The organism is Paraburkholderia sp. JHI2823 (assembly GCF_038900695.1).
In the GTDB taxonomy this organism is placed as follows: domain Bacteria; phylum Pseudomonadota; class Gammaproteobacteria; order Burkholderiales; family Burkholderiaceae; genus Paraburkholderia; species Paraburkholderia mimosarum.
Genome location: NZ_JAYMRY010000036.1, coordinates 1 through 57,261 on the forward strand (window position 1 = coordinate 1; position 57,261 = coordinate 57,261).

Below are 57,261 nucleotides of genomic sequence, written 5' to 3' on the forward strand. Positions count from 1 at the left end.
CTCGTGCAGGTGCGCACGCTCGAGCGCGGGAGCTTTCGCACGCTTCTCGACAGCGAAGTGCAAAAGACGGACGGCAAGGTCGTGGGCCGCGCCGTCGACATGGTCGCCGGGCCCGGCGGCAAGCCCGTGGAAGTCGTGGTGAACCTGCAGGGCTTCATGGGCATTGGCGACCGCAAGGCGAACTTCCCGTGGAGCGGCGTGCGCGTGAACACCCAGCCGAAAACGCCCGCCATCACGCTCGCCCTGCCGCCCAGCCAGCTGCAGATTCCTGACCGGCCCAAGGCCGGCGCGCCGCAGCCGGGCGCACCCGAGGCGAGCGCGACCCGCCTGCCCATGCTCGATGCGGAAGTGGCGCGTGCCAACGGCGCGAAGGTGGGCCGCGTGGTGGACGTGCTGCTCGACGGCAGCGCCGCCCCGCAGGCCGTGGTGCTCGACGTCAGCGGCACGCTCGAGAAGCGCCATACGATCGCGGCCGACTGGTCCGCCCTGCACTTCATCACGAAAAACAACATGCTCGAAGCGCAGCTCGATATGTCCGACCAGCAGGTCGACGCCGCGCCGCCCTATGCACCCGAGCAGCCGGTGCGCGCCGTCGCGCCCGCAGTCCCCGCAGCCCCGGCGGCGGCTGCCCCGGCGGCATCCGCCGCGCCAGCGACTTCGGCCCCCGCTTCGGCGGCCGCCACCCACGGTGCCAAATGACGGACGGCACCATGCAACAACCCACACCAAGCCAGCGCAGCGTGCGCGCGCTCGACTGGCTGAACTTCTTCGTGGCGAACGTGCAGACGGGCTTCGGACCGTTCATCGCGTCGTATCTGGCATCGCACAAGTGGACCCAGGGCGAAATCGGGCTCGCGCTTTCGGTGGGCACGATCAGCGCGATGGTGAGCCAGGTGCCGGGCGGCGCGGCAGTGGACGCCCTGCGCAACAAAAAGGCCGCCGCCGCGTGGGCGATCATCGCGATCATCATCTCGGCCATGCTGCTCGCGCTGAGTCCGACGGTCGTCGCGGTCATGGCGGCCGAGATCTTCCACGGCTTCGCGAGCTGCATGCTCGTGCCGGCCATGGCGGCGCTCGCACTCGCACTGGTCGGCCGTCAGAACCTGGGCGACCGGCTCGGGCGCAACGCGCGCTGGGCTTCGATCGGCAGCGCGGTGGCCGCGGGATTGATGGGCTTGTGCGGCGAATACTTCTCGCCGCGCTCCGTGTTCTGGCTGACGGCCGCGCTCGCGCTGCCGGCGCTCGTCGCGCTCGCGATGATCGAGTACGACCAGAACGCCCCATACGCCAGACCGGCGCCCAAGCCTGGCAAGGCTGGCACCGCGGCCGCGGGCGCGCCGCGCGAGACGATCTTCGATCTACTGCGCGACCGGCGCATGCTGATCTTCGCGGCCTGCGTGGTGCTCTTCCACCTCTCGAACGCGGCGATGCTCAACCTCGCCGCCGGCGAGGTGACGGCCGGCATGGGCGACAACGTCCAGCTCGTGATCGCGGCGTGCATCATCGTGCCGCAAGCCATCGTCGCGCTGATGTCACCGTGGGTGGGCCGCACCGCGCAGGCCTGGGGGCGCCGCCCGGTGCTGATTCTCGGCTTTTGCGCGCTGCCGCTGCGGGCGCTGCTGTTCGCCGCCGTCGGCAACCCGTATTTCCTCGTGCCGGTGCAGATGCTAGACGGCCTCTCGGCCGCCGTGTTCGGTGTGATGTTGCCGCTCATCGCCGCGGACGTGGCCGGCGGCAAGGGCCGCTACAACCTGTGTATCGGCCTCTTCGGACTCTCCGCGGGGATCGGCGCGACGCTCTCGACAGCGTTGGCCGGGTTTATCGCCGATCACTTCGGCAATACGGTGAGCTTCCTCAGCCTGGCGAGCGCGGGTGCGGCAGCGGTGCTCATGGTATGGCTCGCGATGCCCGAAACGCGCGACGCGCTCGAAGAGGAAAACGCCAGCGACGCCAAGGTCTGAACGGTGCGCTGCCCGCCATTCTCGATGAGCATGCAAAGCAGCGCTTGCATCTGCGCGGCTCTATGACGTTGGCATGAAGGGTTGATGACATGCCGCGCCGCGCGCCTTCGAAGCCGGGCGGCCGGTCAGCTCAGCAGGTCATGACATCGAGATGACCTGCATAGCGAGCCAGGACAAGTCGATGACAACCCGCGCGCCAGGCAACGAAAGGCGCCTGGCGAATCGAGCTCAGGCAGCCAGCGCCTCGTCCAGGCGCGCGGCAACGACCGCACTCGGGAGATTGTCGAGCTTGCTTGCAAGTATCATCGCGTCGGCATTGGCCGGGCGATGGCGGCGATTGGGACTCGGCCGGAACACGGCGTCGCCACGGCGGATCTTCTCGCCCGTCAACGCACAAACGGCGCTGCGGCGCGCCGTGCAAACCCGCCATAACTGGTCGGAGTAACGGCCATAGGTGGCATCGCTCCAGCAAACGGTGATGCTGTCCGGATCATGCCGGCGGATCAAGGTGATGCCCTGCGCGTCCCACGAACGCACGGTGGCACGGCGCCGGTTGGCCGCCTCCGAAGCGCCGCGTGTGACGGGTACCGGTTTGCAGCTTCTGCCGCTTTCGAAATCGCCGTCCAGGCTTACCGGCTCGCAAGCCGCGGACAGAAGGTCAATGGTTTGTTGCCAAACGCTGCCGGTATCTAATTTCGTCATAATGCACCTCGTGCACGTGGAAACGATTCGAATATGCCGGTCAAATAAACACTCTGCCACGTCGGGATTATAGCGTGTCCAACTCGCAGTCCACAGGAAAAACGCAATTTTCGCGCGGTAATGCTGAACGCAAGAGCGACAAGGTCGAGCTGTCAGGTCCGGCTGTAAGTCTCCAATGTTTGTTTCTTTACATCCGTGGCATTTCCAGATTTTACGATTTTTAACAATGCCACTGCGGAAAAATAGCCGATCCCAGCCTGGAAGTCACCGTTCAAACATAACTGAATTGTTACAGCATAGGGTGCGTCGCGCTGACACACTTCGGCCGAAAACCCCGCCCCAAGCGGGTCCGAGCGCAATCTCACCGATCCCGACAGCCTTGCGCACGCATATCCAGCGTGACCGATCAATGAAACGCAATACGCTTCTTCGACCAAAACGGCATCCGACATATCACATACGAAACGTCAGTCAATTGATAGGCGACATTCTCGCACGAACTTTGCATAGTCTCGCTCATCGAATTCCGGAACGTCCCACTATTCGAAAAGCAATTAATGGATTATGAATATTTGTTTAGGTGCTTTGACGCGACGCAATCCAGTCATTGCGCGACTTGCGCCGAATAGCGGCGGCGTTGCAACCACCACCGACCTCCGCACGGGATCCGCACAAAACCTACATTGAATCCGCAGATAAAGACAAAGGAATGAAGATTTCGCGCTTCGCGCGATGCGAACGTCATCAACTACCGCGGCCCTGATCGAGAAATTCGCCGGCGCGGCGCTTCAACATGGCGCCGAACTCGTCGAGCCAGCCAATGGAGAGTCGCCAGCTCTGCCAGTAGAGTTCGACGTCGAGCGCGCGGCCGGGCGTGAGCTCGACGAGTTCCCCGCGCGCGAGATGCGGCGCGATCATGCGCTCGGGGCACATGCCCCAGCCAAGGCCGTTCAGGCAGCAGCGCAGGAAACCTGCCACATGCGGAATCCAGTGGAGCGGCGCGTCGACCTGCGAGCGCGTGATGCGGCGGATGAAGCGCTTTTGCAGCTGATCCTTCGGATTGAACTCGATGCACGGCGCAAGCTGCAGCGCGTCGCGCGTCACGCCTTGCGCGAAATACCGCTCGAAGAACGCCGGCGAGCACACCGCGCGGTAGCGCATGCGCCCGAGGCGCGTCGAGCGGCAGCCCTGCACGGGCTCCGCCTGGGTCGTGACGGCGCCTTGCACGCTGCCGTCGCGCATGCGTTGGGCGGTGTGATCCTGATCGTCGATGACGAGGTCGAGCAGAATGCCGCGCTCGACGCAGAAGCCGGCCACGGCGTCGATGAACCACGTGCCCACGCTGTCGTCGTTGACGGCCACGCGCAGCGTCGGCCGTGCGGTGCCCAGCGCGCCCGTGAAGGTCGGCATCGCCCCGCCCAGCTCGGCTTCGAGCAGTTGCACGCGCTCCGTGTGCCGGCACAGCAGCGCGCCCGAAGCCGTCGCGACGCAAGGCTGGCCGCGCTTCACGAGGACCGTGCCCACGCGCTCCTCCAGCAGCTTCACGCGCTGCGAGACCGCCGATGGCGTGACGTTGAGCGCGCCCGCGGCGCGATCGAACGAACCATGCCGCACGACGGCGGCGAGCGCATCGAGCAGTGCATAGTCGAGCATTAGCGTTCCTTAATCTGGTTAATGAAAATGAGCTTTGCTTATGCCGCTCCTGGCGGCAGACTAGCGCCGTTTCCCGTCGATGTCCAATGAACGCCGGCAGCGCGCAGCGCGCCGCCCGCCCCCACTTTCCCGCACCCGTCATGAACTGGCTCGCTTTCACTCACGGCGCGGCGCTCTGCGCCTCGCTCATCGTCACGATCGGCGCACAGAATGCGTTCGTGCTGCGCCAGGGCATCCTGCGCTCGCACGTCGGCAAGATCGTCGTGCTCTGCACACTGTCCGACTTCATCCTGATCGGCGCGGGCGTAGGCGGCGCCTCGGCGCTCGTCGAGCGCTACCCGACGTTCGTCCATGTCGTGCTGTACGTAGGACTCGCCTGGCTCGTGTGGTTCGGCATCGGCGCGCTGCGGCGCGCGGTGCGGCCTGCCCACGCCGTGCTCGAGAGCGATGCCGCAGCAGAGGCGCCCGAACAGCGCGCCTGGCCGATCATCCTCATGACGCTGGCGTTCACGTGGCTCAATCCGCATGTGTATCTCGACACCTTCCTGCTGATCGGCACGGCCGGCGCGCGCGAGCCGCAAGGCAGCCGCCTCGCCTTTGCCATCGGTGCGATGTGCGTGAGCGCGGTATGGTTCGTGGGGCTCGGCTACGGCGCGCGCGCGCTCGCGCCGCTGTTCCGCCGGGCGGCCGCCTGGCGCGTGCTCGACGGCGCCATCGGCGGCATGGTGCTGCTGATCGCCTTCGCGCAACTGCGCTGAAGCGGGCCGGATCGTCGTATGGCCGCTTGCATGCCTGCCAGTGCATCGGCCAGCGCCCTGGTCGTCCAAGCGGCTATTGCGCCGCGCCCGGCTCCCTCAACCGCAGCAGCCCCTCGACGAGCTCCGGCGACACATAGTGCGGCCCGTCGAAGAGATACACCCGGTAGCCGCGATAAGCCTCGAGCTGCGGCGCCAGTTCGGCCGCGGTGGCCGCACGGAATCCGCCGCCCTGCTTCGGACGGAACGCCTCCGCGATGATGCGCACGCGCTTGTGGCCGAGATGCGCCGCAAGCGCGTCCGCGTATTCGCGCGCCGCCGCCGGCCCGCGCGCATAGACGCCGCAGCCGTCCTGCAACAGCACGCCGACGTCGCGCGGCAGCCAGCCATCGAGCCATTTCGCGAGCGCCTCGCCGCCGATGTTGCTGGTGTCGTACACGCTGATCCACAGCGGACGCGGCAGTTTTGCCAGCAGCGGCGCCATGCGCGGCGCGTCTGTCCATGTGGGATCGACTTCGACGGGGAAATACCAGCCCGTGATGTGCACCGGCGGCCGCACGGCGGCAAGCTTGAGCGATCGATCGACGAGCGTTTCGAGGTTCGCGCGCGCTTTTTTCTCGTCGGAGTAGCCCGCCAGCCCGACGATCACGCCGCGCGCCCACGGCTCGTTGGCGATGCGCACCCAGTCGGGCACGCGCGGCGCGGGAAGGCCTGCGCCCCCCACGAAGGCGACGTCGTCGACAGCGATCCATTGCACCAGCAACTCGTTCACGCCTAGCCGGTCCCAGTCGCCGCGCAGGTCGAGATGGTCGTTATCGGGCTGCCAGACGATGCCCTGCGCGAGCGCATCCGCGTGCGCGGGCGCCTGCAACCCGCAGCCAGCGGCGGCGAGCGCGCACAGCACCGCGCCTGCCAGTCGCGCATACGGCCGCGCGACGCGCAACCGCGCGCGCGCGGCTTCGTCTGCGCGGCCCGTTCTGCCTTGCGCCACTCTTCGAACGATCATCAAGTTTCCTCAATAAGAAAGGACCGCGCCGAAGAACACGCCGCCAGCGCGGTCGTCGCCCGTGATGCGCCAGCGATACTGCACCGCGACGTCGACATACGAGCGCGGCGCGTCGTAGAAGCTGTCGCGGAACCAGTAGCGCGTCGAGATGCCGACACCCATGCCCACCGGCACGCTGTGGTTGATGCTCGAGTCGTAGTCCATGCCGACCACGGCATACGGAAAGACCGTGAGCTTCGGGCTGACGGTGTCGAGCCGCCACGTGCGACCCGCCTCGAGATAGCCCGTGCCGTAGTTCCAGCCGTTGCTCACGTAATGGCCGACCTCGCCGTAATCCTGCACCGTCCACCACGAAGGCACGTCGAGCCGCCGCTCGGTGCCGAAGCCGCCCGAGTAAGCGAGGCGCAGGAGCCAGTCGGACGGAGCGCGCGAGCCGATGGGAATGAGCCGCTCGAATGCCACGACGGCATCGATCGACGCGATCGGCTTCGCGCGCGCACCGATGGCGCCGAGCGCCGTGGAGATGCCGCTCGGTACGTCGCCCTTCGCGCCGACGTCTTGATAGGCGCGCGCGTAGACCTCGAAATTGCGGTCGCCGAGCGAGCCGAACGGCCGCCAGTAGCCTTCGACACCCATCTGCCAGTTGTTGTACGAGCCCGGCACCGCGCCCGTCGAGACGCCCGGCTGCAGGCCGGCACCGCGATAGTTCACCGAAGCGGTGAAGCCCCAGTCGCGCGTGACGTCAGCGTGCGCATTGCGCAGATCCTGGAGCTGCAGCTGCGTGGCGGGTGCGACGCCGGCCGGCGGCGACGTGCCGTAGTCGATCGCACGCCTGAAATAGCTCGCCGCAAGCGCGTCGAGATGCGCGCGGTACGCACTGTAACCCGCATCGCCGGCACCTCGGGGCGGCAACTGGCCGGCTTCGTCCGCCTGCATGAAGTAAGCCGCGGCACGGCGATCGTCCCCTGCTCGCTGCGCAACGTACGCGGACGAAAGCGGCGGCAGCCCGTCCAGCAGGCCCGCGTCGAGCATGGCGCGGGCCTCGCGCCGGGCGCCCTCGCTGTCGCCTGCGGCCACGAGGGCATCGATCAGTTCCAGCCGATGCTGCGGATTGCGCGGGTCCGCGGCCACGGCCCGGCGCTGCGCGGCGAGCGTGCCCGCCCGGTCGCCGCGCTGCGCCGCGAGTATCGCGGCACGCCGGTCGGCGAAGCCGGGATCGGCCGCATAGACGTCGCAGGCGGCACCGTACTGGTCCACCGTGCAGTCGAGTACCGGGCGCGCCGCCGTCGCCACGCCTTCGCCTGGCGTGGCAGGCCAAGCCGAAACGGCCGGCTGCGCGAGCGCGGCTCGCGCCGCGTAGCGGCGCATGGCGATGATGGCGTCCGTATCGTCCCCCGCCGGCTGCAGCGTCGCGAGCAGGTCCAGCGCGCGCTGTGGCTGGCCTTGCGCCGTCCACACATCGGCGATGATCGCGCGCGCTACACGCTGGTCGCGTTGGTCGCGAGCCGAGGCGCCAGCGTTGCGCAGCGCCTGCGCGAAATCCTCATCGGCCTGCGCCGACCGGCCTTGCGCCGCGCGCGCGTAACCGCGCAGCACGTAGAGCATGAGGACAGGCGTTGTGCCCGATGCGATCGCATCGCCCACCGCGGCCTCGAGCCCAGCCATGTCGCCCTGTTCGAGCAGCATCGAGCCGAGCAGCAGCCGGTTGCCGAGTTGCATCGGCGCATAGCCGACCGCGTCGTGCATGAGCACGATGGCCTGGGCGGTGTCCCCCCGCGCCCGCGCCGCCTGGGCAGCGTGCACCGCAGCGGGCGCGAGCCGCGCGCCGACCACCGTGCGTCGCTCGCGCAGCGCCGGGCTAGCGCCGAAACGGCGCTGCGTCTCCTGCGCGGCCTGCCACGCCTCGCGATCATGGCCGCCGGCCGCGGCGGCGTCGATCGCGAGCAGTCGCAGGCGCAAGATGTCCGGACGCAGCGCGATCACAGCGTTCGCCTCCTGCCAGGCCGCGTCGTATTGCTTTGCCGCATACGATTTGTAGGCCTCCTGAGCAAGCTGCCATGCCTGGCCGGTCAGATACTCGGGCGGCCCCGAACCCGCCGGCGGCGCACCGCCGGATCCTGCCGGTGCGCCGGGACGCGCGAGCGCCGCCACCTGCGCGTCGATCTCGCGCCGCCTGGCGGTGAGCGTGGCGTCGGGACCGATCTGGGCAATCGCATCGGCAAGCGTGCGGCTCGCCTCACGCCATTGCCCGCGCGCCGCCAGGGAATTGGCGAGCAACAGGCGCAGCGCGGCGAGATCGGGGCGTTGGCGAATTGCTTCTCGCGCGTAGCGCTCCGCGGCCGGATAGTCGTGGCGCGCATAGGCGTCATAGCCCTGCTGGGCGACGCGATACGCCGCGCCGCTCAACGGCAACGGCTGCGCTCCCGCCTGCGGCGCCTCGGCGTGGACACGCCCCGCGCCGGCGAAACCGGTGCACATCGCCGCAAACAGAAATACACGAGGAAGCGTGCAAAGAGGCGCAATCAAATGCTTCGGAGTGCGTTTCATGTCGTCGTGGCACCTTCGGCGCGCAGGCGCTCCTGTTCCGCGATTGCCGAGACCAGCGCATCGCGGGTAATCACGCCCTGCTCCACCATGAAGTCGCCAATGCGCCCGTGCTCGGCGGGACGATAGCGTTGCAGCGCGCCCTCGAACGCCGCGCGCTTCACCGCGCCGCGCTCGATCAGCAGGTCGCCCAGCAACGGTACGCCAGGCGCCGCGGCTGCGCGTTCTTCGGCCTTCGCGTTGGCTTCATGGGTCTCGCGTACCTGAGACGGCGCCACGCCGCGCAACAGGCGCAAGCCGTCCGCAATTTCGCCCTCCCGTACGATGCGCTGCACGATCGGCAGCGCGCATTGCGTCTGCAACTGCGCGAGCGAAGCTTCCGGGAGCGGGCTTGCGCACAGCAGCACCGCGTGCCCCTTGCCGTCGTCACCTTGTGGCAGCACGCGGTAGCGCACCGCGAAATCGAGCGGCAAATCGCCGGCGTAGCGCGCGAGCCGCTCGCGATCGAGCCGCCCGCGCGGCAGGTCGGCCTGGAACGCGATGGCCTCCGCGAGCGTCTCCTCGTCGAGCCAGCCTTGCGCCATCAGCACGCGGCCGAGCGGCGCCTCACTCGCATGCTCCCCGGCAAGCGCCTGCTCCAGTTCCTTGGGTCCGATCGCCTGCCACGACAGCAGCAGTTCACCCAGACGCTGACGCCGGTCCGTAAAGCCGTCCGACGACGGAAAGTCGTGCATGGTTTTGTCCCACACGAGCCGCTTGCCGGTGACGAGATACGCGAGATACATTTTCCACGCCCGTGATACGGCCATGAAATTCACGAAATTGCCGATCACCATGCGCGGCACCGCAAGCAGGCCATGCTCCCAGCCATAGAGGCGCGACACGAAATAGACACGCTGGGCCACGCGCAGCAGCAGCGCAATGCCGTTCGCCCACAGCACGATGGTGAGAAAGCGCGAGCCCGCGAACGGCGACGCGATCAGATCCGGACGAATGCCGAGAAAATCGGCGTACGCGAAGAGCAGGAACTGCACGAGCAGCGCATAGGCCACGATGCCGACGAACGCCGTGACGATGCCTTTTCGGTCGCGCGCGAGCAGATAGCGGTTGGCGATCGAGCCGACCCAGCCCGTCTGCTCCCATCCCTGCAAGCCGATCCCGAGCGTCCAGCGCGCGCGTTGACGGTAAGCGGTGCGAAACGTATCGGGAAAGAACTCGCGTACGCATAGCGGCATCGTCAACGTCACGTCGCGTTCGGGACCCAGGCCGAACCACGACTTGCGCCGTGTGGCGAATTCAACCGGAAAACGGGCGAAGATCGAATGCATGCCCATGCGGCCCAGACGCTCGCCCACATCGTAGTCCTCAGTGAGCGTCTCGGTGTTGAAGGGCTGGTTCTGCGTTTCCTTCGCGAGCCCAGCCAGCGCGCGGCGCGAAAAACAGGTGCCCACGCCCGCCGAAGGCACGGCGCCCGCGAGACTTTCGCGCACCACGAGATCCTTCGCATGCCATTCCGCGAATTCGTCCATGTAGGTGCCCGCGACCAGTTCGTACCACTCGCGCTCGAGCGAGGCGACCGGCAACTGGATCATGTCCTTGCGCGGTAGCAGATAGTTGAAGAAACGCAGCTCGAGCGGATGCAGCACGTCCTCGCTGTCGTGCAGGATCACGCCCGCGAACTCGGTGCCCGTTTCGCGTTCCATGCGAAAAATCGCCTGCACGATCCAGTTCAGGCAATCGGCCTTGCACGTTGGGCCGTCGTGCGGGACCTCCACGCGATGGAGCTGCTTGTAGCGCCGCCGCATGCGCTCGACTTCGGCAATGGTCGCCGCGTCGTTCTGGTAAGTCCCGACGAAAACGACGTAGTTCGTGTAGTCGATCACGCGCACGAGATCGGTGACCATCGAGGCGATCACGTCCTCCTCGCGCCACGCGGGGACCATGATCGCGAGCGGCTGCTGCTCGCGCGCGTAGAGCTGCTCCGCGCGCAGCGGCTCATAGCGGCGCTCGATCGTGAAGTGGCGGATGATGCGGCGCACCCAGTACCACGCGTCGATGAACAGATCGTCGATGCTCGATAGCAGGATGATCACCGCCACCACGGCCGCCAGGTATTCCATGCCGTGGTAGTAGCGGGCCGCGAAGTAGTTGAGCCACCAGTCGAAGGCGTTCGCGCTCACGATCAGCCCTGCTTGTTATCTGGATTGCCGCCGGTGCCGTCGGCACTCTCTTGCGCGGCACGCGCCGCAGCGGCCGCAGCCGTGCGTGCCCGCGCCCTCTTGCGCGCCCGGCCAGCCGCGAGCAGCAGCGCCAGCAGCAACACGAGCGCAATCGTCGGCACGGCCCAGCCTGCCCAGTGGCGCGTGAGCCAGCCGCGCTGGTCGTCGAGTGGCGGTACGCCGCCCGGGTACTGCGTGTCGAAGCTCTTTAGCACGCCGCTCGCGTCGACGATGGCCACGTCGCCCTGCTGCAGTTGCATGCCGGGCGGCAGGACGGGCGGGTCGCCCACGCTCCGGAAGGCGACGCCCGGCACGCTGCCAGCACGCACCACCTGAATCAAGCCAAGGTTCGCGAGACCCGACACGTCGACGAGCATCGAGCCGCCGCCACCCTTGAGCGTAAGGCGCCCGTTTGCGAAGCTTGCGTGGCCCGCCTCGCTGTCGAGCGCGACGTCGGCGGCGAGAAAGGCTTCTTTCGGCTGCGCAGCCTGACCGTGCGGCACCACCCGGAGCGTCGCGCGCGTGGGCGCCACACCCGCCGCATTCGCGAGCCGGGCCACGCGCGGCAGCGTGCTCAGCGAATCGGCCAGATACGCGTCGGGCACGAGCACGTCCGCCGTGCGCGAGAAACGCGCCACCATGCCCGTGAAGTTTTCGCCGAGCGGTCCCTTGCCGAGCACCAGATGACTGCCCGGCAGCACGGCCGCCGGGTAACCCTGTTCGCGTGGGCGGCAGCCGCCCGCTGGCTGGCGCTGGAACACCACGCGCAGTGCATTGGTGGTGCCGAGCGCATAGACCGGGATGTCCGCGCTCACGCGCTGCGCGCGTCCATCGGTATCGAGCAGATGCGAGCCGATCAGCACCCCGTTGAAGAAGATCGATGCCGTCTGGCCGTTGCGGTCCGCGGCGGGCGCGGCCGCCAGATCGAGCACCACGCGACGCGGAATGCGCCCGTCGCCCGACACGGCCGCGAGATCGAAATTGGCCTCCCACGCCGCACTCGTCAGCACATCTAATGTTCCTGGCGCCCCGCCGATCAGCGACAGTGCGATCTGGTCGCTCGATCCGCCGGCGCTCAGGTTAGGCGACGCGGCAAGCTCGTGCACGACGAGCCGGCGGGAGGCGTAGATGCCGCTCCAGGTGCGCGCAAGCGCGCTCACACCGGTATCGTCGCCGACCACGACCACAGGGAGACCGCCCAGGTGCGCGAGGCGCAGCTCGCCCGGCTCCAATGGCGCGGCGAGCGCGCCACCGGCATGGGTGCGCCAGGTGTCGAAGGCGCTTGCGGCGTCGGGGGACAGGGTTTGAACCTCCCCGCGCAATGCGTCGAGCGCCGCGCCGGTCTGCGCTCGCAGCGCATCGTCGGCGACCACGACGTTGGGCGCGAAGGCGCCCGCGGGCGCGAGTGCGATGAGCGCTCCGAGTTCGGCGGGATTCGCGATCTTGTGCGAACCGCCCGCTGCGAGTGCGGCAAATGCAGGGACCGCCTGCAATGCGGCCGGTATCTGCACGGTGCCGAGATCCACGGTGTCGCCCACTGCGGGCATGCGCGTCGTGACGGGGGGCGCGCCGCCGCGCATCAACAACGCTTCGAGCCGCCACGCCACGTCATAGGGCGCGGCGTCGAGCTTGCCGCCACTCACGAGTACCACCGGTTTCGCGGGCAGCGCGCTCCACGCGGTGCGCACGTCGTTCACGGCCGAGGTGTCGAACTGATACGTGAGGCGCGTGGTGGGCGCGACCTTCCATACGTTGCCAATCGCCGTCTGGTCCGTGCACACATTCTCGTTGAGCACCGACGACCAGTGCAGTCCGACGCGCACGAAGCCCGAGGGGCGCGGCGCGCCATCCACGCCGATGCTGAGCGACCCGTCGCCCTGCGCGTCCGTCACGTTGCGGGCCTGCACGGGCGAGCCGTCGAGCGAGAGCAGGAAGGTCGTGCGACCGCCATTGCCGCGCAGATAGCTCGCATCGAGCTGCAGCGTCGCGTTGCTGATCGGCAAGCCAGCAGGCACGGGCAGATAGAGTTCGTGAGCCGAATCGGGCGCGCGCAGCACGACCGGGTCGCGCACGCCGAGCTCCGCCAGCGAGAAGCTTCGCGACGCCACGCGCCCTGCGCCGAGCTGTGCGAACGCACCGGCCAGATCGCCGGCAGCCGCGCTAGCGGAACCGCTCGCCGCTGCCAGAAGTGCTGCGGCCACCCACACGCTGAGCGGCACGCACGCGCCCTTGCGTCTCGCTGCGCGCGCTTGCCCGGTCAGATCGAATCTCACTTGTCATGCCTCATTTTCGTCGGCGCAGCCGCGCCAGGTTTTTCGTCAAGGCACCGCGTCGGCTTCGTCGTCTTCGCCTCGCCCGGGCCGCGTGGCGACCACGGGATGGCGGTAGCCCGGCAGCTCGCGGCTCGCGAACGGCTCGAACGGCTTGCCGGTGAGCGCCGCGACGATGCGCCCGCAAGCGTGCCCGTCACCATAAGGGTTGACGCGCCGTGCGTAGGCACGCCGCTCGTCTTCGTTCTCCACGAGTTCGAGGACGGCGCGCACGATCGCGGTGCGCTCGGTGCCGATCAGCTTCACGGTGCCCGCGGCGAGCGCTTCGGGGCGCTCGGTCACGTCGCGCATCACGAGCACGGGCTTGCCGAGCGCAGGCGCCTCCTCCTGCACGCCGCCCGAGTCGGTCAGCACGATCGCCGCGCGCTGCATGAGACGCACGAACTCGGGGTAGTCGAGCGGATCGGTGAGATGGACGTTGGGCGCGTTGCCGAGCGTGGCGAGCACCGGCCCGCGCACATTGGGATTCAGATGCACCGGATAGACGATCTGCATCTTCCCCGAATGCGCGAGCGTGGCCAGCGCCGCGCAGATATGCTCGAAGCCTTCGCCGAAACTCTCGCGCCGGTGCCCGGTGACGAGCAGCAAGGGCCGCCCGGTTTCCGTAGGCTCGAGAAACGGAAACTGTGCATCGATACGCTCGCGCAGCGCCGCGTCGCCGTCGAGCCGCTCGCACATGAGATGCAGCGCGTCGATCACGGTATTGCCCGTCACGACCACGCGCCCGGGCAGCGCCTCCGCTTCGAGATTCGCCTGCGAGCTTGCCGTAGGCGCGAAGAGCAGGTCGCTCACCACGTCCACCACGCGACGGTTCATTTCCTCGGGCCATGGCTCGAACAGATTGCCGGTGCGCAGCCCCGCCTCCACATGGCCAACCGGTATGCGCCGATGAAAGGCGGCGATAGCGCCGGCCATGCTGGTCAGGGTGTCGCCGTGCACCAGCACGCGATCGGGCGCAACGGCTGCGAGCACGTCGTCGAGCCCGGCGAACAGGCGCCCCGCGAGACCGTTGAGCGTCTGGTTCGCGGTCATCGCACCGAGATCGTGCGCGGGAACGATGCCGAACAGATCGAGGACCTGTTGCAGCATGCTTTGGTGCTGCCCGGTCACGCACACGATGGACTGAACGCCGGGCTCGGCTTCAAGACGCTTGACGAGCGGCGCCATCTTGATGGCCTCGGGCCGCGTACCGAATATCGAAAGGATGCGCACTGGCAGGTTTCCGTTGGCAGGTGTCCTGGCGCCGCGGCGTTGCCCGCGCGCGACGCCCCCTTTTTCTCCTCGTTCTCATGTCGTTGCCGCCGGTCTCTCGTGGTACGACTGCCTTGCCTGGATGCGCTTTCTGCGCTGTCGTCCATCGGGGAGCGGACGGGCCGGTGAGGCGTACTGTACCTGCTTCGTCAGACAGTTGCGAGTATGCGTGCCAGCGCCCGGCGCTCGCAACACCGCCTGACAATTGTTCAACGTTTGGATATGTATCGCGGGATTATTGCGCTCACCGGCACGTTCCGAATACCGAAGCCGCGTTCGTCGCGTCTTCCGCCGGATAGAAGTAAGCTCTTGCAACGATCAGGATCGCACAGGCACCCGTGTTTTCAGGCTGTGCGAGCCTCCCGCAGCGCAATGACACCCTCAAAAGCCGGCGCCGCGTTCCGTCTTGCCTCGACATCCCGCCGTGGCAGAATCGCCAGCGTCAGCCCACGAAAACGAAACTGCGAGATGGACGACCTCATACTCGACGAATTCGATGCGGCGCAACTGATACCCGGCTTCAGCGCGCCGACACTGCCGGGCGAGCGCCCGGACCCCGCGACGCTCGAAGCGGCCGAACGCAACACGCGCCACTGGACGAGCCGGCGCAGCGGCGCGTTCGTGCCCGGCACCGATGTTCATCGCGATGAAACCTGCCGCATGTTCCGCGAGACGTTCAACCCGTACCGGCCCTCGGTGCTCGAATGGCCGAAGCTCGATGCCGCGGTGCTCAAGCGCATCACCGATCTGCCCATCTGGGACATTGCCGTGCAAACGGAAGGCCGCGCGCGCCTGCGCATGGCGGCCTATGCCGCGTCGCTCGGCGCGGGCCCGATGCGCGACGCGCTCGCGCTCAACGCGTGGGAGGAGAACCGTCACAAGGAGGTGCTCTCGCGCATGGTGGCCGCCTACGGCATTGCGCTGGCGAGCGAGCCGCCGTACATCTACCCGAAAGACGCTGAGTGGGCCTATCTCGTGACGGGCTACAGCGAATGCGTGGACAGCTTCTTCGCTTTCGGCCTCTTTGAAGTGGCGAGGCGCTCGGGTCTCTTTCCGCCCGAACTCATCGACACGTTCGAACCCGTCATGCAGGAGGAGTGCCGCCACATCCTGCTGTTCGCCAACTGGGTGGCCTGGCACCGCGCCCGCCTCGCCTGGTGGCGCCGGATTCGCTTCGAGCTGAAAGTGGCGGCCGTCTGGGCGTTTCTCGTCTGGGAACGCATCGGCCTCGCGCGCACGATGGACGCCGAGGGCAACGAGCACAGGCACGACAACAACTTCACGATGAACGGCGCGCAGCAGGTGACCGACGTCGACATCAGCGTGCCGGAACTCATGCGCCTGTGTCTTGCCGAAAACGACCGGCGCTTTTCGGGGTACGACAGCCGTTTGCTGCGGCCCGAAACGATGCCGCGGCTCGTGCGCTTCGCATTGCGCTTCGTCCGCGAGAAAAAGCGCTGATGGTCCCCAGCATCGAGCGCTCGCTTTGTTCGGGCGGATGGCCGGTCAGGCCGGTCTTGACGTTCCATGGCCGCCGCTTCGCCGTGCCGAGGCTAGAGTTCGAGTATCAATCGCCCGCTCTTCGCCCGCGAGCAGCACGTCATCATGCGCGTTTGCGTCTCGCGCTCGGCCCGCGTGAGCACGACGTCGCGATGCTCGATCTCGCCCGCGAGCACGCGCACCTCGCACGAGCCGCACAGGCCTTCCTCGCAGTCGCTTTGCACATCGATGTTGGCGCGCCGCAGCGCGTCGAGCACGGTCTGGTCGGCGGCCACGTCAAGCACGAGCCCGGAGTCCTTCAGCTCGACCTGGAACGCCCGCTCCTGTGACGGGTCGAGCTTGCCGCCGCTCGCGGCGAAATGCTCCACGCGCAGTGAGTCCTCGGGCCATGCTTCGCTGCAGGCTTCGAGGGCTTCGAGCATGCGCGCGGGACCGCAGGCATAGACGCGCGTGTGCTCGTCCACGCGCAGCGCGGCAAAGTCGTTGCGCGCACCTTCGTCGGATACGTGCAGATGCAGGCGATCGCCGTGCAGTTGCGCGAGTTCGTCGACGAACGCCATCGTCTTGCGCGAACGCCCGCTGTAATGGAGTTCGTAGTCGATGCCAAGCTCGCGCGCACGGCGCGCCATGGCGCTCACCGGCGTAATGCCGATGCCGCCCGCAACGAAGATGGCGCGGCGCCCTTCCTCGTCGAGGCGGAAGTGATTGCGCGGGCCGCGGATCTTCACGCGCATGCCCGCGCGCAGCGTGTCGTGCACCCACGCCGATCCGCCGCGGCCTGGCGTTTCGCGCAGCACGGCGATCTCGAACGCGCCGGTGTCGGCCGGGTTTCCGCACAGCGAATACTGGCGCGAGATGCCGGTGTCGCCGCATTCCACGTCGATATGCGCGCCCGGTGCCCAGCGCGGCAGCGCGCCGCCATCCGGCGCGACGAGACGCAAGCGCACGATGCGTTCGGCCGCGGCATCCACGCGCTCGACCCCGACGGGCCGCGAAAGCGCGTGCGCGGAAGGCTCGCCGATGCGCACCGGCACATGCAGATCCCGCAATGAAGGATTCGCGCGCTCCGGGTTTTGCGCCGGGTCCCACTCCACGATGAGATGCTCAGGACCCCGGAACGATGTATTGGGCACGTAGGTGAACGACTGCTCGGCGAGACGCATGTGCGGCAGGCGGCGCGTAAACGCTTCGAGGAAGATCTGCATCTCCATGCGCGCGAGATTCTTGCCCATGCACTGGTGCGCGCCGTAGCCGAACGTGACGTGGTCGCTCGCATTGTCGCGGCGGATGTCGAACAAGTCGGCGTCTGCGAAATGGCGCTCGTCGTGATTCGCCGATGAAGTCACGATGAGCAGCTTCGAACCAGCCGGAATGTCGACGCCGCCAAGCTGCACGTCCTTCGTGGCGAGCCGCCGCCAGGCGGCCACGGAGCCGTTGTGGCGCAGGCATTCTTCCACCGCGTTCGGGATGAGGCTCGGGTCTTCGCAGATCTCACGCCAGGCATGCGGGTGCTGCAACAGCAGCTTCATCGCGTTGGCCGTGGCGTTTGCCGTGGTCTCGTGCGCAGCCACGATGCCGGCCATCATCATCGAATGCAGATAGGAGTCCGTGACGACTTCCGGATGGTCTTTCTGCTTGCGGATGCCGTACTGCATCCAGCCCGGCCCATCGGGGTTCTGGCGCATTTTTTCGAGCACCTTGCCCGCGAACTGCCAGAAGTTGCCGACCGCGTGCGCGACCTCGACCTGCTCTTCGGGACGCGGCCGCCCCCACGTGTTGACGGTGTGCGCGATCGAATACTTGCGCAGCAGGTCCATGTCCTCCTCGGGCACGCCCAGAAAATGCAGCGCCACGGTGAGCGGCACTTCCCAGAGCATCTGGTCGACGAGATCGGCGCGGCCTTCATCGATGAAACGGTCCACGTACTCGCGCGTGAGGCGCCGCACCATGGGTTCGTGGTGCCTCAGATGCTCGGGCGTGAACGGCTCCATGAGCACGCGGCGGCGCGGCATATGGGCGGGCTCGTCCTCGTTCACGAGCGTACGGTTCATGGCGTAGCCATACGACTGCAGCACCGCGTTCGCTTCGGGACCGGTCGGCGTGATCTTTTCGAGTGCGATCGACGGGGAGAACGTGAGGTTGTCGCGAAAGATCGCCTTGATGTCGGCATAGCGCGTGACTACCCAGTAGCCGAGTTGCGGGCTGTAAAACACGGGCTCCTGCTCGCGCGCCCAGCGCACGTACTCGGGCGGATCCTGCTGATAACCGTCGCTGAAGGGGTCGAATGCAGCGGCGTTGGCGCTGACCGGACAGCGCGGCCCGGCTTGCGCTCCATGAGGAAACGGGCAGTTGCCCGGCTGCGGCTGTGAAGGTGTCTCGCTCATGCGACCTCCTGCAATCTGGACGTGTTACGTTTTGCGTAACTCTAGTACGCATTGCGTAACCAAAAGATAGGGGTTAACCTTCAACGGCAGCGGGCACCGCGCGCCGCCTGCGAGCCCGACAATGCCGCGAGAAACCAACGAACTCATAGCCAACCATGACCCCATCGGCGACCAGAACCACGAAGTCCACGACGGCAGCAAAGACCGCGCCGCGAGACGCGACCGCGCGGCGCCAGCGCGTGCAGTCTGCGCAAACGGGCATGGCCGTGCTCAAGGGTCTCGCGCGCCTAGGCGGACGCGCGAGTCTGTCGGGCCTCGCCGCGTGTGTCGGCGAAAGCCCTGCGAAGGTGCATCGCTATCTCGCGAGCCTGATCGAGGAAGGCCTGGTCGCCCAGGACGCAGTCACGCAGCAGTATCTGCTTGGCGCCGAGGCGATGATGATCGGCGTGGCCGCCATGCGCCAGGCCGACCCCGTGCGCATGGCGGAGCCCGCGCTCATGCGCTTGCGCGAGTCGCTCGAGGTCACGTCGTTCGTCGCGGTGATGGGCAACAAGGGGCCGACGATCATCCGCTTCGAGGAGCCCGGGTTGCCCGTGACCGTCAACGTTCGGGTGGGTTCCGTGATGTCCTTGCTCTGGTCGTCCACGGGCCGCGTGTTTCTCGGCCTGCTCGACGACACGCGCGTGCTCGCGCAAGCCGAAGAGGAACTCGCCCACGCCGACGCTTCGTTGCGCATGCAACTCAATGCGAGCGATCCGATCGGTACGCTGCGCCGCGATGTGCAGGCTGCCCGCTGCGCGAGCGTACGCGATACGAACCTCAAGGGCATCAGCGCCGTATCGGCGCCGCTCTGCGATCACACCGGCAAGCTTTGCGGCGTGCTCACCGCGCTCGGCGCAACGGGCGGGTTCGACGCCACGCCCGAGGGCCCGGTCGGACGCGCGGTGCGCCAGGAGGCCGAGGCCGCGAGCGCCCTGCTGGGCTACAGTCTGCCTGGGAACTAGCGCTTCGATCCGCGTGCAACCGGCTATCATGTGAATTCAATTGGCAGATGGAACGACTCAATCACATGGCTTCCCCACAGGAAAACGTCAGCATGGCGGTGTTTTGCGACTTCGAAAACGTCGCGCTCGGCGTGCGCGACGCGAAGATCGATCGCTTCGATATCAAACCCGTGCTGGAGCGGCTGTTGCTCAAGGGCAGCATCGTCGTGAAGAAGGCCTACTGCGACTGGGACCGCTACAAGGGCTTCAAGGCCGCGATGCACGAAGCGAGCTTCGAGCTCATCGAGATTCCGCACGTGCGCCAGTCCGGCAAGAATTCGGCCGATATTCGCCTCGTCGTCGACGCGCTCGATCTTTGCTACACGAAATCGCACGTGGACACCTTCGTGATCGTGAGCGGCGATTCCGACTTTTCGCCGCTAGTCTCCAAGTTGCGCGAGAACGCCAAGAAGGTGATCGGCGTGGGCGTGAAGCATTCCACCTCGGACCTGCTCGTCGCCAACTGCGACGAATTCATCTTCTACGACGACCTGGTGCGCGACCAGCCGGCACACGGCAGGGGCAAGCATAAAGCTGACGGCGGCGCGAAGCGCCAGGAAAGCGAAGAACGTCAGCCGAAGCAGGACAGCGAGGAGCGCAAGTCGAAGGCCGTCTCGTTCGCGATCGAGACGCTCGACGCACTCGTGCTCGAGCGCGGCGAAAGCGGGAAGATCTGGGCGTCGGTGCTCAAGAGCGCCATCAAACGCCGCCGACCCGACTTCAATGAAACGCGCTACGGCTTTCGCGCATTCGGCAATCTGCTCGAAGAGGCGCAGTCGCGCGGGCTGCTCGAAGTCGGACGCGACGACAAGTCGGGTACCTGGGTGTCGCGGCTGAATCCGCCCCCGCTCGCGGCTGCGGCTGCCAGCGTGCCGGCGACGGAAGGTACGCCCGCTCGCGCGGAAGACTCGCGCGGCAGGCGCAAGGGGCGCCGCAACGGACGCGGCGGCGCGGCAGCGGACACGCGCGAGGCCACGGTGGAGGCGCCTGAGACACCGGCCGAGGTTCCGTTCGAGCCCGTCGAATCGCTCGCGCCCGCAACGCAGGTGCACGAAGCGCCGCCGATTTTCACCTTCGAGCCGGTCGAAGCGCGCGAGACTGCCTCGCCGCATGGCGCGCATGTCACGGCCGAGCCGGCGCACGGTGCGCAAACCGCCGAGCCCGCCCCCGCACGCGCGCGCAAGACGGCTACGCGCAAGAGCCCCGCGCGCAAGAAAACAACGAAGACGGCGGCCCCGAGTGCGAGCGCCTCGCCCCCCGGCGCAACGGACGAACCGGCAAGCGCCGGCGTCCCGCCGGCAGAAACCGCAGCAAAGAAAGCGCCAGCGCGTGCGCGCCGCTCGCGCAGCAAGGGCGCTTCAGAACAAAGCTGAATATCGCGCCATGCGCGCCGTTGGTGACGGGCGGCGCGCAACAGCGTCGATCAATCGCCGAATGGGTTCGGCTCGCGCTTGTCCTTCTCGGGCGACGGCTCATCGCTCACGGGTTTCGCCGCTCCGAAGGGATCCTGCTTGCCCGGCGCCCGTGCGTCGCCGAACGGGTTCGCCGCCGCGGCGGGCTTCGAACCGCCGAACGGATTCTCCGCCGCGGCACGCTTCGTTCCGCCGAACGGGTCGCGCATATCCGCCGCCTTGGCAGCCGCCTCCTCCGCGGCTTCATCCGGCGCCTGCGAGAGGTTGTATTCCGTGCGCACCTGGTCCAGCACACGCGCGACGCTCGCCTCGAAACCCGCCGCGTTGTGGAAGTGCTGCATCGTCCAGTTGCAGCCGCTGCGATCGGGGGCCTGCAACCGCGGGCGCGGCACGCCGATCTTCACGCCATCGTCGATCACCTCCTGCAGCCGGTGAATGCGACGGTGCACTTCTCCCTGCAGGCGCGAAGCATTGAGCGTCTTGCGCAGCATGGCGAATCTCCTTTGCTGTCCTCCTGACCTCGCGGGAGTCTAGCGCAACGCAATCCCCACCGTCACGGCACGGGCAGCCATACGACAGTCAACGACCTCACCCCTTGCGCGCCCTGGATCAGCACGCCTTCGATATCGGCCGTCGCCGACGGCCCCGTCACGAGCGCCGCGTAGCGCGCGGCGCGAAAGTCGTCGCGCCGGTACGCGTCCTGCAGCCCGGCCACCAGTTGCGCCGGATCGAGCAGCACCACCAGATGCTGCACGAGATAACCGAGCGCGTTGACCACGTACTCGCGCTCGCTCAGCCATAGCGAGCCGGTCTCCGCCACGCCAAAGCGCGCGCGCACCACGCCCACGTCGACGTCTTCGAGCGATGCCGGGCTCGTGGCAGCGTCGATCTCGCGCGTGCCCTCCACCTCGGGCGTGGCGGAGGCGATGCGGGCCTCGTCGCCGAAGCGGCGCAGGATCAGCGCGCGCACGTCCTCCGGGTTTCGCGCCTCCAGCTCCCCTCCGCCCATCAGCTTGAGCGCGGCGCTGAAACGCTCGCGCAGATCCCCGGCGGGCGCCTCGAACAGGGGCACATCGGGCAGCGGTTCGTGCGCAGGTTGAGCGGCGCGCACGCGCGCGAGAAACGCCTCACGATCCGCCATCGCCGCCTCCCGTACGATTTTTCCGGTACCACGCATGGAACGTCGTGTGGGGCACGTGCGGCAGGTCGCGCTGCTTGCCCCAGATATTGAGCGGGTTGTAGAGCATGAAGTTGGGCAAGCGACGCAACGCGCCCTCGAGCGATGCCACGGCGCCTCGATAAAGCGTCGGACTCCCAAGCAATCGGCCAGCCATCTTGAGCACCTCCTGCTTCACGAACGGCAGTTCGTGCTGCGCGGCGATGACCTGCCGCCACTGGTAGATCTGCTCGTGGATATTGATCTTCACGGGGCAGACGTTGGTACAGCTGCCATTGAGCGTCGAGGCGAACGGCAACGCGCTGAAGCGCTTGAGGTCGAAGGTTGGATTGATGATCGCGCCGATCGGCCCCGCATAGGTGCTGCCGTAGGAGAGGCCGCCGCTGCGGCGATATACGGGGCAGGTATTCATGCATGCGCCGCAGCGGATGCACTTGAGCGAATGCCAGAACTCGGGCATGGCTAGCCGCTCGGTGCGGCCATTGTCCACGAGCACGAAGTGCATTTCGGCCCCCGGCCGCGGCGCGCGAAAATGCGAAGTGTATTGCGTGATGGGCGAGCCGAGCGCGCTGCGCGAGAGCATGCGCACGAACACGCCCAGATCGGAGAGGCGCGGAATCAGCTTCTCGATGCCCATCGAGACGATGTGCAGCGGCGGCACGTTCGCCGAGAGGTCCGCGTTGCCTTCGTTGGTGCACACCACCACCGTGCCGGTTTCTGCAACGGCAAAATTGCAGCCCGTCATGCCCGCCGTCTTCTCGCGCACGAACCACGGCCGCGTGTTCATGCGCTGGCTCTCGGCCAGATAGTGAATATCGCTGTTGTGCGGGTCGGTGCCGATCGTGCGGCCGAACACTTCGGCCACGTCGTCGCGCAGCTTGTGCACGGCGGGCACGACGATATGGCTGGGCGGCTGCTTGTCGAGTTGCTGAATGCGTTCGCCGAGGTCGGTCTCCATCACCGAGATGCCGCGCGATTCCAGATAAGCGCGCATTTCGCACTCGTCGGTGAGCATCGACTTGCTCTTTACGAGCGCCGTCATGCCCCGCTCGCTCAGGATGCGATAGACGGTGTGATTGTGCTCTTCAGCCGTATCGGCGAAATGCACCTGCACGCCGTTGGCTTCGGCCGTGCGCGTGAACTGGTCGAGGTAGTCCGCGAGATGCGAGAGCGTATGCGCCTTGATTTGCGACGCAAGCGTGCGCAGCGTTTCCCATTCGGGAATGGCATGGGCCTGCACGTCGCGCTTCGAGCGCAAGTCCCACAGGCGCTTGTCGTGGAAAGCCACGTGCTCGGGCCGCGAGAGAAACGCGCCGGCGAGCTTCGCATGTTCGACGCGCTTCATTCGCGTGCTCCGTTGAGCACCTGCGCAATATGGATGAAGCGGATGTCCGCGCTCATGCGCTCGGCACAGCCCTGCTGGTGCATGAGACAGGACATGTCGGCGGACACGATGTACTGCGCGCCCGCGCTCACGTGATCGACCACCTTGTCCTGGCCCATGCGCACCGACACGGCCTCTTCAGTCACGGCGAACGTACCGCCGAACCCGCAGCATTCGTCGGGGCGCGCCGGCCTCACGAATTCGATGCCCCTCACGTGTTCGAGCAGCGCGAGCGGCTTGGAGAACACCGGCCCGGCCACTTCCGAGACCGAAGCTTCGTGCAAATGGCGCAGCGCGCTGCAGCTGTTGTGCAAGCCCACGCGCCAGGGAAATTCAGCCCACGGAAATTCGCGCGCACCCAGAACGTCATGCAGAAACTCGACCAGCTCATAGGTGCTCTCGCGCACCTTGCGCACCGCGTCGGTCTGCTCGATCGCGTTGAAGTGGTCGCGCACATGATTCACGCAACTCGCCGAGGGCCCGACGATATAGTCGTAGCCCGCGAACGCGCGTGCGTATACGCGCTCGGCGCCAGCCGCCTCGGCCTGCGCGCCGCTGTTGGCCATCGGCTGGCCGCAGCAGGTCTGTTCCTGTGGATAGTCGACCTCGCAGCCGAATCGCTCCAGCAGTTCCAGGGTTGCGATACCGACTTCGGGGTAGAACGCGTCGATGAAGCAAGGGACGAACAAGGCGACTTTCATGCGCAGGCTCACACGAAAAGCGGACTCGAACATTCTACTGCCGAAGGGCGCGCGGCGCGCCGGCGCCCATGACGAAGTCGCGCAAACCGTGGCCGCCGCGAATGTGCGCCGCACCATTGTTAATCGAAATGGAATGATGAAACCCGGCGGCAGGCAATGATCGCCGCCGCGGCTTCATTCATGATCGACCCCATTCTCACCACGCACAGGAAGGGTCCCGATCATGAATGCAACCACGAACTCGAACGGCGTCGCCATCGTCACGGGCGCCTCGCGCGGCATTGGCGCCGCGATCGCCGAGCGTCTCGCGCGCGACGGCTACGCAGTCGTCGTCAACTACGCCTCGCGCAGCGCAGAAGCTGAAGCGCTCGTCGCGAAGATCGAGTCGGCCGGCGGCCGCGCCATTGCGGTGCGAGCGAACATCGCGAAGGCTCACGAGGTGCGCCAGCTCTTCGAAACCACCGCCGAAATGCTGGGTCAGCCCACCCTGCTCGTGAACAACGCCGGCATCATGAAGACGCAGACGATTGCAGAGTCGACCGACGCGCTCTACGACGAAACCTTCGACATCAACGTGCGCGGCACGCTCAACACGCTGCGCGAGGCGGCGGCGAAGCTCGCGGACGGCGGCCGCGTGATCAACTTCTCGACGTCGGTGCTCGGGTTGAACCTGCCCGGCTATGCGCTCTATACGGCTAGCAAGGCTGCCGTGGAAACGATCACGCGCGTGTTCGCACGCGAACTGCGCGGACGCTCCATCTGCGTGAACGCGGTCGCGCCCGGGCCGGTGGCGACGGCGCTGTTCCTCGATGGGAAGACTGAAGAGCAGGTGCAGCACTACGCGAACATGCCGCCGCTGCAGCGCCTCGGGCAACCCGAGGACATCGCAGGCGTCGTGTCGTTCCTCGCAGGCCCGGACGGCGGCTGGGTCAACGGCCAGGTGCTGCGCGCAAATGGCGGGATCGTCTGACGCGATCGCGCGGACAGAACTGGCTCGGCGCGGGCGCCCCGCCGGGTCCTGTAGCACCGCGCCCGCCGGTGCTACACTCCGTGCTCGAAAACGGCACGAACGAGGGCTGGCCGGCTGGCGCGCCGGCTCTCCTTGCGCCCTCAACCACATCAGACCATGTATCTGTCCATCATCGCCGTCGGCGTCGGCGGCGCGCTGGGTTCGCTGTTGCGCTGGGTTCTCGGCCTGCGCCTGAATGCGCTCTACCCTGAGCTACCGCTCGGCACGCTCGCGTCGAACATCATTGCGGGGTATGTCATCGGCGTCGCGGTCGCGTTCTTCGGGCGCATGCCGCAGCTCTCCGCCGAATGGCGCCTGTTCGTCATCACGGGCTTGATGGGCGGCCTCTCCACGTTTTCCACTTTCTCCGCCGAAGTCGTTTCGCATCTGCAGCACGGGCGTTTCGGCTGGGCCGCTGGCGAGATCGCCATTCACGTGTGCGCCTCGGTCGTCATGACGATCCTTGGCATCGCAACGGTCTCGGCACTGATCCGCTGAGCGGCTGATCCGGAAACGGAACGGCCGCGTTCGCGAGACCCGGCCGCATCCTGTGGGCGACTGCCCGGTCAGGGCAAAGTCAACGCCGGTTCAGGCCAAGGCGGGACGCTGATAGCCGCCCAGCACCCCATTCTTCGAAAATACCCATTGCCACAACTGGATGTCGCGCGCGCGGAACGCCCCGGCGCACGACAGCAGGTAGTACCGCCACATGCGGTAGAACCGCTCCCCCATCCGCTCCTTGAAACGCGGCCACGCGGCTTCGAAGTTCGCGTGCCACGCCATGAGCGTGCGGTCGTAGTCGGCCCCGAAGTTATGCAGGTCTTCGGTCACGAAGAGACCGCCCGAAGCGTCCGCGATCTGGCCGATGGTCGGCAACTCGCCGTTCGGGAAGATGTACTTGTCGACCCACGGATCGGGCGTCGTGTCGCGGCGGTTCTTGCCAATGGTATGCAGTACGAATAGACCGTCGTCGGCGAGGCAACGCTGCGCGACTTCCATGAAAGTGCGATAGTTCTTCGGGCCAACGTGCTCGAACATCCCCACACTGGCGACGCGGTCGAACTTCTCGTCGAGCAGGCGGTAGTCCTGCAAACGGAATTCGACGGGCAGGTCCTTGCAGCGTTGAGCGCCGAGCGCGGCCTGCTCCTTCGAGATCGTCACGCCCACGCACGACACGCCATAGTGTTCGGCTGCAAACTTCATGAGACTGCCCCAGCCGCAGCCGATGTCGAGCAGGCGCATGCCGGGCTTGAGGCCCAGCTTGCGGCAGATGAGGTCGAGCTTGGCCTCCTGTGCCTCGTCGAGCGTTTTCGCCCCACCCGACCAGAAGCCGCATGTATAGGTCATGCGCCTGTCGAGCATTGCCTCGTAGAAGTCATTGCCGATGTCGTAGTGCTGCTGCCCCACCTTCCATGCGCGGCGCACGGTCTGGCGATTCATGAGGCGCGCCTTGAGCGCGTGGAACACGAGCCGCGCAGGATCGATCTGTTCATCCAGATGCGCGCGCAACACACGTGCAAAGAACTCGTCGAGCCGCTCGCAGTCCCACTGGCCGTCCATGTAGGCCTCGCCGAGGCCCAGGTTGGCCAGCGCGAGCACACGCTCGGGCACCAGGGGATCATGGATGCGCATGTCCCAGGGCCGGGTGCCGTTGACCTTCACGTCTGCTCGCCCCAGTAGCTGGGCGATGAACCGCCATGCCCCCGAACCGGTGGCCTCGCGGGCGGAATGGGCTGCTTCGAGATCAGTCGTTGCCATACGTGCTCCGTATCGGCCGGAGTTGGCCTCCTTGATGCCTTTCTCCGGTGCCATGCAAGAGGTTGCTATCAAGAACATTCATCGGCGCGCGCGCCGCGTCAGGGTCTATGATGCACCTGCTTCAAAAAGCGTGCAGGAACCCTCACAGGGCCGGCCAGGCAGGTCATAATCGGAAGCTCTTCTGAAACGTATCGGCATGCGTGCGCAATCCGCGCGCCCAAGCCGGAGATACTGTTATGGCCTACGACGACAACAACATCTTCGCGCGCATCCTGCGTGGCGAAGCTCCCTGCATCAAGGTGTACGAGGACGACGCGACGCTCGCCATCATGGACGTCATGCCGCAATCCGAAGGCCACCTGCTCGTGCTGCCGAAGGAAGGCGCCGAACTCATCTACGATCTCTCGCCGCAAGCCGGCGCAGCGGCCATGGCGACCGTGCAGAAAATGGCGGCCGCGGTGCGCAAGGTGCTCGCGCCCGAGGGCCTGCTGATCGCGCAGTTCAACGGAGCCGCCGCGGGGCAGACCGTGCCGCACGTGCACTTTCATGTGATTCCGCGTCGTGCGGGCGAGGAACTGCGTCCGCACGCGCGTGAGATGGCCGATATGGCGCAGCTCGAGGCGCTGGCTGCGCGCATTCGTGCGGCGCTGTAAGTAATGTGTAGGGTTGGCGCGACGCCACGCTTTGCTTCGAGCGCTCGCGCTTCGAGCGGACTGCGCCCATACGGGTATGCAAGCCAACGGGCGATTTCTGCGTCGCTTAGGGCGTGCGGGGGAGCCTCTGCAAAGCGCAAGTCGTGCCAGCCCCGCGCGACCGCTTTCCTCCCACGCGCGGACTCTGCTATAATTCGCCTCCCGCCGGAGAGATGGATGAGCGGTTTAAGTCGCACGCCTGGAAAGCGTGTATAGGTTAATAGCCTATCGGGGGTTCGAATCCCCCTCTCTCCGCCAAGACACCAATGAATACGGGCCGCTCGGCCCGTTTTTCTTTTCTACCCGCCAAAGAACCGACCAAACCGTGAAGTGACTCGGCGGCCACGCCGATCATCGCACTGCGTTGCATCTCGTCCCCCGCGCGTTGCACTGCCAGGACAGTTATAGCAACCCGCTAGCGTCAACCAGTCCCAATTTCGGGAGGGTTCCGATTTTGGGATCGTTTGCAGTCGCGACTCGGGACATCGTGTCCTGATCCGAGACTAGCGTCAGGATCGTTGTCCGCCCGTTACTGAAACGTTCGCCTTGGGCCTGATGAGAAGCCCCCGTGTCTAAACGCTGTTCGTGTCAGTCGCCATTAACAGAAACCGCTGCGAAGAGCGTTAGCCCAATCTGGACGCCCATTTGAAAGTGCTATTGCTGCGGCGTCATCCCATGCATACTCCACGAAATGAAACTCAACATCCCAACCAGATGAGGTTTTCGTGATACATGCATAGCGGGCATGAGGAGAGCCCATTTCCATGCGATGAGGAAAGGGATGATCGTCAGAATAAGCCTGTAATCCGACACTACCGGGGTTAACGATTAATCGTCCATCCATGAGTTTCATTGACCGTTGAAGATGTGTGTGTCCACACAAAATCAACCCGGCATCAATGTCCCCAGCGCGCTCCTCTACCTCCTTTTGTGTCGCAGGGCGACATCCACTCTCCTCAACGGTTTCGAGGAAGTAAGTCAGATCGTCCCCTGGTGTTCCATGAACCAAAAGAACATCATTTTCGATCCTCAATGTAGTTGGTAGATTCCGCATCCACTCCATTTGCTGGGCATTTAGCGAGATGTGTGCCCAGCGATCGGATGCACTCATCCGGGAGACATCACCGGACAACACCTGCCTTTCATGATTGCCTCTGATCGTTGGGAAACCGAGAGCCATTAGCCGATCAGCTGTTTGAGATGGATATAATGCGCCGGAAAAGATATCTCCTAGATTGACGATTACATCGGCCCCATGTCTCTGGACGTCTTTTAAGACGGCCTCTAATGCAGCCAGATTACCGTGAATATCTGAAAGTGCGGCGATTTTCATAGTGCGATCAGACAATGATTAAATCAACCGTTTCGAGCATAGCAGGCTTTGCCCCGCATCAGTGCGCCGCACTCAAGAGTGAACCGTGGCCGGAGCGCTGGACGCTCCGGTTGGTACGGCTCGTAGGCGCACTGGTACGCCATGTCTTGCTGCCGCTGCGTGCGCTGCTGTTCTTCGGGCCGTTCTTGGGCTCAATGGGCGCTGGACAGCATCCCTAGGTGCAACGCCTGACAAGGGAGCGTCACGACTCGACACCGGATGACCCCGTTGAATCTCGTTGCGCACGCAACCTTCAAATAATGCACGTCGGCAACGACCAAAACAGCCCGCTGACACCAGAAAAAAACGTCGGGCGCGCAGCCCGACGTCGAATTCCCGCGCACAGCTTCGAGGACCGGTTCGCGGGAATGAGAGGGTTTCAGTATCTCTCGCCTCGCCCGCTCCGCATGTGATCGACCGCACACCGCCAATCAGGTCCGTGCCCTCACGGGTGCCGGATATAGTCCACCAACGCGACCGTATACGCATCCGGCTTACGATCGAACAGACTCACGCCTATCGCCACGAGAAAGCCGGCGGGCACACCGAACACGCCTGAGCTGATGGGCTCGATGCCGAACCATCGCGGGCCCACGAATCCCGTGAGCTGTGTGAAGAACGGATAGGTCGAGACGATGTAATAGACACACACGGTCAGCCCCGCAATCATGCCGGCCACGGCGCCGAGACGCGTCGTGCGCTTCCAGAACACGCCCAGCACGAGCACCGGAAAGAGACTCGAAGCCGCAAGCGAAAACGCCGCCCCCACCAGGAAGAGAATATTGCCCGCGTTGAGCGACGCCACATACGAGGCGAACAGCGCGACGCCGAGCAGCAGGATCTTCGACATCGTCACGCGCCGTTGGCTCGACGCTTGCGGATCGACCATGTGGTAGTACACGTCGTGCGAGAGCACGTTCGAGATCGTGAGCAGCAGCCCGTCGGCGGTCGACAGTGCAGCCGCGAGCGCGCCCGACGCGACGAGCCCCGACATCACGTAAGGCAGTCCGGCAATTTCCGGCGCGGCGAGCACGACCATATCGGGCTGCATCTGGATGTCGCTCCAGCGCACCACGCCGTCGCCGTTCACGTCGGCGATGTTGATGAGATACGGCTCGATGCGCCGCCACTGCATCACCCAATGCGGCAGATCGTCGAAGCGCTGCCCCACCAGATGCGTGAGGATCTCGAACTTGATCAGCACAGCGAGCACCGGGACAGTCAGGTAGAACAGCGCGACGAAGAACAGTGTCCAGCCCACCGAACGTCGCGCCGAGGCCACCGAGGTCGTCGTGTTGTAGCGCGTGAGGATGTGCGGCAGGCTCGCCGTGCCGAGCGAGAGGCACAGGAGCAGCGAGAGGAAGTTGCGTTGATGATTGCGCCGTTGCGCTTCGTCGTTGGCGGGAAACGGCTCGTTCATCGGCACCGGCGGCGCCGCGCGCTCCAGCAGGTCATCGCGCTGGCGCGTCCACACCATGCGCGCCGTGTCCACGTCGCGCGGGAACGCATTCAGCTCGCGCTCGAGCGAGTCGATGTCGCGCAGCGGGCCGTTATGGCGGCGCAGAGTCGCCAGCGATTCGACGAGCTGCGTCTTCTCCTTCAGGTACGACTGCGGCAGCGTTTCGAGCCGCGTTTGCCACTGCGCCGCGCGCCTGCGGTATTCGTCGCGAACGTTGGCCTCCGCGCTCGCGCCGCGCACCTCGCGCTCGAACGCTTCCACGCGCTGCATCACGTTGCCGTACTCGACCTGCGGCAGCCAGCCCAAACCGTCGCGATGCGCGATCAGCGAAACCGGAATCAGAAGAGCGGCGATGAGGATGATGTACTGCGCAACCTGCGTCCACGTCACGGCGCGCATGCCCCCAAGGAACGAGCACACGAGTATGCCCGCCAGCCCGCAGAAGATGCCGATGGCGAAATCCACGCCGATGAAGCGCGTGGCGATCAGCCCCACGCCCTGGATCTGCGCGACGAGATACACGAACGAGCACAGGATGGTCGCGAGCACGGCCAGCGCGCGCACGAGGTTGCTCGAAAAGCGCGTGCCGAGGAAATCGGGAATCGTGTAGCGCGCGAGCTTGCGCACATAGGGCGCCAGCAGGAAGGCGACGAGGCAGTAGCCGCCCGTCCAGCCCATCATGTAGGCGAGGCCGTCGTAGCCGCTTGCGTAGAGCGAGCCCGCGAGGCCGATGAACGACGCGGCGGAAAGCCAGTCGGCGGCCGTCGCCATGCCATTGAAGAACGAAGGCACGCGACGCCCCGCCACATAGTATTCGACGAGGTCGGAAGTACGCGAGAGCAGCCCGATCACGGCGTACACGGCGATTGGCACGAACAGGAACACGTAGCCGATCCACATGCCGGGCCCAGTGGCGACCTCGATGCGCCACATCACGTAGACGAAGGCGAGAAAGCCGAGGGTGTAGAGCGCGTAAGAGCGGATGAGCCGGTGCGCGAGCTTCATCGTTGCTGGGCCCTGCTCGCCTCGCGGATGGCGGCGTCGGCTTCGAGCGCGGCCTGCAGCACACGGTCGGCGCGCTGCATCAGCAGGATATAGATCGCCACGAGCAGCACGTAGATCAGGATCGCGCCCTGTGCGCCGAGATAGAACGGCAGGCTGAAGCCGGCGAAGCGCACGTTGGCGAGCGTGCGGGCAAAGAGCGGCGCGATGAACGAAACGATGAAGCCGACCGTCATGAGCACGGCGATCAGCGCGAGGTTGAAGCGCCAGTAGCGCCGATGCGCGCGCGCCATTGCCTCGGTCACCGGCGGTGGCTCAGGCAAGGGATTGAGATTGTTCTGTGGAGTTTTGTGTGGCGCGGCCATGCGCCTATTTAGCAAAAACGCGTATGGCCGGCAATCCGTAAGAATGCGGGGGAACGACCTGGCCGGCGCTGCGCGCGGCGCCGGACGAGGCGCCGCGCGAGGCTCGACTGTTAGAGCGATTCGCCGAGCTGGTCGAGAATCGCCGGGTTTTCGAGCGTGGAAACGTCCTGCGTGATCGCCTCGCCCTTCGCGAGCGAGCGCAAGAGGCGCCGCATGATCTTGCCCGAGCGCGTCTTCGGCAGGTTCTCGCCGAAGCGGATGTCCTTGGGCTTGGCGATCGGACCGATCTCCTTGCCGACCCAGGCGCGCAGCTCGTTGGCGAGCTTCACGGCCTCGTCGCCGTGCGGGCGCGTGCTCTTGAGCACCACGAACGCCACCACGGCTTCGCCGGTCGTGTCGTCGGGGCGGCCCACCACGGCGGCTTCGGCCACGAGCGGGTTCGCCACCAGCGCCGATTCGATCTCCATCGTGCCGAGGCGGTGCCCCGAGACGTTCAGCACGTCGTCGATGCGGCCCATGATCGTGAAGTAGCCGGTTTCCTTGTCGCGCACGCTGCCGTCGCCGGCGAGGTACAGCTTGCCGCCCAGTTCCTCGGGGTAGTAGCCCGCCTTGTAACGATCGGGGTTGCCCCAGACGTTGCGGATCATCGCGGGCCACGGGCGCTTCACGACCAGGATGCCGCCCTGCCCGTTCGGCACGTCCTGGCCGGTTTCGTCGACGATCGCGGCCATGATGCCCGGCAGCGGCAGCGTGCACGAGCCCGGCACGAGCGGCGTGGCGCCCGGCAGCGGCGTGATCATGTGGCCGCCCGTCTCCGTTTGCCACCACGTGTCGACGATCGGGCAGCGCTTGCCGCCCACGTTTTCGTAGTACCACATCCACGCTTCGGGATTGATCGGCTCGCCCACCGTGCCGAGAATGCGCAGCGACGAAAGGTCATAGCTCTTCGGATGCACCTTCGCGTCGGCTTCGGATGCCTTGATGAGCGAGCGGATGGCCGTGGGCGCCGTGTAGAACACCGTGACCTTGTGCCTCGCGATCATGTCCCAGAAGCGCCCCGCGTTCGGGTACGTAGGCACGCCTTCGAACACGACCTGGGTCGCGCCGATGGTGAGCGGCCCATAGGCGATATAGCTGTGGCCCGTGATCCAGCCGATGTCGGCCGTGCACCAGAATACGTCCGAGGGCTTGTAATCGAAGGTCCACTTCATGCTCTGCGCGGCCCACAGCAGATAGCCGCCCGTGCTGTGCTGCACGCCCTTCGGCTTGCCCGTCGAGCCCGACGTGTAGAGGATGAAGAGCGGGTGCTCCGCGCCCACCGGCACGGGCGCGCAGGTGTCGCTCTCGGCCGCGGCGACTTCGTGCATCCAGAGGTCGCGGCCTTCGTGCCATGCGACCTTGCCGCCCGTGCGCTGGTAGACGAACACGCTGTGCACCGCTTCGCACCCGCCCATGGAGAGCGCTTCGTCGGCGATGTTCTTGAGCGGCAGTGCCTTGCCGCCGCGCATCTGCTCGTCTGCCGTGATGAGCGCGACCGCGCCCACGTCCACCACGCGCTCGTGAAGCGACTTCGACGAGAAGCCGCCGAACACCACCGAATGCGTCGCGCCGATGCGCGCGCAGGCCTGCATGGCGACCACGCCTTCGACCGACATCGGCATGTAGATGACCACGCGGTCGCCCTTCTTCACGCCGCGCTTCTTCAGCGCATTGGCGAAGCGCGACACGCGCGAGAGCAGATCCTTGTAGGTGACGTTCGTGACGGTGCCGTCGTCGGCTTCGAAGACGATGGCGACGCGCTCGCCATTGCCCGCTTCGACGTGGCGGTCGAGGCTGTTGTACGAGGCATTGAGTTCGCCGTCCTCGAACCACGTGTAGAACGGCGCGTTCGATTCGTCGAGCACCTTCGTGAAGGGCTTTTGCCATGTGAGCGTTTCGCGCGCGAGTCGCGCCCAGAAGCCTTCGTAATCGCGTTCGGCTTCGGCGCACAGCGCCTTGTATGCGTCCATGCCGGACACCGTGGCGCCCGCCACCGTTTGCTCGGAAGGCGCAAAGACGCGGCGTTCCTGAAGAACCGATTCAATCGCAGACATCGACAACCCCTTGGTGAAGATGAAACGTCAAACTCGTAGACACACGCGAGCATCTTCAATGCCCGCGCGCGCCGTCTCCTTGTGCCGCTGCCCGCTCGCGGGCCCGGCGCTATTGGCTTGCACTGGAAGCCACCATTGCGGCATCGCAGCATGCATGGGCGCGCGATACGAACACGAACGTGCGCGATCTTCGCTAACCAACCCATGCCGCAAAGATTAAGCGTAGCAACTTACCGGCCACTTACGCGTGTGCACGCAGACATTGCAAGTCGCGCGCCATGACGCCCAGGTAAGCAGACATTTAGAATGCTAACTGAACTGCGCATCCGGATTCCAGCTTGACTCGTTATTCTCTTTACCTCGTCGCCTCGATGCTGCTCGTGGGCAGCAACGTGGGCATCGGCAAGTCGATCGTCGCCTTCATCCCCGTTCCGCTTTTCGCGCTGTTGCGCTTCGTGATCGCACTTGCGGTGCTCGGGCCGCTCTTGCGCCGCTCCAGAATGCAACACGTGAAGCGTGGGGAATGGGTCAATCTGTTCCTCCAGGCGCTATTTGGAACATTCGGGTTTACGCTGCTCATGCTCGGCGGCGTGCAGCGCACGAGCGCGGTCGCGGCCGGCGTCATCACGAGCACGATCCCCGCCGTGGTCGCGCTCTTCTCGTGGCTCTTCCTGCGCGAGCGCCCCGGCGCGCGCACGCTCGCGTCGATTGCGCTCGCCATCACGGGCATCGCGGTCGTCAATCTCACGCACCTGGGCGAAAGCGCCGACGCGGGCGCGAGTTCGCTCCTCGGCAACCTGATGGTGCTCGGCGCGGTCTGCTGCGAGTCGCTCTACGTGATCCTCTCGCGCCGCCTCACGCAAACGCTGGCGCCGCTCGACATCTGCGCGTACACGCATCTGTTCGGCTTTCTGCTGATGCTGCCCATCGGGCTGACAGGCGCACTGTCGTTCGATTTTGCGAGCGTGCCCGCGGGCATCTGGTGGCTCGCGCTCTGGTACGGGCTTTCCGCCAGCGTGTTCTCGTTCTGCCTCTGGATGATGGGCATTCGCCACGTTCCGGGCAGCATCGCGGGCGTCTTCACGGCCGTGCTGCCCGTGGCGGCCGCGATCTACGGCATCGCCTTTCTCGGCGAGCGCCCCACGCCCGCGCACGGTATCGCGCTGGCCTGCGTGGTGGCCGGCATCGCGCTCGCGAGCCTCAAGACGAAGCGCCTGCCGCCGGTGGCCTCGTGAGCGCTTTGCAAGCATCCTGAAAGTATCGGCTCCCGGGCGGCGCTGCCGGAATCGCGGCGAACCCTCGCGCCGACGCTGTACAATAGCGCCCGCCCGGCCCCTCGCGCGCCTCGAGCGCGTCATCTGGCCCTGCCAGACGGCCCCGCCCGTTTTCGCCACCGTGATCGCCCATGTCCGCTGCACGCCCCCAGCCGCCTTCCGCCGCCGCCCCGGGTAAAGCCCGCCGCCGCATGCGTCCGCTACCCAGCATCATCTTCATGAGCCGCTGGCTCCAGGTGCCGCTCTATCTGGGCCTGATCGTCGCGCAGGTGGTTTACTGCCTGCTGTTCCTCAAGGAAGTGTGGCACCTCGTGAGCCACGCCACCACGCTCGACGAAACCACGATCATGCTGGCCGTGCTCAGCCTGATCGACGTCGTGATGATCTCCAACCTGCTCATCATGGTGATCGTGGGCGGCTACGAGACCTTCGTCTCGCGCATGAATCTCGAAGGCCATCCCGACGAGCCCGAATGGCTCGATCACGTGAACGCCGGCGTGCTCAAGGTCAAGCTCGCCATGGCGCTCATCAGCATTTCGTCGATCCACCTGCTCAAGACCTTCATCAATGCCGATGCGGCATCGACGCATACGGTGATGTGGCAGGTGATCATCCACGTGGCGTTCCTCGTTTCCGCGCTCGTGATGGCGTGGATCGACCGCATCACCACGCATACGCACCCCGAACACTACGAGGACCTCGCCGCGCGCCATCCGGTGCCGGGCGGGCATGCCGCTGCGCGTCGCACGCTCGTCGAGCACGCCGAGTCCGATTGAGCGGCGCACGCGACCCACATCATTCAAATCACCGTCCCCACAGAAGCTAGCCATGACCGTCATCAAACAGGAAGACCTGATCCAGAGCATTGCGGATTCGCTGCAATACATCAGCTACTACCATCCGCAGGATTACATCGAGGCGCTCGGCCGCGCGTACGAGCTGGAAGAAAGCCCGGCCGCGAAGGATGCCATCGCGCAAATCCTCACGAACAGCCGCATGTGCGCGGAAGGCCGCCGTCCGATCTGCCAGGACACCGGCATCGTCACGATCTTCGTGAAGGTCGGCATGGACGTGCGTTGGGACGGCGCCACGATGGGCGTCACCGACATGATCAACGAAGGCGTGCGCCGCGGTTACCTCAACCCCGACAACGTGCTGCGCGCCTCGATCGTGAGCCCGCCCGAAGGCGGCCGCAAGAACACGAAGGACAACACGCCGGCCGTGATCCACTACGAGATCGTGCCCGGCGACAAGGTGGACGTGCAGGTCGCGGCCAAGGGCGGCGGCTCGGAGAACAAGTCGAAGTTCGTGATGCTGAACCCGTCCGACTCGATCGTCGACTGGGTGCTCAAGACCGTGCCGACGATGGGCGCGGGCTGGTGTCCGCCGGGCATGCTCGGCATCGGCATCGGCGGCACCGCTGAAAAGGCGATGCTGATGGCGAAGGAGTCGCTCATGGAATCCATCGACATTCAGGACATCATCAAGCGCGGTCCGAAGGACTGGATCGAAGAGCTGCGCGTCGAGCTGCACGAGAAGGTCAACGCGCTCGGCATCGGAGCGCAAGGCCTTGGCGGTCTTGCCACGGTGCTCGACGTGAAGATCATGGCAGCGCCCACGCACGCGGCATCGAAGCCGGTCGCGATGATCCCGAATTGCGCGGCAACGCGTCACGCGCATTTCGTGCTCGACGGCTCGGGTCCGGCGAAGCTCGAAGCGCCCTCGCTCGACGCATGGCCGAAGGTCAACTGGGAACCGAACACGGAAACGAGCAAGCGCGTGGACCTCAACACGCTCACGCCGGAAGAAGTCGCTTCGTGGAAGCCGGGCCAGACGCTGCTGCTCTCGGGCAAGATGCTCACGGGCCGCGACGCGGCGCACAAGCGCATTGCCGACATGCTCGCGAAGGGCGAGAAGCTGCCGGTGGACTTCAAGAACCGCGTGATCTACTACGTCGGCCCGGTCGATCCGGTGCGCGACGAAGTGGTCGGCCCGGCAGGCCCCACCACCGCCACCCGCATGGATAAGTTCACCGAACTGATGCTCTCGCAGACGGGCCTCATCTCGATGGTCGGCAAGGCGGAGCGCGGCCCCGTGGCCATCGAGGCGATCAAGAAGCACAAGGCCGCGTATCTGATGGCCGTGGGCGGTGCGGCATACCTGGTCTCGAAGGCGATCCGCGGCTCGAAGGTCCTCGCGTTCGAAGACCTCGGCATGGAAGCCATCTACGAGTTCGACGTGCAGGACATGCCGGTGACGGTCGCGGTCGACTCGTCGGGCACCTCGGTCCACAAGACCGGCCCCGCCGAATGGCAGGCGAAGATCGGCAAGATTCCGGTCGCCACCGTTTGACGCATACCTGATGTCTGCTCGAAAGCCGGGGCCTTGCGCCCCGGTTTTTTTTGAACCGGGCGGCGCTTGCGGCACTCGCCCATGTGTACCGCAATCCGGCGCGGGTTTTGTCTTGGCTTTTGCCGGGTGAGCGTTTATTGTTGGAAGCCCGTCTCCGCCCGACAAAGGAAGGAAAGATCATGCAAGGCGACAAGAAGGTCATCGAATATCTGAATGCCCAGCTCAAGAACGAGCTCACGGCCATCAATCAGTATTTCCTGCACGCCCGCATGTACAAGCATTGGGGTCTCGAGAAACTCGGCAAGCACGAATACGACGAATCGATCGGCGAAATGAAGCATGCCGACCTGCTCATCGAGCGCATTTTCATGCTCGACGGTCTGCCGAACCTCCAGGATCTCCATAAGCTGCTGATCGGCGAAGAGACTCGGGAAATCATCGAGTGCGACCTGAAGCTCGAACAGATTTCGCAGTCCACCTGCAAGGAAGCCATCGTCTATTGCGAATCGGTGCGCGATTTCGTTTCGCGCGAAATCTTCGTCACCATTCTCGAGGACACCGAGGAGCATATCGACTGGCTCGAGACGCAACTCGACCTCATCGACAAGGTCGGCATCCAGAATTACCAGCAGTCGGCCATGGGTTCGGTAGAATCCTGATCGCACGCCTCGCGCGAGCGCGCATCCGTCCGTCTTGCGGGTGCACCCCAACACTTTTGCGCCCCTCCCCGTGAACCAACCGGCATTTTCCAGCGCCGCGCCTGTCGGCATCTTCGACTCCGGTCTCGGCGGCCTTTCGGTGCTGCGCGCCGTGCGCGGACTGCTGCCCGCGGAGCGGCTCGTGTATGTCGCCGATTCGCGCTACGCGCCCTACGGCCAGCGCGACGACGACTTCATCGCCGACCGCACGCTCGCGATTTGCGAATGGCTCGTCGCGCAAGGCGCGAAGGCGCTGGTGGTGGCCTGCAACACGGCCACGGCGCAATCCATCGCGCTCGTGCGCGAACGGCTCTCCGTGCCGCTCGTCGGGGTGGAGCCGGGCATCAAGCCGGCGGCGCTCGTTTCGAAAACGCGCGTGGCCGGCGTACTCGCCACCCAGGTCACGTTGCGCAGCGCGCGCTTTCAGACGCTGGTCGAGCGCCATGCGGCCGACCTGCGCGTGCTGTGCCAGCCGGGGCATGGGCTCGTGGAGGCGGTGGAGCGCTGCGACATCGGTTCGCCCGATTTGCTCGCGTTGCTGCGTGCGTATGTCGAGCCCATGCTCGACGCCGGCGCCGATACGCTCGTGCTCGGCTGCACGCACTACCCTTTCCTCGATACCGCGATCCGCTCGATCGTCGGCGAACGCATGACGCTCGTCGACACCAGCATTGCGATCGCGCGGCAGCTCGAACGCGTGCTCGGCCAGCACGGGCTGTGCGCGAACGCCGGGCAAGCAGGCGCCAACGCGGACGACATCCGCTTCTGCTCGACGAGCGACGGCGCACATTTGCGCGAACTGGCGGCGGCGCTGCTCGGCCTCGACGCCAGCGTCGAGCGCGTTGTCATCCCGTCGCGGCGCACGCCCGAACGGGAAGCGAACGCGGCCTGAGGCGCCGGGGCGAATCCCCATTCCCCGTTTGCGGATGGCGAACTGGGAACTCATGTTAGCGCCCCGTTTTCGTGCGATCGCCGCCGCCTGAAATCGCCACCCTCTTAGCCGCATCTCCCCGCCAATCGCCCATTCGGGGAGAAGTACACCCTCTCCCGCGCTTCCCTGCGCAAAAGCAAGCCCCTGCACGGCTTTGTTACAAAATCCTGTCCAAGAGCGCTTGCCAAATCACGCAAACATAATGATAATAATTCGCATTAACTCTCTCTATTGCGATCCATCATGATTGTCTGCGTTTGCAAGTCCGTCTCCGACCGGACGATCCGCGCCTCCATCGCGGAAGGCATGGATTCCTTCGACGAGCTGCAGTTCGAACTCGGCGTCGCGACCTGCTGCGGCAAGTGCGAAGAAACCGTTCGCGACGTGATGGCGCAAAGCGGTGTCTGCGCAAGCCGCTGCGGGGTGCCACATGCCCCCGCCGTGGTTCCGGCACCGCATGCAGTCCCGCTCACGTTCTACGAGCGCAAGGCCGCATGAAGCCATGGCGCGCATTTCGCCAAACGATGCGCGCCCACCCTGTCCGCCCGCTTAGCCTGATGCACCCGCCGCATCGGGGCACAGCGGACATCAAACCGCCGCCGACAGCAAGCCCGTCTTCCGACCAGCCAGCTACCGCTCACGCCCTCAATGGAGGCCAGGATGGAGTTGCTGATCGGATTCGTTACGACGCTGTGCATCTCGCTGTTGATCTTTCGCAAATAAAGCTGCCCGACACGACACGCTGGCTCACCGGCGCGTCGCCGTCCGCACGGCAGCCACGCCAACATGCAGGCCATCCAAACCACCGCTGGCGCGCTGGCGCCTCCCTCGCTTCGCATCAATCGCCGTGTTGTCACAGCGACCGCTATCGTGGTCGGGTTGCATGCCGCGCTCGCCGGCATCGTGCTGATGAAGCCCGAACCCGTGACGCCTGTCGCACTCCAGTCGCAGACCATTACCGCCGAGCTGCTCAAGCCGGCTCGGGTGGCCGCGCCGGCCGCGATTCAATCCCCGCCCACGCCGCCGCGGCCCAAGCCTGTCCCACCGGTCACGCACGAGAAGCCCAAGGTGCAGCCCAAGCCGAAGCCAACCCCGCTGCCCATGGCGGAATCGCCCTCGCAGCACGCGATCGAATCGCCCGCGCCGGCCGCCCCCACACCACCGGCTCCCGCCGCGCCAGCACCTGCGGCGCAGTCCGCGGCGGCCACCGACGCCACGCCGACTCTGGCAATCGCGGCCCCGAAGAACGTCTCGCACCTCGACTGCCGCATCGTGCAGCCCGATTACCCGGCGCTCTCCCGCCGCCGCGGCGAGACGGGGACGGCCTTCGTGCACTTCGTCGTGGGCCTCGCGGGCAAGATCGAGAACATCGAGCTGAAAAAGAGCAGCGGCTATAGCCGCCTCGACGACGCCGCCGTGGGCGCCATGCGCCAAAGCTCGTGCAAGCCGTACCTGGAAAACGGCGAAGCGGTGCGCGCGGCCTACACACAACCATTCGACTTCAGCCTGCGCGATTGACCGGCTGAAGCCGCACGCCTTCACGAGTTGAATAAAGAGGATCGAGCATGCAGAACTACGGTATCGCCCACGTCTGGGCGCAAGGGGATTTCGTGACGCGCGGCATTGCGCTCGCGCTGTTGATCATGTCCGTGCTCTCGTGGTGCGTGATCGTCGTCAAGGGCTGGAACGTCGTGCGGCTCAAGCGCCTCACGAAAAACGCCGAGCAGCAGTTCTGGCACTCGGACGATCTGGCCGACGGCGTGAAGAAGCTGGGCAGCGGCACGCGCGAAGACAACCCCTTCCTCGCGCTCGCGCTCGCGGGCCAGGAAGCCGCTGATCACCATCATCAGACGCAGCCGCATCTGCACGACCGCATGGACGTCTCCGACTGGATCACGCGCTGCCTGAAGGACACGATGGACGACTCGGTCGCGAAGATGCAAAGCGGGCTCGCCATTCTCGCGTCGATCGGCAGCACCGCGCCGTTCGTGGGCCTGTTCGGCACGGTGTGGGGCATTTATCACGCACTGCTTACGATCGGCGCGACGGGCCAGACCTCGATCGACGCCGTGGCCGGCCCCGTGGGGGAAGCGCTCATCATGACCGCGTTCGGCCTCTTCGTCGCGATTCCCGCGGTGCTCGGCTACAACGCGCTCACTCGCGCCAACAAGGCGATCGTCACGAAGCTCAACCGCTTCGCGCACGGCCTGCATGCTTTCTTCGTGACGGGCGCGCGTCTCACGCCGACGGCCCGCGGCCGGGCGTTGGACGGCAACACGGGCAATCTGCGCGTCGCCGCGCGCAGCCACTAAAAAGCGGAGGCAAGCATCATGGCGATGAGCCCCTTTGCCACCGACGACGACGATGGCCTGATGAACGAAATCAACATGACGCCGCTCGTCGACGTCATGTTGGTTCTCCTGATCGTTTTCATGGTGACGATTCCCGTGATCCGCCACGCCGTGAAAATCGACCTGCCGCACGCGAGCAGCCAGAAGGAAGACACGAAGCCCGCGCAGATCAATGTGTCGATCGACGCGGATGGCACCGTGCTGTGGGACGGCACGAAGGTCGATGAAGCGGCGCTGAACCGGAAGATCGCGGCAGCGGCGCAAACCACGCCGCAACCGGAGCTGCATCTGAACGCGGATCGCAAGGTCCAATACGAGCGAGTGGCCCAGGTCATGTCCGCTGCGCAAAACGGCGGCTTGACGAAGCTCGGCTTCGTCACCGATCCCGCGCATCACTGATGCACATTTTCGAGCGCCAGGCGCTGGTTTCAGCGATACAAAGTAAAAGGCCTTCATCGTCAGATGAAGGCCTTTTTTTCTGCGCACGCGGCGCACTCGGGCGGTGGCGGCAACTCCCCGACAATCGATCGGTTCACGCCGGCACATGCGACTGCCGTGGGCAACACGGACTGCGCTTTCGGCCCTGAAGGCCCACTATGATAGCGGCCATCAATTCCCACTCAAGACCGGTGCTTGGTGAGAAGGACTTCAATATATTCCTCTCGCTTGACGCCTACAAGGGTTAAGCCATTGAATGTAGCGATGGCTGGTCGCGCTTGAATGCCTAAAAACAAATGGCGCTGCACGTCGTACGCAAATGCACTCCGTGAAGCCGTTGCTTCATACATGCGCACGCGCGCGCACGTTCGCAAAGTTCACGCAGTTTCGATCTTGCTCGCGCGCTTCGCGTTGGATAGTCCGCCACTCTGGGCGCTCGCTGCGCGCTGCTCTTCGCCACGCGCGACGAGCGCGTCGATCTCGCTTTTCAGCGGACATTCCTGGTGCAGGCTTTTATCTGCGTCGAGCACTTCGACGAGGTAATCGACGAAGGCGCGCACGGCAGGAACCATGCCCTGGCGCGAGAGAAACACCGCGTAGAGTTGCGGCACCGGCAGCGTCCAGCCCGGCATCACCGGCGAAAGCTTGCCCGAGCGCAGCGCGGCGCCATACATCATTTCAGGCATTGCCGCGATGCCGAGGCCGTACAAAGCGGCTTCGCGGATCGTGGTCAGGTCGGCGCTGATGAGGCGCGGCTCGTGCTCGTGCGAATGACGCGTGCCGTCCGGCGCGATCAGCTGGAATACGTGGCGCCCGTCGCTCGTGGGCGTGTCGAGCGTCTCGAAGCGTGAAAGGTCTTCGGGCGTGAGCGGCGGCGCATTCTGCGCGAGCAGGCTAGGCGCGCCCACCAGCATCTGCTCCGTGCGCCACAGCGGCCGCACCACGATATTGGCGTTCTGCGGCGGTTCCGAGCGCACGCGCAACGCGATATCCACGGAATCTTCGAACAGGTCGATCACGCGATTCGTCACGCGCATCACCACCCGAACCTCGGGGTAGCGAAGCATGAATTCCGGAATGATCTGCGAAAAGATGGTCTGCGAAAGCGTGACAGGCACGCTCACGCGCACCGTCCCCCGCGGCGACGAGCGCAGCGACTGAACGACGTTCACCGCGGCCTGCGCCTCGGCGAGCATCGCGCGGCAATGCTCGTAAAAGAGTTCGCCCGCCTCGGTCAACGCGAGCTTGCGCGTGGAACGCTGCAAGAGACGCACGCCGAGCGAGGCCTCGAGTTCGCTCACCCGGCGCGACAGCCGCGACTTCGAGATGCCGAGCACGCGCTCGGCAGCGGAGAAACCGCCATGCTCGATGACCTGCGAGAAATACATGAGGTCGTTCAGGTTGTGCGAATCGATTTTCATGTTGTCGTTCCAGCGATGGGACAATCCATTGCGATGGGGCCGTAAAACAGGCCAAATTGGCTATCTATAATAGCGGTTTGTTTCGCAAATAACGCAATTCCCACAATTCGAGGTGATATCCATGGCCACGACCCGTACGATCGAACGCGTTTATCCCGCGGTTCGCACCACCGAGGGAGGCGGATTCATCGTTCATCGGCCGTTTCCCACGCGAGCGCTGATGGACTTCGATCCGTTCCTGCTGCTCGACGAAATGGGCCCCGTCGACTATGCGCCCGGCGAGGCCAAGGGCGCGCCCGACCACCCGCATCGCGGCTTCGAAACCGTCACCTATATGGTCGAAGGCCGCTTCGGTCACAAGGACTCGGCGGGCCACGCGGGCACGCTGGGGCCCGGCGACGTGCAATGGATGACGGCCGGCGCGGGCGTGATTCACAGCGAGATGCCCGACCCCGAATTCACGCGCACCGGCGGCCGCATGCACGGCCTGCAGCTGTGGGTGAATCTGCCTGCACGCGACAAGATGATCGCGCCGCGCTACCAGGAACTGCCCACCGGGCAGATCCCCGTGGGCCGCTCGAAGGACGGCAAGGTCACGGTAAAGGTAATCGCCGGTGAGGCGCTGGGCGCGAAAGCCGCGATCGAGACGCGCACGCCCATCCTGTACCAGCACTTCACGCTCGCGCCCGGCGCGCGCGTCGAGCAGCCCGTGCCCGCCGGCTATCGCGTGTTCGCCTATGGCCTTTCGGGCACGGGCCTCTACGGTCCGCAAGCGCAGGCGATCGAAGCCCAGCAGATGGTAGCCTTCGCGAGCGACGGCGAGACCGTCACGCTCGCCGCCCCGGCCGATGCGAGCGTGCCGCTCGACGTGCTCCTGATCGGCGGCGTGCCGCTGAACGAGCCGGTCGTGCGCTACGGTCCATTCGTGATGAACACCGAGCAGGAGATCCGCGAGGCCGTGCTCGACTATCAGGCTGGGCGCATGGGACGCATCGCTCACTAAGCGCCGCGGGTTCCGGTGCCTCTCCACAGGCCCGCCCGCTTTCCGTCACAATAAGGCTTCCGGGGCGCGCACCCCTCGCGCGCCCGTCCCTCTTTAACCGTCCCGCCCGCGAGGAGCGCATGGCCGAACCCGCAGTCACCGCACACATTGGCTCGACGAACTACCAGGTCCAGTTCGACGACGGCACACACACCTGGATCGCCGACGAGCCCGCCTCGCTCGGTGGCGGCGACCGCGGACCGTCGCCCTTTTCGCTGCTGCTCTCGAGCCTCGGCGCCTGCACCTCCATCACGCTGAAGATGTACGCCCAGCGCAAGGAGTGGCCGCTCGAAGGCGTACGCGTGAAGCTCTCCATGGAAACCGGCAACGAAGGCACGAAGATCGATCGCCAGATCATGCTCGAAGGCGCGCTCACCGAGGCGCAGCGCGAACGCCTGCTGCAGATCGCCAACGCCTGCCCGGTGCACAAGGTGCTCACGAACACGATCGCGATCCACACGGGTCTCGTCGTCGCCTGAGCGTCGGCGCACGGACACAGAACACAGGAAGGCGCCGCCTTGAATTTCGAACATCTCATCCAGATCAACGACCCGCTGAACCCGCTCGTCGAGGCCATGACGCGTGAACAGCTCTGGGAAGGGCTCGTGCTGCGCGCGGAGCAGCCGCAGCTCTTCGTGATCGGTCTCGACAGCTGCACGATCCTCTCGCGCAGCGAGAGCACGATGGAGCGCGAGCTGCACTACGGCCACGCCACGGTGCGCGACCGCGTCACGTTCACGCCCAACGAGAGCGTGCGCTACGACATCATGGCGACCGCCGAATACGTGGGCGGCTCGCTCACGATGACGATCGAGCAGCCCGATCCGCTGCAGCTCTTTCTGCGCTTCGAGTACCGCACGACACTGCCGACGGCCGACACCGAAGACGATCGCCAGACTTCGGAGATCGTGAAATCGGCGTATCGCGAATCGGACATCGATACCGTGCGTCTCATCCGCCAGTTCGTGCAGGGCGACGGCAGCGCGCCGAACGCGCTGCACTGAATCCTGGCAGAGGGCGGCGGGCCTCCACGCGTGGGTCGGCCTGCCGCCCTTCCATGAGTGCCGGGGCGCCCCTGCTTTGGCTCAGACTATCGGCGATGAATTCCGATGAATCTCTCTTTGTTGTTAATGGGAACGATTATCATTTAGAATCATTCCATCGAATCTCGACAAAGACGTGACGTTCATGACCGAACCGAACCGTAGCTCCACGTTAAGCTTGCGCCGCACCAGCGGCCCGGCATCGACCAGCGTGCGACCCAAGTCCGCCATGGTCCAGCCGGAACCCCGCAAGCGCATCGAAACGGCGGGCGCCGCCGCAAGCAGCGAGCGAACGCTCGATAGCGCGGCGCTGCTGCAAGGCCGCAGCCACGTGAGCATCGTGCATAACGGAGAGACGTATCAGTTGCGGGCCACCCGGCTCGGCAAGCTGATCCTGACCAAGTAGGGTCAAGCCGTTTTCAACCGGGTATTGTGGGGACCGCCTCCACCGGGAGGCGTTGGGGCATTAGCCAGCTACGACGGCTTGCACGCGAGATCTAGACCCCTTCGTGCAGACATCCTTCAAGCTTCAGGCCAGCCGTCGAAGCAAGCCAAGCCACTTTTTTGTTCTCACCTCTGATCGCGGCGGCGCGCGAAGCGCGAGCCGCCCAGGGCCCTGCGCCCGAAACAAAAGCCGCGGCACACGTCCGCGGCTTTTGTTTCTTCGGCGCGAGGCAAGACGACGCGCTCAGCCCGCACCGAGCGCCGCGATGCCCGCGCGCGCGATGGCCGCATCCTGATCGGACTTCACGCCCGAGACGCCGACTGCGCCGATCACGTCGCCGTTTACGACGACGGGCACGCCGCCTTCGAGCATGCCCGTGAGCGGCGCACTGAGAAACGCGGTGCGTCCCTGCTTGATGACGTCTTCGTAGACCTTGCTCTCGCGGCGGCCCAGCGCGGCGGTGCGGGCCTTGGCCATGGCGATTTCGGCGGTGATGGGCGAGGCGCCATCGAGCCGGCGCAGAAACAGCAGATGCGCGCCATCGTCGACGATGGCGACCGTCACGTTCCACTGGTTTGCGCGTGCGTGCGCCACGGCCGCTTCGGCCATCTTTAGGACATCTTCGTCGGTCAATACTGCGCGGGTTCGCATGGTGGACTCTCCAATGTCAGACAAGCCGGTCGGGCAGCGCCGGGACAAGCCCGGCGCCGACGCCGCGTGACGATGCATTGGAGAGTAGCGCAGATCGCGCCCGATGAAAGCTCGCGCGAGCCTTGGGCACTCGCGGTCAGTGCACCCAGCCCCAGAACATCAGCCACCACGCGCTGTCCACCACGGCGAGCGCGAGCGCGAAGCCCGCCAGCGCGAGCGCGCGCTGCCACAAGCGGCTGCTATGGCGCCCCGTAACCCGCCACGCGAGCCAGGCGCTCCAAAGGTTCGTGATGACGAGAATCGCAATGCGCACCTCGGCGGCCCAGTCGAGCGGCACGTGCTCGGCGCGCAGGAGCGAGAGCGTCGTGGCGGAGAGGCCGAGGAACACGCCCGCGCCGGCCAGCGGAATCAGCGACTGCGCCAGGTGATGCAGACGCCGCATCTCGAAGCGGCCGAGCACGGCCGTCGAGCCCGCGAGAATCGCGAAGAGCGCCGTGCCATAGACGAGCCCCGTCGCGACGATATAGCCGACGATCATCGCGCCATCGAGCCACGAAAACACGTCGTTCTGCGCGGGGTAATGCGTGAGCAGGAACCATGGCGCATTGGTCTCGAGCGGCCATGTGATGTCGCGGTCGATGAGCCAGCCCGCGAGCCACTGCTTGACGCCGATGAACCACGGCGAGCCGGTCCAGTGGAACGCGCCGATCGCGACGCCAAGCAGGCCGTAGAGGATCAGCGCGGTGTCCCAGGCGCTCGCCTGGCTGGCGCCGAGTTCGACCACTTCCTGCGCGGGCGAGCGCCACGAGAGCGCGATGGCGTCGCGGTGGCCGCTGCAGCGTCCGCACATGTGGCACTGGGCGGCGCCCTTCATGCTGCGCAGCGGCACGAGCGGCGCGCAGTTGACGGGAATCACGCGATGCCCGCCGTGCTCGCCGTGCGTATAGGAGTTGCGCCAGGCCTCTTCGTCGACCTTGTAGCGAAACGGCGCAAGACGCGCCAGAAGCGCGAACACCCCGTTCACGGGGCAGAGATACTTGCACCAGACGCGCTTCTCGCGTCCGTAGAGGAACCCGATCACCATGGCGCCCAGCGTCGATCCGCCCAGCACCAGCAGCACCGCCTTGGGGTACTGGTAGACGCTCACCATCTGTCCGTAGATCGTCGTGAGGCCGAACGCCACGAAAGGCCAGCCGCCCCAGCGCATCCAGTGCGGAATCGCCTTGCCGCGGCCGAACTTGCTGGCGAACTCGGTGAGCGCGCCTTCGGGGCACAGCACGCCGCACCACACGCGGCCGAGCATCACCATCGAAAGCAGCACGAACGGCCACCAGATGCCCCAGAACACGAACTGCGCCGCGAGCGTGAGGTTGTTCCACAGGTGCGCCGCGTCGCCGGGCAACGGCATCGCCGCCGGCACGAGAATCAGGAACGCGTAGACGGCGACGACAGCCCACTGCACGGCGCGAATCACCGCGCCGTGACGTTGCATCCACTGGCCCGCCTGGGCGAGCTTGCCAGGGCGCCCGGTTGCCTGCGCCGGGCCAACGGATGCACAACTCATGCTGCCTTCCTCTTTGCGACCGCGCCTGCGCGGCCGGTGGCGCGCCGCACGAGGAACCACACCACGAGCCAGTACACGGCGTAGGCGATCAGGTTCATGAGCGCCGGGTGCGCGCGGTAGCCGGTGAGCGTTGCGACGAGCGAACCGAACGTGCTCGAATCGTCGAGGATCGCCGAGGTATTCCACACCTGGTCGACGAGGGTCGGCAGGAGTTCCTTGTCGATCAGCTTGTCGATCCCGGTCTGGAACAGGCCCGCGCCGAGAAACAGCAGCATGATTTCAGTAATGCGGAAGAAGTGCCGCCACGAGAACACCTTGCCGCCCAGTTGCAGGAGGTAGAACGTGAGCAACGCGAGGGCCAGGCCGATCAGCACGGCAACATACTGGCTCGCGTCCACGTGGCCCGACTGGCCGAAGCCAAGGCCGTAGAGAAAGATCACCGTCTCGCTGCCTTCACGCGCGATCGCCAGCGCGACGAGAATCGCCACGCCCCACCAGTTCGCGTCGCGCGCGCTCTTTTCCAGCGACTGTTCCATGTCGCGCTTGAGCGTGCGCCCGTGCTGCTTCATCCACAGCACCATCTGCACGATCAGCACGCACGCCACGAGCACCATGCCGGTCTGGAAATAATCCTGGGCGTCGCCCGACAGCACCTCGGTAAAGCCGACCAGCACCGCGCCGAGCGCGACGGCGGCGACAATGCCGATCGCCACGCCGCCCCACAGGTACGGCACGCCGCGCCTTGCATCCGCGTCGCCGTTTTTCAGCCACGCATACAGAATCCCGACGACGAGCAGCGCCTCGACGCTCTCCCGCCATACGATGAACATCACCTGCCCCATTCAACACCTCCCGCTACTGGCGATACGCACCTCGCGCACCTCGCGCACCTCGCAACGCTGATCCGGCAACGCTCATTTCGCGACAATCACGCCTTGCGCCTGCTGATGGAAATCGTCGAAGAACTTGTACTCGCCCGGATCGAGCGGCGCGATCACGACGAACGACTCCGCGCCCGGCGCCAGCACCTTCTCCTTGCGCAACTGAACGCTCTCGAACTCGGCCGCACCCTTGCCCGTGTTGCGTACCTCGATCTTGATGCGCTTGCCCGCCGGCACTTCGATGCGTGCGGGGTTGAACTTGCCGTCGTTCACTTCGAGCTTGAACGTCGGTACGTCTTCGGCCTGCGCCGCCGTGGCCACGCCGGCGAGCGACACCGCAAGAGACATGTTGAGCGCGAGCGCCGCAAACTTCCGGATTCCATTCATGGGTCTTACCTGCTCCTTCCTGCGTTCCCCGAAAGCGGCGGCGCCCTCAGGCGCGCACCGCCACCTTCCGCACTGCGCGGCTTAGTAGCCGCCCTTCTTGCCGATGCCGGCGAACGGGAAATCGTATTCCAGCGTGACCGGCTTGAACCAGGGGCCCACGCCCGTTTCCTTGTCGACGTGACGGCCGAACGCCATATGACCCATCTGCATCGGCGCTTCGACGATCAGCTTCAGGTGGTACTTCCCCGGACCCGCCAGCTTGACGTTGTCGCCGTAGTGCGGGCCGTCGTTCGCGACCATCGGCATCAGATCGCCCTTTTGCACGTAGCTCGAACCCGGCTTCGTCAGCTCGTAATGCACCTGCAGATACGGCATCCAGTCGCCTTCGGCGAAGCCGCTTGGATTGTTCTTGACTGCATGTATGTCCGACTCGAGGTGGATGTCCGAATCCGATGCCTTGCGCATCATGCCTTCCGGGTCCATCGTGATCGGCTGCAGATAGACGGCGCCGATTTCCATGCCCCCCTGAATTTGCTGCTTGCCGATCGGGTATTCAGCCGCGTGGGCCGCCAATGCCGCCGTGGCGGCCGCAATCACGGCGGTGCCGCGCAAGAGAGAGTGGATCCGCATCGAAACTCCGTTCTTATGTGAGGTGACTTCGCACTGAGTCTTCCGCATCTACGTAAAAACGTTAATGCGAACAATTCTCAATAATTGCGAAGTGTATCACCGATGCGGACCAGGGACAAAGCCGCCGAGACGAAAACCCTTAGCGAACAGGGTTTTAGCGGCGTTTGGTTAATATGGGCTTACGGCGCTTCGCTGGCAGATTTCAGCGCGTGACGCACACGAAAGGCAATCGAAGGCATTCCGTCGTCGAAGACGGGCGCCGCGCGCCCATCCGCCGATGCCCTCACAGGCTCAAATGGGATGGTCCCCCACGTTCGCGCCGAACACGCGCTGACGCAGCACGGCGAGCTGGTCGCGCGTTTGCGCGGCCTTCTCGAATTCGAGGTTCTTCGCGTAGTCCATCATCTGCTTCTCGAGCTTCTTGATCTCCTTCGCGATCTGCTTCTCCGACATATCCTCGAACTTCGCGCGCTCCTGCTCCTCGCGCAGCTCGGCGCGCGCTTCGTCCACGTTGTAGACGCCATCGATGATGTCCTTGATGCGCTTGACCACGCCGCGCGGCACGATGCCGTGCTCCGCGTTGAAGTGCATCTGCTTGGCGCGCCGGCGCTCGGTTTCGTCGATCGCCTTGCGCATCGAGTCGGTGATGCGGTCGCCGTAAAGAATCGCCTTGCCGTTCACGTTGCGCGCCGCTCGGCCGATCGTCTGGATGAGCGAGCGCTCGGCGCGCAGAAAGCCTTCCTTGTCGGCGTCGAGGATCGCCACGAGCGAGACTTCGGGAATGTCGAGACCCTCGCGCAGCAGGTTGATGCCCACCAGCACGTCGAACGTGCCCAGCCGCAGGTCGCGGATGATCTCCACGCGCTCGACCGTGTCGATGTCGCTATGCAGATAACGCACCTTCACGCCGTGGTCGGCGAGGAACTCGGTGAGCTGCTCGGCCATGCGCTTGGTGAGCGTGGTGACCAGCACGCGCTCGCCCGCGGCCACGCGCTCGTTGATCTCGCCGAGCACGTCGTCCACCTGCGTCGACGCGGGCCGCACCTCGATCTCCGGGTCGACGAGGCCCGTCGGCCGCACGACCTGTTCGGCAATCTGGCCCGTCACCCTCTTCTCGTAGTCGGCGGGCGTTGCCGAGACGAACACGACCTGGCGCATCTTGCGCTCGAACTCGTTGAACTTGAGCGGCCGGTTGTCCAGCGCCGAAGGCAGCCGGAAGCCATAGTCGACGAGGTTTTCCTTGCGCGCGCGGTCGCCGTTGTACATGCCGTTCAACTGGCCGATCAGCACGTGCGATTCGTCGAGGAACATCATCGCGTCGGTCGGCAGGTAATCGACGAGCGTGGGTGGTGGCTCGCCGGGCAGCGCGCCCGAAAAGTGCCGCGAGTAGTTCTCGATGCCCTTGCAGAAGCCCAGTTCCTGGAGCATTTCCAGATCGAAACGCGTGCGCTGCTCGAGGCGCTGCGCCTCCACGAGCTTGCCTTCCGTGTGGAAAAATTCGAGGCGTTCGCGCAGTTCGGCTTTGATGGTTTCGACGGCGCGCAGCACGGTCTCGCGCGGCGTCACGTAGTGCGACGACGGATACACCGTGAAGCGCGGAATTTTCTGGCGCACGCGGCCCGTGAGCGGATCGAAGAGCTGCAGCGTTTCCACCTCGTCGTCGAACAGTTCCACGCGCACGGCCATTTCGGCGTGCTCGGCCGGGAAGATGTCGATGGTGTCGCCGCGCACGCGGAAAGTGCCGCGCTGGAAGTCCTGCTCGTTGCGCGTGTACTGCATCGCGATCAGGCGCGCGATGACGTCGCGCTGGCCGAGTTTGTCGCCGTGACGCAGCGTGAGAATCATCTGGTGGTACTCGGACGGATTGCCGATACCGTAAATCGCCGAAACCGTCGCGACGATCACCACGTCGCGCCGCTCCATCAGGCTCTTGGTGGCCGACAGCCGCATCTGCTCGATATGCTCGTTGATCGACGAATCTTTTTCGATGAAAAGATCGCGCTGCGGCACATAGGCTTCCGGCTGGTAATAGTCATAGTACGAAACGAAGTACTCGACGGCATTGCGCGGAAAAAACTCGCGGAACTCGGCGTAAAGCTGCGCGGCGAGCGTCTTGTTCGGCGCGAACACGATAGCCGGGCGACCGAGGCGCGCAATCGTGTTCGCCATCGTGTAGGTCTTGCCCGAGCCCGTCACGCCGAGCAGCGTCTGGAACGAGAGACCGTCTTCCACGCCTTCCACGAGCGTTTCGATGGCCGTCGGCTGGTCGCCGGCCGGCGGGTACGGCTGGTAGAGCTGGAACGGCGAGCCGTCGTAGTGCACGAATTTCGACTCGTCGAGCGCGGGCGCGTCGGCGACGGTGTGGTCGGACATGGGTGACATCCTGTGCGCGGAGCAAACAACTATTCTAGCGTCTCGCCTGATCCTGCCGATGGGCGAGCCGTGGGTAGGCGTTCGTGCTAGATGGGGTGCGGTGGCGGCGCTGCAAGGGCCGGGCGGCGCGTGGGCATCGGGCCCAGATTGACCGCACGCCGGGCATCGGCCATTCGCGACCGAAATCGCCCCGTGCGGCGAATGGCAATGAGCGGAAATCCGGCTAGAGGATTCGTTACAATAGCGAGTTCCGTGGCCGGCGCGTGTGGCCCAACCGATCTCCCTTCACTTTTGCCGAACGATCATGTCCCTCTTTTCCGCTGTCGAACTCGCCCCTCGCGACCCGATTCTGGGTCTGAACGAAGCCTATAACGCCGATGCACGCGCGACCAAGGTGAACCTCGGCGTGGGCGTGTACACCAACGAAGAAGGCAAGATTCCGCTGCTGCGCGCCGTGCGCGAGGCAGAAAAGGCCCGCGTGGAAGCCGGTCTGCCGCGCGGCTATCTGCCGATCGAAGGTCTCGCCGCCTACGACGCCGCCGTCCAGAAGCTGCTGCTCGGCGACGACTCGCCGCTGATCGCCGCCGGCCGTGTGGTCACGGCCCAGGCGCTGGGCGGCACGGGCGCGCTCAAGATCGGCGCTGATTTCCTGAAGCGCGTGAATCCGAACGCCAAGGTCGCGATCAGCGACCCCAGCTGGGAAAATCACCGCGCGCTCTTCGAAAGCGCGGGCTTCGAAGTGCTCGCCTACCCGTACTACGACGCGCAGACCAACGGCGTGAACTTCGAAGGCATGCTGAGCGCGCTGAACGGCTACGCCGCCGGCACCATCATCGTGCTGCACGCGTGCTGCCACAACCCGACCGGCGTCGACCTCACGATCGACCAGTGGAAGCAGGTCATCGAGGTCGTCAAGGCGCGTAATCTCGTGCCGTTCCTCGACATCGCTTATCAGGGCTTCGGCGACGGCATCGCGGAAGACGGCGAAGTCGTGCGCCTCTTCGCGGCTTCGGAGCTCAACGTATTCGTTTCGTCGTCGTTCTCGAAGTCGTTCTCGCTCTACGGCGAGCGCGTTGGCGCGCTGTCGATCCTCACGAGCAGCAAGGAAGAGTCGGCACGCGTGCTCTCGCAGCTCAAGCGCGTGATCCGCACGAACTACTCGAACCCGCCGACCCACGGCGGCTCGGTCGTCGCAGCGGTGCTCGGCTCGGCCGACCTGCGCGCCATGTGGGAAACGGAACTCGGCGAAATGCGCAATCGCATCCGCGCCATGCGCACGGGCCTCGTCGAGCGCCTCGCGGCCGCCGGCGTGGACCGCGACTTCAACTTCATCAACGTGCAGCGCGGCATGTTCTCCTACTCGGGCCTGACGGCGGCGCAGGTCGACCGCCTGCGTGAAGAGTTCGGCATTTACGCCGTGAGCACGGGCCGTATCTGCGTGGCCGCGCTGAACACGCGCAACCTCGACGTGGTCGCGAACGCGATTGCGGCCGTGCTGAAGTAAGCCTTTCGCGTACGCGAGGCGCACCGCTTCGACGCGGGGCGCCGAAGCAGCGGCGATTAAAAAAGGCGTACGTTCGCAAGAACGGACGCCTTTTGCTTTGGCGCGGGCCTCGAGCGATGCTGCTCAGCCGAGGTGACCGCGCATGTCGCGGTGGATATCGTGCGTGACGAAGCCCGCATCGTTATCGGGCTTGTCGAGCCAGCCCGGCTGGGCGAGCGACGCGCGGATGTCCTGCAAGCCGCTTGCCCAGTGTTCCCGCATCGTCGAGATGCCGAACTGAAAGTCCTTGAAGTGCCCCTCGTATTCCTTCTGCCGGTAGATGAGGTGGATCACGTTGTACTTGCGCGTACACGAGAGTTCATCGGCGAGCGCGACCCACGGATCATTGCGATGCTCGGGCGCGACGCGGTCCAGCACCTCGCGCAGCACGTGGCGAAACCGCTGCGAGCGCTGCAGCATGTCGGTGACGAGGCGCGTGCGGCTCGAATACTGGATATCCTTCACGCGCCCCTGCACGTCGACGATGCTGTCGGGCACCGGCCCGCGCGCGCTCCAGAGATCGACCTGGAACGCGAGCGTGTCGCGCCGCGGCGTGGTCTGGATGACCTCATAGAGCGGCGTGTTCGACATCAGGCCGCCGTCCCAGTAGTACTCGCCTTCGATCTCCACGGCCGCGAAACCCGGCGGCAGCGCACCCGAGGCGATGAAATGCTCGGGACGCAACGTGGTGGTCGTATTGTCGAAATAGACGAAGTTGCCGCTGCCCACGTTGACCGCGCCCACGGACACGCGCGTTTCCCCCGAGTTGATGCGCTCGAAGTCGCATAGGCGCTCGAGCGTCGCCTTGAGCGGCTTCGTGTCGTAGTAGCTGGCCGTCGTTGGCGAACCCGAGGCATTGGGCAGTGGCGGCGGAAAGCGAGGCACGAAAAACCCCTTCTGTCCTTCGACGATCGCGCCCGCCGCCTGCATGGCCGTGAAGGTCTTGCGCAAGGCGGCGTTCGAGTTGAAGAGCGCATGCTCGACGAACGGCGGCAACGGGGGGCTGAAGGCAGGCTGGCAAATCGTCTCCCAGAACTCGCGCAGCCGCGCCACGCGATGCTCGGGCGCATTGCCCGCGATGATCGCGGTATTGAGCGCGCCGATCGAAATGCCCGCAATCCAGTTGGGCGCGATGCCGGCCTCGACGAGCCCTTCATACACGCCCGCCTGATAGGCGCCGAGCGCGCCGCCGCCCTGCAGGGTGAGTGCGACGGTCTCCCACTGCTCGGCTTCGCCGCCGCATTGCGAGACGCGCGGCCGCGGCTTCTCAGCAAAATGCGCGCCGACATGCGCGCCCGTATGCGCGCCGGTTTCCTCGCCCACGGCGCTCGACTGGAGCTGCCCCTTCTTGCGTTGCGCCATTGCTGCGTCTCCTCCGCTCGATGCCGGCGTTATTGCATGAACCAGCCGTGGCTCACGATGAAGGACTGGCCCGTGAACGCGGCGCTCGGGAAAGCCGAGAGGAACAGCACGGTTTGCGCGACGTCCTCGACCGTCGTGAAAATACCGTCCACCGTGCCGCCGAGCATGACCCGCTTGACCACCTCTTCCTCGGAGATGCCGAGCTCCTTCGCCTGCTCGGGAATCTGTTTTTCCACAAGCGGTGTACGCACAAAGCCGGGACACACCACGTGCGAGCGCACATTGTGCTTGCCGCCTTCCTTCGCGAGCACGCGCGCGAGGCCGAGCAATGCGTGCTTGGCTGCGACGTACGCCGACTTGAGCGGGGAAGCTTCATGCGAGTGCACCGAGCCCATGTAGATCACGACGCCGCCGCGGTCGTCCTTGTACATGTGCTTGAGCACCGCCTTGGTGGTGAGGAAGGCGCCGTCCACGTGGATGGCCTGCATCTTCTTCCAGTCGGAGAACGCGTAGTTCTCGATCGGATTCACGATCTGGATGCCCGCGTTCGAGATGAGGATGTCCACCGGGCCCAGTTCGGCGGCCACGCGGTCGATGCCCTGATTCACGGCGTCTTCGCTGGTGACGTCCATGGCCACGCCCATGGCTTTGCCGCCAGTGCCCTTGATCTCTTCGGCCACGGCGTCCGCGCCGCTCTGGTTCAGGTCGGCGATAGCGACTGCGGCGCCCGCCTGCGCGAGCGTCAGCGCGATCTGTTTGCCGATGCCGCTGGCCGCGCCAGTCACGACGGCGACCTTGCCATCGAGTTTCATGTTCAGAGAGAGAGACGACATCGGACACCTCCAGGTGAGTGAACGGAACAGGATGAAACTCGGCACGCGCGCCGTCAAACCTGACGAATGGCCTATGCCATCCGGCCGGATGTTGCGTCGCGGCCAATGAGGCTATTGTGCATGAAGCTCGTTACACGAAGCATCGATCTGGACAAGCGCCGGATTGCGAGATGCGCAATAGCGTGTTGCGAGCATCGCGGCATCGTCGCGGCCGTGACTTGCGCCTTCCGGGCTGTAAGCGCCAACGGCAAAGTCGTGCTAGCTTTACCGACTCTAGAGGAGACGTTCATGAACTATCGGCGACTGGGCCGTTCAGGCCTGCAGGTTAGCGAACTGTCCATTGGCTCGTGGGTCACCTACGGCAATCAGGTCGACGCGAAGCTCGCGCGCGAATCGCTCGCGGCGGCGCGCGACGCAGGCGTCAACTTCTTCGACAACGCAGAGGCCTATGCGGGCGGCAAGTCGGAAGAGCTCATGGGCCTCGCGCTGAAAGAACTCGCGTGGCCGCGCGTGAGCTATGTGGTCTCGACCAAGTTCTTCTGGGGCTTGAACGAAGCGCCCAACCAGTACCACACGCTCAACCGCAAGTACCTGATGAACGCCATCGACGGCTCGCTCAAGCGGCTGCAGCTCGATTACGTCGATCTCGTCTTCTGCCACCGCCCGGACCCGCACACACCGGTCGAGGAAACCGTGTGGGCGATGAGCGACATGATCTCACGCGGCAAGGCGCTCTACTGGGGTACCTCGGAGTGGAGCGCCGACGAGATCCGCGCCGCGTGGGACATCGCGGAGCGCCATCATCTGCACAAGCCGGTCATGGAGCAGCCGCAATACAACCTGTTCCATCGCACACGCGTGGAAGACGAATACCGGCGGCTCTACGAGGACATCGGTCTCGGCCTCACGACCTGGAGCCCGCTCGCCTCGGGACTCCTGACCGGCAAATACCGCAGCGGCGTGCCCTCGGGCAGCCGCGCCGAGCTGCAGGGCTACGACTGGCTGCGCAAGAACGTCACGGATCCTGACAAGAACGAGATCGTGGGCAGGCTCGCCGACTTTGCGAAGCAGCTCGACTGCTCGGTGGGGCAATTGGCCCTCGCGTGGGTGCTGAAGAATCCGCATGTGAGCACGGTCATCACCGGCGCTTCGCGCGTGGAGCAAATCGGCGAAAACATGAAGGCGCGCGACGTGGCAGAAAAGATCACGCCGGACATCAAGGCGCAGATCGAGGCGATCGTCGGCGACGCTTACGACTGACGGTCCCATT

Annotated in this window: 50 protein-coding genes, 1 tRNA gene and 1 pseudogene; 26 read left to right on the forward strand and 26 right to left on the reverse strand. The window is 65.5% G+C overall.

Translation table 11 applies throughout. The features are described 5' to 3' along the window. On the forward strand, positions 1–699 hold a 699-nt coding region (locus VSR34_RS28960; protein WP_342964185.1), incomplete at its 5' end, for a PRC-barrel domain-containing protein. Positions 700–710: 11 nt separating this feature from the next. Next, positions 711–1,961: an MFS transporter gene (locus VSR34_RS28965; RefSeq protein WP_154671327.1), complete on the forward strand. Its 1,251-nt coding sequence runs from the start codon at positions 711–713 to the stop codon at positions 1,959–1,961. Between the two features lie 228 nt (positions 1,962–2,189). Here the strand turns inward: VSR34_RS28965 and VSR34_RS28970 are convergent, their stop codons facing one another. Then, the gene (locus VSR34_RS28970) at positions 2,190–2,663 is read right to left on the reverse strand and encodes a DUF3331 domain-containing protein (protein WP_051381466.1); all 474 of its coding nucleotides are present in this window, start codon (positions 2,661–2,663) and stop codon (positions 2,190–2,192) included. Positions 2,664–3,407: 744 nt separating this feature from the next. Next, positions 3,408–4,316: a LysR family transcriptional regulator ArgP gene (locus VSR34_RS28975; protein ID WP_342964186.1), complete on the reverse strand. Its 909-nt coding sequence runs from the start codon at positions 4,314–4,316 to the stop codon at positions 3,408–3,410. Between the two features lie 140 nt (positions 4,317–4,456). Between VSR34_RS28975 and VSR34_RS28980 the strand changes: the two genes are divergently transcribed. Further along, on the forward strand, positions 4,457–5,074 hold the full coding sequence (locus VSR34_RS28980) for a LysE/ArgO family amino acid transporter (protein WP_028213607.1): 618 nt from the start codon (positions 4,457–4,459) through the stop codon (positions 5,072–5,074). A 73-nt stretch (positions 5,075–5,147) separates the two neighbouring features. Here VSR34_RS28980 and VSR34_RS28985 read toward each other — a convergent pair whose 3' ends face one another. From VSR34_RS28985 to wecB, 5 genes are read right to left on the reverse strand one after another with little or no spacing between them, the layout of a single operon-like run. After that, positions 5,148–6,077, reverse strand: a complete 930-nt coding sequence (locus tag VSR34_RS28985; protein WP_342964187.1) for a hypothetical protein — start codon at positions 6,075–6,077, stop codon at positions 5,148–5,150. Positions 6,078–6,086: 9 nt separating this feature from the next. Next, a complete protein-coding gene (locus VSR34_RS28990; protein WP_342964188.1) occupies positions 6,087–8,624 on the reverse strand; it encodes a tetratricopeptide repeat protein in 2,538 nt (845 codons plus the stop codon). After that, positions 8,621–10,801, reverse strand: coding sequence for a glycosyl transferase family protein (locus tag VSR34_RS28995; RefSeq protein ID WP_028231713.1), 2,181 nt, complete (start codon positions 10,799–10,801; stop codon positions 8,621–8,623). The genes VSR34_RS28990 and VSR34_RS28995 overlap by 4 nt, the downstream gene beginning before the upstream one ends. A gap of 2 nt (positions 10,802–10,803) precedes the next feature. Further along, positions 10,804–13,113 (reverse strand): cellulose synthase, encoded by a 2,310-nt coding sequence (locus VSR34_RS29000; protein ID WP_342964189.1) that lies wholly within the window; start codon positions 13,111–13,113, stop codon positions 10,804–10,806. 45 nt (positions 13,114–13,158) lie between these two features. Next, positions 13,159–14,382, reverse strand: coding sequence for a UDP-N-acetylglucosamine 2-epimerase (non-hydrolyzing) (gene wecB / locus VSR34_RS29005; protein ID WP_081723484.1), 1,224 nt, complete (start codon positions 14,380–14,382; stop codon positions 13,159–13,161). 507 nt (positions 14,383–14,889) lie between these two features. Between wecB and VSR34_RS29010 the strand changes: the two genes are divergently transcribed. Next, positions 14,890–15,882, forward strand: a complete 993-nt coding sequence (locus tag VSR34_RS29010) for a hypothetical protein (RefSeq protein WP_028231712.1) — start codon at positions 14,890–14,892, stop codon at positions 15,880–15,882. Between the two features lie 92 nt (positions 15,883–15,974). On the opposite strand, the gene VSR34_RS29015 is transcribed toward VSR34_RS29010, so the two are convergent. Next, positions 15,975–18,305, reverse strand: coding sequence for a cytochrome P450/oxidoreductase (locus tag VSR34_RS29015; protein WP_342964190.1), 2,331 nt, complete (start codon positions 18,303–18,305; stop codon positions 15,975–15,977). Positions 18,306–18,460: 155 nt separating this feature from the next. Between VSR34_RS29015 and VSR34_RS29020 the strand changes: the two genes are divergently transcribed. Together VSR34_RS29020 and VSR34_RS29025 are read left to right on the forward strand one after the other, a co-directional pair. Next, positions 18,461–19,309, forward strand: coding sequence for an IclR family transcriptional regulator (locus VSR34_RS29020; RefSeq protein WP_342964191.1), 849 nt, complete (start codon positions 18,461–18,463; stop codon positions 19,307–19,309). A gap of 65 nt (positions 19,310–19,374) precedes the next feature. Further along, positions 19,375–20,721 carry an NYN domain-containing protein gene (locus VSR34_RS29025; RefSeq protein ID WP_081716136.1) on the forward strand — a complete coding sequence of 449 codons (1,347 nt, stop codon included), beginning with the start codon at positions 19,375–19,377 and terminating at the stop codon, positions 20,719–20,721. Positions 20,722–21,017: 296 nt separating this feature from the next. Here VSR34_RS29025 and VSR34_RS29030 read toward each other — a convergent pair. From VSR34_RS29030 to VSR34_RS29045, 4 genes and pseudogenes are all read right to left on the reverse strand, one after another. After that, a pseudogene (locus VSR34_RS29030) lies at positions 21,018–21,251 on the reverse strand (hypothetical protein); the annotation flags it as partial. A gap of 62 nt (positions 21,252–21,313) precedes the next feature. Further along, the gene (locus VSR34_RS29035) at positions 21,314–21,901 is read right to left on the reverse strand and encodes an LUD domain-containing protein (protein WP_028213600.1); all 588 of its coding nucleotides are present in this window, start codon (positions 21,899–21,901) and stop codon (positions 21,314–21,316) included. Further along, on the reverse strand, positions 21,888–23,282 hold the full coding sequence (locus VSR34_RS29040) for a lactate utilization protein B (RefSeq protein WP_028213599.1): 1,395 nt from the start codon (positions 23,280–23,282) through the stop codon (positions 21,888–21,890). The genes VSR34_RS29035 and VSR34_RS29040 overlap by 14 nt, the downstream gene beginning before the upstream one ends. Then, the gene (locus VSR34_RS29045) at positions 23,279–24,022 is read right to left on the reverse strand and encodes a (Fe-S)-binding protein (protein ID WP_028231707.1); all 744 of its coding nucleotides are present in this window, start codon (positions 24,020–24,022) and stop codon (positions 23,279–23,281) included. Before VSR34_RS29045 ends, VSR34_RS29040 begins: the two co-directional genes overlap by 4 nt. On the opposite strand from VSR34_RS29045, the gene VSR34_RS29050 reads away from it, so the two are divergent. From VSR34_RS29050 to crcB, 3 genes are all read left to right on the forward strand, one after another. Next, the gene (locus tag VSR34_RS29050; RefSeq protein WP_155836916.1) at positions 24,021–24,182 is read left to right on the forward strand and encodes a hypothetical protein; all 162 of its coding nucleotides are present in this window, start codon (positions 24,021–24,023) and stop codon (positions 24,180–24,182) included. The two genes, VSR34_RS29045 and VSR34_RS29050, sit on opposite strands and share 2 nt — an antisense overlap. Positions 24,183–24,245: 63 nt before the next feature. Continuing rightward, positions 24,246–24,992 carry an SDR family oxidoreductase gene (locus VSR34_RS29055; protein ID WP_342964192.1) on the forward strand — a complete coding sequence of 249 codons (747 nt, stop codon included), beginning with the start codon at positions 24,246–24,248 and terminating at the stop codon, positions 24,990–24,992. 156 nt (positions 24,993–25,148) lie between these two features. Beyond that, positions 25,149–25,529 (forward strand): fluoride efflux transporter CrcB, encoded by a 381-nt coding sequence (crcB, locus tag VSR34_RS29060; RefSeq protein WP_028213596.1) that lies wholly within the window; start codon positions 25,149–25,151, stop codon positions 25,527–25,529. Between the two features lie 90 nt (positions 25,530–25,619). On the opposite strand, the gene cfa is transcribed toward crcB, so the two are convergent. After that, complete coding sequence (gene cfa / locus VSR34_RS29065) at positions 25,620–26,789, reverse strand: cyclopropane fatty acyl phospholipid synthase (RefSeq protein WP_342964193.1); 1,170 nt, start codon at positions 26,787–26,789, stop codon at positions 25,620–25,622. Positions 26,790–27,025: 236 nt separating this feature from the next. Here cfa and VSR34_RS29070 point away from each other — a divergent pair, with 236 nt between their 5' ends. Together VSR34_RS29070 and VSR34_RS29075 are read left to right on the forward strand one after the other, a co-directional pair. Further along, entirely contained in the window at positions 27,026–27,442 is a 417-nt protein-coding gene (locus tag VSR34_RS29070; protein WP_342964194.1) for an HIT family protein, read from the forward strand. Positions 27,443–27,648: 206 nt separating this feature from the next. After that, positions 27,649–27,739: transfer RNA gene (locus VSR34_RS29075), tRNA-Ser, on the forward strand. Between the two features lie 340 nt (positions 27,740–28,079). Here VSR34_RS29075 and VSR34_RS29080 read toward each other — a convergent pair. The 4 genes from VSR34_RS29080 to acs all read right to left on the reverse strand — a co-directional run bounded on the left by VSR34_RS29080 (position 28,080) and on the right by acs (position 33,772). Next, positions 28,080–28,814, reverse strand: a complete 735-nt coding sequence (locus tag VSR34_RS29080; RefSeq protein ID WP_342964195.1) for a metallophosphoesterase family protein — start codon at positions 28,812–28,814, stop codon at positions 28,080–28,082. Positions 28,815–29,298: 484 nt separating this feature from the next. Beyond that, positions 29,299–31,317: a sodium:solute symporter family protein gene (locus VSR34_RS29085; RefSeq protein ID WP_342964196.1), complete on the reverse strand. Its 2,019-nt coding sequence runs from the start codon at positions 31,315–31,317 to the stop codon at positions 29,299–29,301. Next, entirely contained in the window at positions 31,314–31,679 is a 366-nt protein-coding gene (locus tag VSR34_RS29090) for a DUF4212 domain-containing protein (protein WP_342964197.1), read from the reverse strand. Before VSR34_RS29090 ends, VSR34_RS29085 begins: the two co-directional genes overlap by 4 nt. A 110-nt stretch (positions 31,680–31,789) precedes the next feature. Then, a complete protein-coding gene (gene acs, locus VSR34_RS29095; protein WP_028213591.1) occupies positions 31,790–33,772 on the reverse strand; it encodes an acetate--CoA ligase in 1,983 nt (660 codons plus the stop codon). A 338-nt stretch (positions 33,773–34,110) separates the two neighbouring features. Here acs and VSR34_RS29100 point away from each other — a divergent pair, with 338 nt between their 5' ends. The 9 genes from VSR34_RS29100 to VSR34_RS29140 all read left to right on the forward strand — a co-directional run bounded on the left by VSR34_RS29100 (position 34,111) and on the right by VSR34_RS29140 (position 41,777). Further along, positions 34,111–35,007 carry a DMT family transporter gene (locus tag VSR34_RS29100; RefSeq protein WP_342964198.1) on the forward strand — a complete coding sequence of 299 codons (897 nt, stop codon included), beginning with the start codon at positions 34,111–34,113 and terminating at the stop codon, positions 35,005–35,007. Positions 35,008–35,177: 170 nt separating this feature from the next. After that, positions 35,178–35,822 carry a TIGR00645 family protein gene (locus VSR34_RS29105; protein ID WP_342964199.1) on the forward strand — a complete coding sequence of 215 codons (645 nt, stop codon included), beginning with the start codon at positions 35,178–35,180 and terminating at the stop codon, positions 35,820–35,822. Positions 35,823–35,874: 52 nt separating this feature from the next. Beyond that, complete coding sequence (locus VSR34_RS29110) at positions 35,875–37,398, forward strand: fumarate hydratase (protein ID WP_028213589.1); 1,524 nt, start codon at positions 35,875–35,877, stop codon at positions 37,396–37,398. A 179-nt stretch (positions 37,399–37,577) separates the two neighbouring features. Beyond that, positions 37,578–38,057, forward strand: a complete 480-nt coding sequence (bfr, locus tag VSR34_RS29115; protein WP_342964200.1) for a bacterioferritin — start codon at positions 37,578–37,580, stop codon at positions 38,055–38,057. Between the two features lie 70 nt (positions 38,058–38,127). Then, on the forward strand, positions 38,128–38,988 hold the full coding sequence (gene murI, locus VSR34_RS29120; protein WP_342964201.1) for a glutamate racemase: 861 nt from the start codon (positions 38,128–38,130) through the stop codon (positions 38,986–38,988). Positions 38,989–39,270: 282 nt separating this feature from the next. Beyond that, positions 39,271–39,525, forward strand: a complete 255-nt coding sequence (locus VSR34_RS29125) for a (2Fe-2S)-binding protein (RefSeq protein ID WP_028213586.1) — start codon at positions 39,271–39,273, stop codon at positions 39,523–39,525. 288 nt (positions 39,526–39,813) lie between these two features. Then, on the forward strand, positions 39,814–40,545 hold the full coding sequence (locus VSR34_RS29130) for an energy transducer TonB (RefSeq protein ID WP_342964202.1): 732 nt from the start codon (positions 39,814–39,816) through the stop codon (positions 40,543–40,545). 47 nt (positions 40,546–40,592) lie between these two features. Further along, a complete protein-coding gene (locus VSR34_RS29135; protein ID WP_342964203.1) occupies positions 40,593–41,339 on the forward strand; it encodes a MotA/TolQ/ExbB proton channel family protein in 747 nt (248 codons plus the stop codon). 18 nt (positions 41,340–41,357) lie between these two features. Beyond that, complete coding sequence (locus VSR34_RS29140; RefSeq protein WP_342964204.1) at positions 41,358–41,777, forward strand: biopolymer transporter ExbD; 420 nt, start codon at positions 41,358–41,360, stop codon at positions 41,775–41,777. 416 nt (positions 41,778–42,193) lie between these two features. Here VSR34_RS29140 and VSR34_RS29145 read toward each other — a convergent pair whose 3' ends face one another. After that, positions 42,194–43,237 (reverse strand): LysR family transcriptional regulator, encoded by a 1,044-nt coding sequence (locus VSR34_RS29145; protein WP_042290550.1) that lies wholly within the window; start codon positions 43,235–43,237, stop codon positions 42,194–42,196. A 121-nt stretch (positions 43,238–43,358) separates the two neighbouring features. On the opposite strand from VSR34_RS29145, the gene VSR34_RS29150 reads away from it, so the two are divergent. The 4 genes from VSR34_RS29150 (at position 43,359) to VSR34_RS29165 (ending at position 45,728) form a co-directional block, all read left to right on the forward strand. Next, complete coding sequence (locus VSR34_RS29150; protein ID WP_028213581.1) at positions 43,359–44,240, forward strand: pirin family protein; 882 nt, start codon at positions 43,359–43,361, stop codon at positions 44,238–44,240. Between the two features lie 119 nt (positions 44,241–44,359). After that, positions 44,360–44,758, forward strand: coding sequence for an OsmC family protein (locus tag VSR34_RS29155; RefSeq protein ID WP_028213580.1), 399 nt, complete (start codon positions 44,360–44,362; stop codon positions 44,756–44,758). A 39-nt stretch (positions 44,759–44,797) separates the two neighbouring features. Continuing rightward, on the forward strand, positions 44,798–45,283 hold the full coding sequence (locus VSR34_RS29160) for an SRPBCC family protein (RefSeq protein WP_028213579.1): 486 nt from the start codon (positions 44,798–44,800) through the stop codon (positions 45,281–45,283). 184 nt (positions 45,284–45,467) lie between these two features. Further along, positions 45,468–45,728 (forward strand): hemin uptake protein HemP, encoded by a 261-nt coding sequence (locus VSR34_RS29165; protein WP_028213578.1) that lies wholly within the window; start codon positions 45,468–45,470, stop codon positions 45,726–45,728. A gap of 282 nt (positions 45,729–46,010) precedes the next feature. Here VSR34_RS29165 and VSR34_RS29170 read toward each other — a convergent pair whose 3' ends face one another. From VSR34_RS29170 to uvrB, 6 genes are all read right to left on the reverse strand, one after another. Continuing rightward, entirely contained in the window at positions 46,011–46,418 is a 408-nt protein-coding gene (locus VSR34_RS29170; RefSeq protein ID WP_028213577.1) for a heme-binding protein, read from the reverse strand. Between the two features lie 136 nt (positions 46,419–46,554). Continuing rightward, on the reverse strand, positions 46,555–47,982 hold the full coding sequence (locus VSR34_RS29175) for a 4Fe-4S binding protein (protein WP_342964205.1): 1,428 nt from the start codon (positions 47,980–47,982) through the stop codon (positions 46,555–46,557). Continuing rightward, positions 47,979–48,824 carry an FTR1 family protein gene (locus tag VSR34_RS29180; protein ID WP_342964206.1) on the reverse strand — a complete coding sequence of 282 codons (846 nt, stop codon included), beginning with the start codon at positions 48,822–48,824 and terminating at the stop codon, positions 47,979–47,981. The genes VSR34_RS29175 and VSR34_RS29180 overlap by 4 nt, the downstream gene beginning before the upstream one ends. Positions 48,825–48,896: 72 nt before the next feature. After that, complete coding sequence (locus VSR34_RS29185; RefSeq protein ID WP_154671329.1) at positions 48,897–49,211, reverse strand: cupredoxin domain-containing protein; 315 nt, start codon at positions 49,209–49,211, stop codon at positions 48,897–48,899. Between the two features lie 120 nt (positions 49,212–49,331). Continuing rightward, positions 49,332–49,880, reverse strand: coding sequence for an iron transporter (locus tag VSR34_RS29190; RefSeq protein ID WP_028213573.1), 549 nt, complete (start codon positions 49,878–49,880; stop codon positions 49,332–49,334). Positions 49,881–50,171: 291 nt separating this feature from the next. Beyond that, positions 50,172–52,253: an excinuclease ABC subunit UvrB gene (gene uvrB / locus VSR34_RS29195; RefSeq protein WP_028213572.1), complete on the reverse strand. Its 2,082-nt coding sequence runs from the start codon at positions 52,251–52,253 to the stop codon at positions 50,172–50,174. 304 nt (positions 52,254–52,557) lie between these two features. Between uvrB and VSR34_RS29200 the strand changes: the two genes are divergently transcribed. Continuing rightward, the gene (locus tag VSR34_RS29200) at positions 52,558–53,757 is read left to right on the forward strand and encodes an amino acid aminotransferase (protein WP_342964207.1); all 1,200 of its coding nucleotides are present in this window, start codon (positions 52,558–52,560) and stop codon (positions 53,755–53,757) included. A gap of 123 nt (positions 53,758–53,880) precedes the next feature. Here VSR34_RS29200 and VSR34_RS29205 read toward each other — a convergent pair whose 3' ends face one another. Both VSR34_RS29205 and VSR34_RS29210 read right to left on the reverse strand, forming a co-directional pair. After that, a complete protein-coding gene (locus VSR34_RS29205) occupies positions 53,881–55,158 on the reverse strand; it encodes a patatin-like phospholipase family protein (RefSeq protein ID WP_342964208.1) in 1,278 nt (425 codons plus the stop codon). Between the two features lie 29 nt (positions 55,159–55,187). Then, the gene (locus VSR34_RS29210; protein WP_342964209.1) at positions 55,188–55,991 is read right to left on the reverse strand and encodes a 3-hydroxybutyrate dehydrogenase; all 804 of its coding nucleotides are present in this window, start codon (positions 55,989–55,991) and stop codon (positions 55,188–55,190) included. Positions 55,992–56,279: 288 nt separating this feature from the next. Here VSR34_RS29210 and VSR34_RS29215 point away from each other — a divergent pair, with 288 nt between their 5' ends. Beyond that, on the forward strand, positions 56,280–57,251 hold the full coding sequence (locus tag VSR34_RS29215) for an aldo/keto reductase (protein ID WP_342964210.1): 972 nt from the start codon (positions 56,280–56,282) through the stop codon (positions 57,249–57,251). Positions 57,252–57,261 lie beyond the last annotated feature (10 nt).

Coding starts and splice junctions, on each gene's coding strand:
- VSR34_RS28965 (WP_154671327.1), top strand. CDS start 711: ATGCAACAACCCACACCAAGCCAGCGCAGCGTGCGCGCGCTCGACTGG.
- VSR34_RS28970 (WP_051381466.1), bottom strand. CDS start 2,663: ATGACGAAATTAGATACCGGCAGCGTTTGGCAACAAACCATTGACCTT.
- VSR34_RS28975 (WP_342964186.1), bottom strand. CDS start 4,316: ATGCTCGACTATGCACTGCTCGATGCGCTCGCCGCCGTCGTGCGGCAT.
- VSR34_RS28980 (WP_028213607.1), top strand. CDS start 4,457: ATGAACTGGCTCGCTTTCACTCACGGCGCGGCGCTCTGCGCCTCGCTC.
- VSR34_RS28985 (WP_342964187.1), bottom strand. CDS start 6,077: ATGATCGTTCGAAGAGTGGCGCAAGGCAGAACGGGCCGCGCAGACGAA.
- VSR34_RS28990 (WP_342964188.1), bottom strand. CDS start 8,624: ATGAAACGCACTCCGAAGCATTTGATTGCGCCTCTTTGCACGCTTCCT.
- VSR34_RS29010 (WP_028231712.1), top strand. CDS start 14,890: ATGGACGACCTCATACTCGACGAATTCGATGCGGCGCAACTGATACCC.
- VSR34_RS29015 (WP_342964190.1), bottom strand. CDS start 18,305: ATGAGCGAGACACCTTCACAGCCGCAGCCGGGCAACTGCCCGTTTCCT.
- VSR34_RS29020 (WP_342964191.1), top strand. CDS start 18,461: ATGACCCCATCGGCGACCAGAACCACGAAGTCCACGACGGCAGCAAAG.
- VSR34_RS29025 (WP_081716136.1), top strand. CDS start 19,375: ATGGCTTCCCCACAGGAAAACGTCAGCATGGCGGTGTTTTGCGACTTC.
- VSR34_RS29035 (WP_028213600.1), bottom strand. CDS start 21,901: ATGGCGGATCGTGAGGCGTTTCTCGCGCGCGTGCGCGCCGCTCAACCT.
- VSR34_RS29040 (WP_028213599.1), bottom strand. CDS start 23,282: ATGAAGCGCGTCGAACATGCGAAGCTCGCCGGCGCGTTTCTCTCGCGG.
- VSR34_RS29050 (WP_155836916.1), top strand. CDS start 24,021: ATGCGCAGGCTCACACGAAAAGCGGACTCGAACATTCTACTGCCGAAG.
- VSR34_RS29045 (WP_028231707.1), bottom strand. CDS start 24,022: ATGAAAGTCGCCTTGTTCGTCCCTTGCTTCATCGACGCGTTCTACCCC.
- VSR34_RS29055 (WP_342964192.1), top strand. CDS start 24,246: ATGAATGCAACCACGAACTCGAACGGCGTCGCCATCGTCACGGGCGCC.
- crcB (WP_028213596.1), top strand. CDS start 25,149: ATGTATCTGTCCATCATCGCCGTCGGCGTCGGCGGCGCGCTGGGTTCG.
- cfa (WP_342964193.1), bottom strand. CDS start 26,789: ATGGCAACGACTGATCTCGAAGCAGCCCATTCCGCCCGCGAGGCCACC.
- VSR34_RS29070 (WP_342964194.1), top strand. CDS start 27,026: ATGGCCTACGACGACAACAACATCTTCGCGCGCATCCTGCGTGGCGAA.
- VSR34_RS29080 (WP_342964195.1), bottom strand. CDS start 28,814: ATGAAAATCGCCGCACTTTCAGATATTCACGGTAATCTGGCTGCATTA.
- VSR34_RS29085 (WP_342964196.1), bottom strand. CDS start 31,317: ATGAAGCTCGCGCACCGGCTCATCCGCTCTTACGCGCTCTACACCCTC.
- VSR34_RS29090 (WP_342964197.1), bottom strand. CDS start 31,679: ATGGCCGCGCCACACAAAACTCCACAGAACAATCTCAATCCCTTGCCT.
- acs (WP_028213591.1), bottom strand. CDS start 33,772: ATGTCTGCGATTGAATCGGTTCTTCAGGAACGCCGCGTCTTTGCGCCT.
- VSR34_RS29105 (WP_342964199.1), top strand. CDS start 35,178: ATGTCCGCTGCACGCCCCCAGCCGCCTTCCGCCGCCGCCCCGGGTAAA.
- VSR34_RS29110 (WP_028213589.1), top strand. CDS start 35,875: ATGACCGTCATCAAACAGGAAGACCTGATCCAGAGCATTGCGGATTCG.
- bfr (WP_342964200.1), top strand. CDS start 37,578: ATGCAAGGCGACAAGAAGGTCATCGAATATCTGAATGCCCAGCTCAAG.
- VSR34_RS29125 (WP_028213586.1), top strand. CDS start 39,271: ATGATTGTCTGCGTTTGCAAGTCCGTCTCCGACCGGACGATCCGCGCC.
- VSR34_RS29130 (WP_342964202.1), top strand. CDS start 39,814: ATGCAGGCCATCCAAACCACCGCTGGCGCGCTGGCGCCTCCCTCGCTT.
- VSR34_RS29135 (WP_342964203.1), top strand. CDS start 40,593: ATGCAGAACTACGGTATCGCCCACGTCTGGGCGCAAGGGGATTTCGTG.
- VSR34_RS29140 (WP_342964204.1), top strand. CDS start 41,358: ATGGCGATGAGCCCCTTTGCCACCGACGACGACGATGGCCTGATGAAC.
- VSR34_RS29145 (WP_042290550.1), bottom strand. CDS start 43,237: ATGAAAATCGATTCGCACAACCTGAACGACCTCATGTATTTCTCGCAG.
- VSR34_RS29150 (WP_028213581.1), top strand. CDS start 43,359: ATGGCCACGACCCGTACGATCGAACGCGTTTATCCCGCGGTTCGCACC.
- VSR34_RS29155 (WP_028213580.1), top strand. CDS start 44,360: ATGGCCGAACCCGCAGTCACCGCACACATTGGCTCGACGAACTACCAG.
- VSR34_RS29165 (WP_028213578.1), top strand. CDS start 45,468: ATGACCGAACCGAACCGTAGCTCCACGTTAAGCTTGCGCCGCACCAGC.
- VSR34_RS29170 (WP_028213577.1), bottom strand. CDS start 46,418: ATGCGAACCCGCGCAGTATTGACCGACGAAGATGTCCTAAAGATGGCC.
- VSR34_RS29175 (WP_342964205.1), bottom strand. CDS start 47,982: ATGAGTTGTGCATCCGTTGGCCCGGCGCAGGCAACCGGGCGCCCTGGC.
- VSR34_RS29180 (WP_342964206.1), bottom strand. CDS start 48,824: ATGGGGCAGGTGATGTTCATCGTATGGCGGGAGAGCGTCGAGGCGCTG.
- VSR34_RS29185 (WP_154671329.1), bottom strand. CDS start 49,211: ATGTCTCTTGCGGTGTCGCTCGCCGGCGTGGCCACGGCGGCGCAGGCC.
- VSR34_RS29190 (WP_028213573.1), bottom strand. CDS start 49,880: ATGCGGATCCACTCTCTCTTGCGCGGCACCGCCGTGATTGCGGCCGCC.
- uvrB (WP_028213572.1), bottom strand. CDS start 52,253: ATGTCCGACCACACCGTCGCCGACGCGCCCGCGCTCGACGAGTCGAAA.
- VSR34_RS29200 (WP_342964207.1), top strand. CDS start 52,558: ATGTCCCTCTTTTCCGCTGTCGAACTCGCCCCTCGCGACCCGATTCTG.
- VSR34_RS29205 (WP_342964208.1), bottom strand. CDS start 55,158: ATGGCGCAACGCAAGAAGGGGCAGCTCCAGTCGAGCGCCGTGGGCGAG.
- VSR34_RS29210 (WP_342964209.1), bottom strand. CDS start 55,991: ATGTCGTCTCTCTCTCTGAACATGAAACTCGATGGCAAGGTCGCCGTC.
- VSR34_RS29215 (WP_342964210.1), top strand. CDS start 56,280: ATGAACTATCGGCGACTGGGCCGTTCAGGCCTGCAGGTTAGCGAACTG.